This is a genomic window from Clostridium sp. C105KSO13 (assembly GCF_001517425.1).
In the GTDB taxonomy this organism is placed as follows: Bacteria; Bacillota; Clostridia; order Lachnospirales; family Lachnospiraceae; genus Muricomes.
The window spans coordinates 1-57671 of record NZ_FBWL01000165.1; the positions used below are offsets into that span (position 1 = coordinate 1).

Sequence of the window (57671 nt, forward strand, 5' to 3'; positions counted from 1 at the left end):
TCCCTCCCAATGAACCATTAGCTTCTTGATCTGATTCACTAATTCTATAACTTTCAAAAAGTTGCCTTTTTAGACAGCTTAAAAAAGTGCGTCCATTTGTGGCTGCCCTCTACTTTCTTTCACACTAATTCTTCCTGAAGCTTAATACCATTCATTTAGTCCTCAAAATTCAGGATTTTAAAGATAGTATGTGTGGCTTTTAACAAATTATGTATAAGTATTTCGAAACTAAGGTTAGGAATTTTTAAGGTATATTTCAATATTGGCTGTCATTTGGAAAGTTCATGAAAAAAAGTCGAACAAAAAATAAGATATGTCAAAGAGTTCCGGGACATCTATTATAGTACAGATATTAACGCATGAAATAGGACATTTTGGGAGTTAAAATTGGACATTTTAGAAATACGTTTTATTGCCAAAGAAACTATATTAAATAGTTTTGATTTAACTGTTTGATCTTTTACTAAGCCATTGGGCTTCTCGCTTAAATACATGAGGCAACACATAGCCAAAGTGTATAAGTAGAAAAGAACCGATAGTCTGTTTTCCAACCAAACTATCGGCTCTGTATCTTTACTTTTCCCCTATCCAGACTGCCACGGCTTTGCAGCATGCTTTTGGATAATATTTCAAACTTCCATTTTCGATATCAATTTCCTCTTTCTGATCTGAATAGACCATCCTGATTTTTTCGGGGCAGCTATCCGGCAGCGGAACTGTGATGCATTCCGGCAGATTCCCTGCAAAAGTATGCATTGTTACATATGCCTCTTCATTTTTTCCTACCCGCACAAGCGCCTGCCAGCCTTCCGGGTGTCTAGTACTTTTTATATCAGAACCATATAGATAAGACTGTCCTTCCTTAATAATCGGTGCAATCTTCTTGTAAAACTGCATTCCTTCCTCCAATACATCCCACTGTTCTTTAGAAAGCTTTGTGACATCTCCGGAAATACATAGTCTCCCTAAAAAAGTATTTACCAGCGAATAAACAATTCTTTTCAATGAATCGTCTGTGCGGATGACTGCCCAGATCTGGCTCTGTCTCGGGTGGATTACACGGTGCAGGTTTGCTGCAATAATAGGAATTTCCACACACTCGTGGGCATCGGAAAAGGAGGCCATGCTCATCTGTGCCATCAGCCCCGGCTCCAGTCTGTGTCCACCGGAAGCACAGTTTTCCAGCACAATGCCAGGAATTTCTCTTTTTACCTTTTCAATAAACCGGGCGGAGGCTTCCATGTTCTGTCGCAGCCCTTCACCCATGGATTCTGCGCCGTCACATCCGATTCCTATTGTCTCATTGTAGTCTATCTTCATATAACCAAATCCATATTTTTTCAAAGTTCCAATTACTTTATCCGTCAGATATTCCTCCACCCATGGGTCACGCATATCCCAGAACCGGCGGAAGTAACTGGTCAGAACTTTTCCATCCTTATGCAGCAGATGTTCTTCCTTACGATATGCCTGAGATGCTCGTCCTACATTTTCAATTTCAAACCATATCCCGGGTATCAGCCCCGCATCCCGGATTGCCTGTACCGTTTCCTCCATTCCTTCCGGAAACATCTCTTTTGAAACGTTGTAATCTCCCATGCTGATGTCCCACGGAATCCCCGCTTCCTTATACCAGCCACAGTCAATAACAAAATACCGGAAGCCCTTACCCTTTATCTTTTCCAAAATCTTTAAGATATTTTCGTGGGACGGCTTTCCCCATGTTGTACAGTATTCATTAAACACCATAGGTAAATCCCGTTCCACCTCCGGTGCTTTTTCCAGGCCCTCCAAAGCTGCCTCTGTCAGACGGCCGGTAAATATATCGAAAGACTCCGTATGGGCAGCAGTGAGGATTGCTGCAGGTGTATCAAAAGATTCTCCGGGTTTTATTTCTTTCATCCAGTGCCCCATCTCCCGGTCGGCCAGCCCTCCACTTAAGCTTAAACCTTCATCTTTCCGATATAACTCCATCTGCCAGGAAGCATTATGTACAATCTGAGCACCCCAGAATACATGATTCTGACAATCCTCTACAGCGGCAAACGGGAAAAATTTATTTACTGGCATAGAGCCTGCCTGACCAAAACGTTCGCAGCGGACCGCATGAGGATCCCACGCCGGTTCCAGCTGCAGGTCTTCGATCGGAATCATCTCATGGCGCCCTTCCTGACTCCAGACACTTCTGATTCTGTGCAAACGAAGGCACCCATGACCATCCCCCCCCAGATAAGGGGATAATCCGCCCAGCGAAAAGCTCTCAAACATCTCCAGTGTGCAGGGATCCTTCCCCTTATTTTCAAAAGTACAATGAACTCTGATATATGGCATTCCTGTTTTCCAGATTAGGTGGTGGATTACCTGATATCCTCTGCGATCCTGTAGAATCGTGTCAATCCTGCATAACTCACCTTCTGTCCTTACGGACTGTGACTGGTAGCACAGCCTGCGGACAGTTTCGCCATTTTTCATAGAATTTCCCATGGCATATGCCTCATCATAAATATCTCCGGTCAGCTTAAGCTGTATAAGAGATTCCAGTTTTTCACTTTTAGGGGGCATTTTATTGAACGCCATATCAGACGGCAGCAGCATTAACCCCACCTGCCCACTTTTTGTGTCTGTCAGATATCGTGCTGTCATATCGCCCAGCAAATATTCTTTTAAAATTTCCACTGCCATCCTTATATTCCTCCCTGAATTAACTATAATTTTTTCTTTTTCCTGATTATAATAACTGCAGCAATTGCCCCAGCCGCCAAAGCCAACACACAGATATATGGCAGAACATTTACCTCATCACCTGTTTTTACTGAGTTTCTTGTTTCTTGGCCCTGAGCAGACCCCTTGTCAGTATTTTCTGTTCCCTGATGATTCAGACCATCTGAATTGTCAGGATGATCCGGGCTGTCGGGGTTATCCAGATTGCCTGGACTGTCAGGGTTGCCCGGATTATCCTGATTACCTGGATTGCTTGGGTCGCCAGGATTATCCGGATTGCTTGGATTGCTTGGATTGTCCGGATCTACTGCCTGGGCTGCAACTGCCGGTGCAATTTCAAATTTGTCGAACCGGGGAGTAAAGTCATCCTGCACTTCACTAAACTTATATGAATTATCATTTGTAAGTGTAATCACATTTTCTCCGGCTTTCAATGTTACATCCATTACAATGTTTTTATATACATCCCAGCAAAATGTATTTCTGAAATACACTGTCTGAGGCATTTCGCCGTTTACAGTGACCTGGGCGTACCGCTCTACCAGATCCGTGTTGTAAGGATGCACATAGTTATTGCCGCTCTGTGTTTTCATAACTGGTGCCGGCTCATCATTGGAATAAAATATGGACAGCTTGTAGTCCCCTGCTGCCGGAGCATTCACAGTCATAGCCAGTGTGTTGCCTTTACCGCCCTGGAATCCCTCCACTGCCTTTTTGCCGGACGCATAACTATTTTCAATCACAGACGGTACAGCCTTACTTCCCTTCAGATAGTTATAGCCATCCTGATTATCATTTCCTTTTAATTTACTATCCTCCGCTTCCACCACTGCTGTGCTCTGTTTTGTTGCTTCTGGATCCTCAGTAAATGTAATCTGATCCAGCGCAACATTCTCCCCGCTTATTTTCAGTTTGTTCATTCCGTCTGTCAAATAAATACTTCCTGCCTGCTCTGTCCCCATTTCCATTGTCATTAATTGTTTCCAACCCGTGTTTACAACCGATTCTGCCTTTGCGTCGGCAGCATACTGCACAAAACTCTTGCTCAAAACGACACTTCCGCTGCCTTTGGAAGAAACCTTATAATATCCGTTCCGGGGCACGTTCACATAAAAATTAAATTCTCCGCTTCCTGCCGCATAACCGGCTCCTTCAAAATTCCCGCCATCCTGGGAAAATGCAAAGCCTTCCTCTACCCCAACCAATTCTTCTGGTTCAATCACAATATCTGCGGTCTCTGACTGCCGGTAAGTCAGGTCGATTTTATCCAGAAGTGCACAGAGCATAGCACCCTCCTGTTTTCCATTTTGATCTTCACCTGCATGGGTCAGACTAATGGTATGTGCTCCTTCTGCCAGATTGAGGTAAACTGTTGTGTATGTATAATAGCCCCATTTTACTGTAGACTCATACTGTAATTCCTGAACCTCACTGCCATCTACATTCAATTTGTGCTTTAAGACGGCGCCGACAGCCCGGTTCTGTCCACCGCTTTCCACATACTCCAGTGTCAGTGGGTCCACATTAGGTGCCTGACTAGAGTAATAAACGTTCAGGCGGTAGGTTCCGTCTTTCGGAACCTCCACCTCAAAAGAAACGCCATCGCCCTCCTGGTTAAGACCTCCTACCTCTGCCCTGTTGGAGCGGGCAAGGTCACCGCCTCCTGTCTTCGTAAAAACACGGGCATTCCCAAGTAAATCCGCATTTTCTGCCTCATATGTCTTCTGCCAGTTTCCACTCGTATATTCCTGAAAGGTTATAGTTTCCTCCCCCACCGCCGGAGTAATTACAGTATAATATCCATCCATGAGCTCTGCCCCGTTTACTGTAAACACCAAGTCATTGCCTGTAAATTTTACATTTCCTTCAAATACTACGGGTGTCTCATCTGCAAAACCCTGATGTCCTGTATATTTAGATCGATATATTTTTACATGTGCACTATCTGCGTCAGCAAAAACTGCTGTGTCCTTAATCTGATCGATACAAACAGTATGTTCCCCTGCCTGTCCGCCAAACAGAGTATGGATAGTTTTACTTTCTTCGTCCACACTGGTCAGGCCATACAAACGTCCGTAAGCGCTTGGCTCCTCAATATTTTCGAGTATCAGCGGCACTGTATGCCCCGTCATCTGCGCATACCATTTGTAGACCCACCACGCCCCGTTAGGCTGATTGTTTCCCGCAGCCAGTTCATTCAGGCTATTGGCAAGTCCCCAGTAGGGCAGGGAGGCATATACTTTTTCCTCCTCAAAAATAGATAACCAATTGATCAGCTGTCCCGGCGTTCCGATATCATCAAAATTGACAGTCTCGTTTACAAAAAGAATCGGCTCGAAACCTGCATCTGCATAATATGTTTCGACTAGACCTCTGACTTCGTCACAGTGAGATTTGAAAGAAGTTAATTTATCTTTCTGGAGTTCATGCCATGTTATATATTCCGGCAGACAGTCATTCTGTCTGCAAAACTCAAAGAACTTTTTATATGCGCCGGAATTATAGCCGGCATAATTGGGCCCTGCAACTTTAAGCGCAGGATTAATACCTTTTACTGTTGTATAAATGGTTTTCCAGTCATTGCACAGCTGTGTCACATCGTTTCCGTACCAGATTCCATCCGGCTCATTAAACAGAACAAAACTATACCCTGCAAGCTCTTCATCACTCTTGCCCTCTGTCATTTTTGTGACAACTGTCCGGACTTTCTCGTTGTAATCTTCTATCCCTGTATTCTCATAAGGCCATTCCAGGTAATAATCCTGGAGATAAATCTGAATGTTCTCCACACCACAGTCCTTGAGATACGAAGTCAGACGGTATCCGTCCCCGGATGGATGCTGTTTCCCGCCTGCCGCCTTCTGTACAAGAATCTTCGGTTGAATTGCCGAAATCAAATCGGCGGACGGCACTCCCGGCTCACTGACCCCGTAGAGGAAACCTGTAGACCCATGCAGCATACTTCCTGTATTTTGAGAAGCATCAAAGTGAAGTGCCGCCCCATATCTCATGTTGTCTACAGCCTTTCGCAGATTAATCAGTGCTGTATCCACAGCGTTTTGTCCTGCCGCTTCCCCCTGTCCCAGAACTGCCCGGGCTTCCTGCACGGCCGTCTGAATTGCAGTACGGCTCTCCTCTGTAATTGAGCTTAGTTCCGCCAGGGCAGCCGCATCCTTTGTCTCTGCTTCGAGCTGAGCATTGGTAAATGTAGTCTGTGCCGTTACCCCGGTATAATATTCCAAACTGTCTGCTGCCGCCTGCAGTTCACTGATCATGCGGTTAATATTTGCCTCTGTCACAGGATTTGTCAGAACACCCTCTGCTTCTGTAATTTTTTTCTGCAGAGCTTCATAGGTGCCCCTTGTATAAAAACTAATACTAAAGTCCTTCGCAGCATCCATTTTTTCACTCAGTTCCTGCAGCTTTGAACTGCCGACTGCATAGGAGTCATAAGCTGCCTTTGCCTGTTCTGCAGTGAGTGCCACATTGTAAAAGCGGAATTCATCTATCTTTGCTTTCAGGTCCTGATCCGTAGAATATACAGAACGGCCGATGGCATTGTGTGTATAGCCCTTCAACTCTGCCCTGTCATTTTCAAACAATGTCTCTAATATACTTGCCATATTTGCATTTCTGTCATCTACATTGATTTTCTGTCCGTCCAGATATACATCATATGAATCGGGATCGACACTGACAGTGACATGCTGCCATTGACTTTTTGCAAATGCCTTTTCCCAGATCAGTTTCATTTGATTGACTCTGTCTGACATCATAATGGACGTATTATAAGCACTGGAAGAAGTGTCTGTTCCGCCCACAACAAATGTGAACTCCGGTGCATTCCATTTTCCGCCGTCTCCGTTATTAGAGTTCAGCTCTATGGATGTGGCGGAAAAAATCCGGTTATAATGCGCTGCACCCGCATCCACATTAATCCAGAACGAAAATGCAAAACCTGCATCTGTTGCATCCTCAAACATATTGTCCGGAAGCGTCAGGTAACCCCTATCCAGTCCGCCTCCCGGCAAATTTAATACTTTAGAGCTGCGCTGGGAGTCCTCTACGACACCAAGTCCTTCTCCCGAGCCGCCGATTTCCGCTACAGCTCCTTCTTTTGTTCCCTGATTTTCAACCCGGCTGCCATTCACCCCTTCATCAAATGTAAACTCATAATACGGATCCGGCACCGCTGCCGGCTCTTCTTGTTCCGCCGCCAAGCTTACCACGGAAGGAAACACCAGACAAAATGACAATACAAATGCACAAAACCTTTTAACTTTTCTTCTTTCCATCCCTCTCTCCTTTTCCGGACGCACTTAGCCCTTCACAGCGCCGACGGTCATTCCTTTGATAAAATATTTCTGCAGACTTAAAAATAGGATGGCGATGGGCAGCACAGAAATAACAATGGCAGCCATCGCTGTCGTGTAGTCACTGCTCTGCGCAGAGAACAGGGACTGGATTGCAACTGTCAGTGTCTTCAGCTGCTTTTTGCTGACATAAAGGCTTGCCAGCAGATAGTCATTCCAGATTTGGAAAGACTGCATAATAATCAATGTTGCCATAGCCGGTTTTAGAATCGGCATCACCACAGAAATGTATGTCCTGATAACTGAGCACCCGTCAATCCTTGCCGCTTCTTCTAATTCCAGGGGAACCGTGGACATGAAACTGTTCATCAGAAACACACCAAAGGAAATCCCTGTTGCAACATACATGAAAATAATTCCAAATCGTGTGTTTGTCAGATGCAGCTTATAGCCAATCATGTAAATCGGAAGGAACAATGCCTGATAAGGAATCAGTATTCCTACAATAAAGTACACATAGCAGAACTTAAAAAACTTATGCGAACATCTGGCGATGGCCCAGGCTGTCGTTCCGCATAAAAGTGCAAGAATTACAACACTGACAGCCGTATAGACGAATGTATTTGTAAATGTAGTTGCCAAATCCAGTTTCTTAAATGCAGCAGCGTAGTTATCCAGCTGAAAGTTCTCAGGCAGTGCCAGAGGACTGCTCAGATATAGTTCTCTTTTCCCTTTAAAGGAGTAGTTTAAGATAATAAAAATCGGTGCGATAAACAAAAGAGCAGCAATTGTCATGATAATCTGCACCAGAAATGTTGTCTTTGTGTAGGGTTGTGCCGAAACCTCTTCTTTTTTCTTCCTTCGGGACATTATGCCTGCACCTCCTTGTTCTTTAATCCTTTTACCTGTATTAGCGCTACCAGCAGAAGCACGATCACCAGTGTAACAGACATAGCCGAGCCGTATCCATACTGCCTTCCGTTAATTGCGGTGGTGTATGTCTCATATATGACCGATGTGGACGCTCTCCCCGGGCCGCCTTTGGTTGAAGATACCAGCAGGTCATAGACTTTCAGGGAGCCTGTAGTGATCCCCACCACACAGATGGTGATGGCCGGCGCGAGCATCGGAATTGTTACATTGAAAAATCTCTGTATGGCTCCTGCTCCGTCCACCTTTGCCGCCTCATACAGTTCGGCCGGCACAGACTGTAGGCCTGCAAGATAAATCAGCATCCAGTACCCGATCCACTGCCAGTTATTTGCTATAAGAAGTCCGCTCAGCACAGTTTCTTTCTTTCCGAAAAGCAGAAAATTGATACTGGTTCCCAGAACATCATTGACAGCCGGAAGCACATTTGAGAACATCTTCAGCCAGACGAATCCGACGATGACCGAACTGATGAGGCATGGTATGAATAAAATTGTCCGGTAGATCTTCTGTCCCTTAACTCCACTATCCAAAGCAAGTGCAAACAGCAGTGCAACCACATTTTGAATCACAGTATTGCCGATTGTAAATTTGATGGTGAACCACCATGCACTCGTGAAATTCGGATCATGGAATAAATCAATATAATTCTGAAATCCCACAAATACCTTTTCGGCCGACATCCCGTCCCAACTTGTAAACGAATAGCGCACTGCCATAAACATAGGGACGATCAGTCCGATTGTAAAAATTACAAATCCCGGCAAAACAAGCAGAAGATACTGGCGAAATATTCTTTGTCCCATCGTTCCCTTTTTCTTAATCATCATTGCATTCTCTTCCTTTCAAAAAAGAGGGAGTTTCCTCCCCCTCCTCTATGTACTCTTTTATTAGTTAGTTTGCGGAACTTGCATCCACTCTTCCGTCTGAAGCTTTTAGGCAATCCTCAAAACTGATATCTCCCTGCAGCCATGCAGCAATATCTTTCGCATTTTCTTCCTGAAATCCTCCCCATACAAGCTGGTTATTTCCCAATGTCACGTCTGCGATTCTGCCTTCCTTTGCATATGTGTCGATGTCTTCCTGACTTGGGTTTTCGAATGTAGGTGTTACATCTTTGAGCATAGATGCTGTCTTTGTATAGTCCAGAATCTCAACTGCCAGATCTTTGTCGCTTGTCAGAAGATCAAGCACCTGATTTATTTCTTCCTGATGCTTTGTATCTTTGCTTGTCATAATTGTAATGTTTGGTTCAAAAATCAGTTTGGAATCTCCGGTCTGATTCGGGAACGGGAAGATACCGAATTCGAAGTTTTCATCAATATCCAGGAAATTCTGAATGGACCAGGAACCGGATACTTTCATTGCAGCCTCGCCCTGTACCATCTTTGCATCGCAGTCTGTCTGTTCTGTGGAGAAGGTTTCCGGGAAAGTATTATCGTAAATCAGCTTGTTATAATCATAAGCTGTCTGCATTTCTTCACTGTCGGAGAAAGAAACCTTTCCGTCACGGAACTCATCTCCCCATGCCGGATCATTATTAAATACATCATTCATTGCAAACTGCATCGTGACATTGCCGATGGACCATGTATCCACCATGTGGCTTGCAAACGGCACAATTCCTTTTGCTTTACAGCCGTCAATAATTTTTTTCAAATCTTCCTGGGTCTCAGGGATGCCCCAGCCGTTTTCCTCAAACATAGCCTTATTGTAATAAACGCCCTGATACATTGCATTGTATACCATTCCATAGGTTTTTCCATCCACAGTAACATTTTCTCTTGCTGCATCCAGTCCTCTGTCCAGATACTTGCTGTCAATCTCTCCCAGAACCCCCTGCGGTGCATAGGTTGCCACATCCTGTGCCTTGCCGATCATGATATCCGGCAGTCCTGACTGCATGTACTGCTGCATCTTAGGCTGGAAATCATTTCCCCAGTCCACACATTCCCATTCCAGTGTAATATTGGGATACTTTTCAGCAAGAACCTCATCGATCATGTCTTCAATCCCCGCATCGGTTGTAGACTGTCCGGCCAAAACGGTAAGGGTTACTTTGTCTTTACTGTCAGAAGAACTCCCTCCCTCTTTTTTGCCGCATCCTGCTGCCAGAGATAAAGTCATAACCGCAATTAACAGCAGACTCAATACTTTCTTCTTTTTCATCATCCATCCTCCTAATGTTTAGATTATGGTTTGATTATACAGTCTTTAAGAAAGGAACAAATAGGACGATATTGAAAAAAGGAGTTGTACTTTTTTGCAACTATTCAACCAGGCTGCTCTCCTGAGCAGTTACAGGCCTTGTTCGTATTTGCCAAATATTTTTCTAAAGAAGAAAGAATTCACATATGCCAGAAGTGAAAATCCACCTGCTATCCAGATAAACAGTGCCCGCAGCATAACCTCAATACTGAAAAAGGTAAGGGCGGCACAGGCAGCCCCGATTAATATCATGGTAATCGTATATCCGATGTTGACGGCACCTATCATCAGTGCATTTTTCAGGCAGACACCCAGGCTGTCCTGAAATCTTGCCATGTAGGGAAAAACATACAGTACGATCACGAAATATACAATAAAAAGTACAATTAACGCAGCACCCAAAATTTTTTGCACTATGCCGGCTACGGCCCTGACTGCGAAGAAATCCACTATAAAGACTGCCCCAACAGCTGCAAGTATCAGCCCGCATGCCGTGCCTTGCCTGAGATTTTTCCGGAAAGCCTTCCAATATTCCGAAAATACATAAGCCTCTTCATCTTTCACCATCTTAAGATTTACACTGTAGAGTGCAGTAAGTGCTGCACCGATTGTTATTACCGGTATACAGCTTATCAGAAAGCAGATATTTAAGATTACTGTATTCATAATTTTGTTCAGTATATTCATAACCGAACTATCCAAATTAAAAATTCCGCCCATTTATTTCCTCCTTGTCAGCATCACTCCGTATAGGCACTGTCTTCTCTATTTTCATCCATATACTCCAGAACCTCTTCGGAAGTTTTCTCCCCTTTCAGCCAGGACAACTGTTCCTGTGCGGCACTGTTCTGGAAACTCCAGATTAACTGTGCGTTGCCCGCAGATACATCGATGATGTTTCCCTCCGTCTCATAACGTCTAATGTCCTCCTGAATTTTGCTGTTGTGAGCTGCTTCCAGTCCTTTTACTGCAGAGTCCGACTGTGTAAAATCCAAAATCTCTCTGGCCAGTTTTTTATCACTTAATAGAGAATAAAAAATCTCATCAATTAAATTACTGTACTTCGTGTCTGCACTCTTCATCAAAGTCAGATTCGTTTCCCGGATCAGACTTGCTTCTCCCTCCTCATTCGGAAATGGAAAGATTCCAAATTTTATTGTCTTTCCATACTGATTAGCAAACTGCATTGACCATGAACCGGTAAGATACATTGCCGCATCTCCCTGGGTAAACCGGCTGTCACTTTCAAACTGGTTCAATAAAAGCGCATCATCCCATGATGCATTCAGGATTTTCTGATTATTCAACATGCAGGCAAGCATCTTCTCATTCCCCGTACAGTTTACTACTCCTGCCCTAAGTTGGTCTCCCCAGCGAGGACTGTATTTAAAAATGTCATTCATCATATACTGCATGGTCATATTGGCTACTTTCCAGCTCTCCTGAAAATGTGCTGCGAAGGGTACGATTCCCACAGCCTCTAAATCCTCTATGAGGCTATCCATCTCCTGAGGTGTTGTGGGAGGTTTTAGCCCATACCTCTCAAAAATATCTTTGTTGTAGATAACCCCCTGATACCAGAAATTATAAGGCAGTCCGTACACCTTTCCATCCATTGTGACCGGATCCAACGCATTTTCTTTAATCTTTTCACTACATTTCTCTGTGACTGTGCCAAGCTGTCCGGTTTTTGCATATAACTTAACATCCTGCGCCTTTCCTATCACAATATCCGGCACATCACCTGCTGCCAGACGCCCCCTCATCTGCGCATCAAACTGATCTCCCCAATCTACGCACTCCCATTCCAGTTTCACCCCGGGGTACTTTACTCCGGCCCACTCATCAATCATATCTTCAATCCCGGCATCCGATGTGGACTGCCCCGCCAGAATCGTCAGAACAATTTGTTCTTTTTTTTCTCTTGTTTCAACATTGACGCACCCTGCCAGAGATACCGTCAGCACCCCGGTCAGCATCAAAGACAATATCCGTTTCAATGGCTGTCCCCCCGTATTTGTTTTGCATATTCTCGTGGGCTGAATCCGGTATTTTTCTTAAAAACCCGGCTGAAATATGTATAATCGTCATAACCGACCATAAAGGCAATCTCAGTCAGATTAATATCACTCTTTCTCATATATTCCTTTGACTTTTCTATACGTTTCCGAGTAATATAAAGTATCAGATTTTCTCCCATTTCTTGACGGAATACCTTGGAAAAATAAGAGTTTTCTACATTGTAGGTTTTTGCAAGAGACGTCAGAGTCAGCCCTTCAAAATAATTTTTATCAATGTAGGCCGCTGCCTGCTTCACAATTTGTTTCATTGTATCCGTAGACGCTTCCCTGCACCCCGGTTCCAGATATTCAATCATATCACGGACAGCACTGCAAACTGCTTCTGAATCCAGGTATTCCACTGCCTTATCTGCAGACTCCATCAGGTTGTCAACATTGACTGTCTCTTTATGGCCCCTGGTCTGTATCACATAATCCGCCAGCACATTCATAACCTGCTTTACCGTCTGGCGCACCTCCAGATAATTCCACCGGTCCTGCTCACACCTTTGCAGGCCAACTTCTTGCATGATAATCCTTCTCAATTCCACGCCATTTCCCAACTGCAGGCAAGTCTTAATTCTCTTTTCGTATTCACCGTTGAATCTTGTATTCATTCCACCGGTACAAGCCGGATCTTTTTCATGCCCCGGAAGAAGAATCTCATCTTTTTTGCAATACGTCCTCGTCATTAGCAGGGCAACAGCTTCCACATAGGCCATATGAATGCTCTCCATAGAATATGAATGTCCACTGATACAAAACGTAAGGCAGATGTCTGAAAACTCTCTAAAATAGATACGTATCTTTTCTGCCAATTTTTTCAGTTCTTTGTCTCCCTGTTCTGTTATAATAATAAATTCGTTTGAACGATAAACATAATTGAATACAATGACGTCATCCCTTCCGCTCAAATGATGAAGTTTCTTCTTTATATTGTAAGAAAACAAATTTCTGCCATATCTGTTCTTTTTAATTATCTGATGGAGATTATGAATTTTCACAAGCATAAGGCTCATTCCTGCCAGTTCCATGCCACTGTTGATTGAAATATTTGGAATGTAAGACACCTCCTCTTTCTCAATCAACTGACTGTATTCCCTGTCCTGAAGCAGGGAGGCTGCCTTTAAAAGCTTCATTGCTTCACTTTCCCGTTCACCGATAATCTCCAGAGCCTTCACAATGGCATTCACAAGGTCGATTTTTGTGACTGGCTTCAGCAGATAATTAATCGCTCCGGACATGAAAGTATCCTTTACATACTCAAAATCACCATAGCCGCTGACTACAAAGGTTACAATATCCGGATACTTTTCTTTTATAACGGCCAATAACTCCACACCATTTACAAAGGGCATGTTGATATCTGTAATCAGAATATCGGGGGATTCTTCATCCAGTCTCGCCAGAACCTCTTCCCCATCCTTTGCCGGCTCCAGACATTCCAGGGAATATTTGTCCCATTCAATCATGTGTCTTAGTTTTTCTCTTGTCCAAAATTCATCATCGGCTATTAAAATTTTATACTTCTTTTTCTCCATTCTCTTCTTCCGCCTTTTTCCGGGGTATCCTCATATAAATCTTTGTTCCTTCTCCTATTACGCTTTCGATCCAAAGTCCATACTCGTTTCCATAAAGCATTTTTAATCTTGCATTAATATTATGCAGTCCGATTGAATCTCCCTTTTCCACATACTTTAGGTCATTTTTCTTCAGATTCTTATTGAATTTATCTGCATCCATCCCTATGCCGTTATCTGCCACACAGATTGTCAGATTCTCTGCCTCAGACTTCACCTGAATCTGTATAAATTTATCTCCTCTTTTACTTCTAAGGCCATGATTCAGTGCATTTTCAACCAGCGGCTGCAGCGACAGTCTGGGGATTTCTTCCTGAAGCACAGTTTCATCAATTTCATAAACATACTGGATATTGTCCTGCATCCGGGTATCCATAACATAACAGTAGTTTTTCAGATGAACAATTTCTTTTGACACCGTAGAAAATGGATCTTTCATATTCAGACTGTAGCGGAAAATATTGGAGAGCGACTGACTCAGCCTGCTTACTTCCGGACATTCTTTGATCTGTGCAATACTGCTCATCGTGTCAAGCGTGTTGTACAGGAAATGGGGATTAATCTGTGCCTGCAAGGCTTTATACTCTGCCTGGCTCAGAAGATAATTTGCCTGCTTTTCCTTCGCAGTCAGTTCTTCCAGGCGGCCCAGCATTTCATTGAAATTCTTCCCCAGCATCCCAATCTCATCTTCACTCCCGACGGATGCCCTCAGAGAGGTATTTCCTTCTTTGATTTTCTCTATCGTATTCATCAATTTTTTCAGCGGCCTTGTCATCTCCTGTGATAATATAGACGTCAAAACAGCTGTGACCGCTGCCATAATACTTCCAATTAGCAAAAGATTTACGGTCAGTGCACGTTGATTCTGCTTAAGAAGTTCCTGGGGCATCAGAGAATATGCCCCCAGGTTATACTTATTTTGCTCCACTTGGAACAGTTCCTGTTTTGAAGTGCCAAAAGGGCCACCCCTGGCCTGTGCTCCGCTTTTTATGTATTCTGAAATCTCCTGGTAATCTTGCTTTTCATCGCGGCTCAAGGTACCGATAGACACTGCCGGACGGTCACTGACAGGCTGCAGCCAGATATACATTGATTTATCCGTACTGTACTTTTCCATAATGGAGCTGATGGCTTTGCTGTCCACATCACAAACGATATAGCCAATTGCTTTACTGTAATTTCTGTTGTTATAAAGCTTAATAGACAAGCGTATAATATCTGTTTCCCTGTATTCGTTGTAATAGCTTGACAGCAACATTTTAGTCTGTCCTGACTTCACATATTTCCTTATGGTCTCCGCGTTGCTGTACTCTGTATCTTCATAAATGTCTGCCGGGTAATTATGTCTCGGGGTCATAGCTCTTCGATATGTACTTATAATCTCATGTTTCGGATTATACAAGTACAGTGCCACTACATTATCTCCTGTCTCAAAGCCCGTGGTACCGATTTCATATGCCTTCCTGTAAAATTCTATGCGCATCTGTTCTATGTTTTCCCGGGCCTTCAGCGCTTGGATAAAGTCATCTTCACTATACATTGCCAGTAGATTGCTTTCCATATTTTTAAGATACCGGTAAATCTCATTCTGCATGTTCTGCAGCGAATTTACACTTTCAGTTTTCGCACGCCTATAAATGATGTTAGAGGAAGTTTCCTGAAATAACAGTGTCTGTAAGATAAGTGCCACAAGCGTACAGCTAAGGCACATAATTAAAATCTTTGAACGCAGCTTCATTAAAGTTCCTCCTTGTCCCATTTTACCCCCTTGTCATTATACCATTTCTCTGGTGCTTATAGAATAAGACATTTTGGTAGTTAAAGTTGGACATTTTTGAAATACGTTTTATTATATTTTTTCCCACCGAGAATGGGGTTTCAGTTTTTTTGGCAAGGGAGCTGGTCAGAAACACTGCCATAAGCATAATCCTTCAAATTAAGACCGGATAAAGATTGTCTCCATCTGAATATTTTTTTTAATTTCCCACATACTAATTGTAATTTATCTGATGAAGGAGAATTTATAAGTATGGATAAGATTGAAAAGGCTAAGCAAGAGAAACAATATCAGGATTATGTGAAGCGTAAAACTCCTGTTCACAATGTTTATGCAAATATGGGGAAAGCTTTTATCACAGGCGGGATAATCTGTACCCTGGGGCAGTTTATTTATAATTACTGCGAAGTTCAGGGTATGTCCAAGGATGACTGCAGCAGCTGGACTTCTCTTCTTTTGATATTAATCAGTATTATCCTTACCGGTATGAATATATACCCCAAAATAGCAAAATGGGGAGGGGCAGGCGCTCTGGTGCCAATCACCGGGTTTGCTAACTCTGTGGCAGCCCCCGCTATTGAGTATAAGAAAGAAGGACAGGTATTCGGAATCGGGTGTAAGATATTTACAATTGCAGGACCGGTTATTTTGTATGGAATATTCACCAGCTGGGTACTGGGACTTGTGTATTGGCTGCTGAAAGTTCTATGACTTCGAAAAAATAGCGGGCATCGGAAATCATTCATCCGTGTCCGCTATTTTTTTGCTATCTGTCTTCTCTGAAGTAATTCAGCCCGCAGCTCTTCGGCTGTGCATGTTCTTTGCTCTGCCTCATGCTTGTCACAACAAGCACCACGATTGTAGCCACATAAGGAAGCATATCATAAATCTGTGCCGGAAGCCCCGGTATATTCACATACATACGCAAAATGGTCAGTCCTCCAAAAATAAGCGCTACCAGGATGCCTTTCGCCGGACGCCAGGTGGCAAAAATAACCAGTGCAACCGCAAGCCATCCATATCCGCTGACGCATCCGTGCACCCACACGCCGGAAGTGGTAACCATGCTCATATACATACCGCCGACTCCGCATATACCGCCGCCCACAACAGTGGCTATATACTTGTATCTTGTGATATTAATGCCCGCTGCATCTGCTGTCGCCGGGTCCTCACCTACTGCCCGTAAATTTAAACCTATACGGGATTTATTAAAGAACCATGCCATAATTATGGCAAGGGCAACCGCAAGATATACCAGCCAATTGTATTGAAACAAGAGTTTTCCTAAAACCGGAATATCTGATAGAAACGGAATATGCAATTTTGAAAATGCGGCTTTCGTCGCACTTCCTACCGCCACATATCCACCTGCCCTCTGTCCAATATATTCACCGAAAAAGTTTCCGAACCCGGTACCGAAAATAGTCAGGGTCAGACCCGTTACATTCTGGTTGGCGCGCAGCGAGATTGTAAGAAAACTGTATATGAGGGCTCCGAAGGCACCGGCCAGAAAGGATACAAGCAGTGAGATAAAAGCTGAGAACATTCCGTTTGGTACACTGCCTGATTTAGTGACCGCCTGCTCGTAATAATAGGAACCAGCCAGTCCGGTAATCGCTCCCATGAACATCATACCTTCCACTCCAAGATTCATGTTTCCTGATTTCTCTGTCAGTATTTCTCCAAGTGCACCGAGCAGCAGCGGAGTTCCTGCAAGCACTGCCGCTATAAACAAACTATTCAATGTATTAAGCATGATGTTCCTCCTTCCCTCTGAGAATCAGTCGATATGTAACGAAGAACTCGCATCCCAGCATAAAAAAGAGGATAATTCCTATCAGTAGATCCGACGCAGATGCCGGTATTTTAAAGTTTGTCTGAATGGTATTTGCCCCTCTCTCCAACATGGCGATAAACACAGACACCCCCAGCATTCCTATGGGATTCATCTTCGCAAGCCATGCAACAGTAATGGCGGTAAATCCCACTCCCCCGGCCGTTCCTTCTGTAATGGTGTAATCTGCCCCGGCAAACTGCAGCATTCCTACCAGGCCACACAATGCACCGGATAAAAACATGGTGCGGGTAAATACCTTACCTACATTAATTCCTGCATAACGGGCAGTATTATTGCTTTCGCCGACCACTGCAATCTCATAACCCTGTTTTGTCTTATTAAAATAAATATATGCGGCCACAACCAGAATCAAGGCTAGTATCCAACCCCAGTGAACCCCCAGTACTTTTGACAGTCTGGCTCCCGGCACCAGCATGGCAATTTTGGGAAAACTGCTTCCCGGGGCCTTCCACGGTCCATTCATCAGGTATTTGATAAAGGCCAGTGCGATGTAATTGAGCATCAAAGTAAACAAAGTCTCGTTCGTTCCCCATTTTGCTTTACACACTGCCGGAAGGAGACCGTACAAGCCGCCTGCTGCCATTCCGGCAAGAAGCATCAGAATTACCAGGGGAAGCTTTGGGAAAATATGAGCGGTAAACAGACCAAAGGCACCTGCCGCCACAGCACCTACAAGTATCTGCCCCTCTGCCCCGATATTCCAAAACTTCATTTTAAACGCAAAGGAAATGCCAATTGCAGTAATCAAAAGAGGGACCGCAAGTTTTATTGTCTCATGTATCACTGTATCGGAACCCCATGCGCCTACTACCATAGCCTTATATACTGTCAGAGGATTATGCCCCAGCGTCAGAATCAAAAGCCCTCCAGTTATAAGCGAAAGGATGAAAGCAATCCCTCGGACTTCCCATGCCTTGACGGGGGAAAGCGTGTCCCGCTTCACCATACGAATCAGAGGCTCTTTCACTTGTGTTGACTTTACTTGCATACTGGTTCCTCCTCTTCCACATGTATCATCATCAGGCCTATGTCTTCCTTAGTAACTTCTCTTGGGTCAACGATTCCGCTGACCTTCCCATCACACAGTACCATAATACGGTCAGACAATTCCATCAGCACGTCCAGATCTTCTCCTATAAAAATAACGGATACACCCTTTTTCTTCTGTTCATTGAGCAAATCGTAGATACGGTATGAAGAATTAATATCCAGACCGCGCACAGGATATGCCACAATCAGTACGGAAGGACTAAGTGCAATCTCTCTTCCAAGCAAAACCTTCTGGACATTTCCACCTGACATTCTTCCCACCGGCATCTCAACTCCCGAAGTGACAATCTCGAGCTCTTGGATTAGATTTTCTGCCACCTTTTTAGGTGTTTTCCTGTCCACAAACAGACCTTTTTTGTTTTTGTAGCTCCTTAACATTACATTGTCCGTCATGTCCATGGCTGCTACAAGGCCCATGCCGAGCCTGTCCTCAGGAACAAATGCCATGGAAATTCCTTTTCTTACAATTTCATCGGGTTTCAGACCAAGAATGCGCTCTCTCGCCACACAGTTCTCACCTTCACACTCTCCCGAATAAAGCACAGAACCGGCTATTGTAGGGCATAATCCCGCAATCGCCTCGCAGAGTTCTTTTTGTCCGCTGCCCGCAATTCCGGCAACTCCTAAAATTTCACCGCTGTACGTTGTAAAAGAAACATTGTCAAGTGCCCTGACACCTTCTCCATTAAGGCAAGTCAATCCAATGACTTCAAGTCTTTCTTCTCCGCATTCTCTTTCCGGCCTGTCAATCGCCAGGCTGACCGGCCGCCCTACCATCATCTCCGTAAGCTGAGCCTGATTTGTCGCAGCAGTCTCCACAACACCTATGTACTCACCCTTTCTCAGAATTGCCACTCTGTCTGAAATAGCCATTACCTCGTTAAGCTTATGCGTAATAATGATAATAGACTTCCCGTCTGCCTTCATATTGCGGAGTACTGCAAACAACTTCTCTGTCTCCTGCGGTGTGAGCACTGCAGTGGGTTCGTCCAATACGAGTATATCAGCCCCTCTGTACAGTACCTTCAATATTTCCACGGTTTGCTTCTCAGATACCGCCATATTATAGATTTTCTTTGCGGGGTCTATTTCAAACCCGTATCGTGAAGCCAACTCCCCAACTTTCTTATTAATCTCTTTCCTGTTTACGGTAGTCTTTCCTTCAAGCCCCAGAACAATATTTTCTGCCGCTGTCATAACATCCACCAGTTTAAAATGCTGGTGGATCATACCAATTCCCAAATTAAACGCATCTCTTGGAGAACGGATCGTCACCGGCGTTCCGTGAATTTCTATTTCACCGTGATCCGGAAAATAGATACCGGAAAGCATATTCATCAGCGTGGTTTTCCCGCTTCCGTTTTCTCCAAGGAGAGCCAGTATCTCTCCATCCTTCAATTCCATGTCGACATCCTTGTTGGCGACAACTTTCCCGAAGGTTTTTGAGACACGATTCATCTTTACAGCATAGTTTACATGTTCACCCAACTTTCTCTCCTCCTTCCTCTCATTGACTGTCTGGTATTTTAGTACACTTCCAAAAACAGAGCCGTTATGTAACGGCTCTGTAAATGAGAACTTATACCGGTATGAATTTAATTATTCAATTACATTACAGCCATCAATTATATAGTTCCATGAAGGAGCAGATTGATCAACTTGTTCTTTATAGTAATCACCTTTAGCAATATCAATTTTCTCGCCGTCAGGATTTGTTCCTGTCAGAGGGCCTGCGAATACTTGGAGTTCTCCTGATTTGATTTCTTCTGCCGCTTTATCAATTGCTTCCTGGGTTCCTTCTGCGGCAATGTCTTTATTCAGAGGTGACAGGTAAACTGCATCGTCTGCCAGACCTTTACACCAGTCCACCGGAATCTCTTTGCCGTCAATTACATCCTTCACTGCTTCTGTCACATAAATTCCCCAGTCAATACGTGCGGAAATTAGAGAAGCCTTCGGCGCTGCCTCAATCATATCATTATTGTAGCCTACCTGATATGCGCCGTACTCTTCCGCAGTTGTTGCAGGAGCCGTAGAGTCAGAATGCTGTGAAACCACGTCACAGCCGCGCTCAATCAGAGCTTTTGCAACCTGAGATTCTATGGTAGGGTCATTCCAGGAGTTTGTATACATAATGTCCATTGTCACATCCGGGTTTACACTCCTGGCACCCAGATAAAATGATGTATATCCGCTAATAACCTCTGCAAAGGGGAATGCTGCAACATAACCAATGTGATTGCTTTCTGTCTTCAGACCGGCAGCAATACCGGCCAGATAGCGTGCTTCATAAATTGATGCGAAATAGTTATGCATATTGTCCAGACCGGAGTCTTTAGCCTGGTAGCCTGTGGCATGGCAGAATTGTACATCCGGATACTCCGACGCAACTTCTTTTACGTAATCCTCAAAGCCAAAGCTCGTTGCAAAAATAATGTTGCATCCTGCATCCACGAGTTCCCTTAATGCCGTGTCACATTCTGCACCTTCAGGAACATTGAACTTATTGATAATCTGGTCATCACTTATGCCTAATGTCTTTTGCATCTCTTTGGTGCCAAGGTCATGGTTGTATGTATACCCCATATCACTGGCATCAGATACGTGTACAAAACCAATCTTGATATCTTCTTTTGTGATGCCTGCTGATGCTTCTTTCTTCTTATCTCCGGAATCAGTGCTGCTTGTCTCTGCTGCCGGCTTGCCACAGCCTGCCAGCATGCTGACCGCCATGGCTGCGCACAGTAATGTGCTTAAAATTTTCTTCTTCATAACCTTCTCCTCCTAAAAAAATTGGCTACCCATATCAGAAATACATTCCGCCATTGGATAGCCTGTCTACATTTAAATATTACACTGGGATAAAAAATAAGTCAATACTTCCCGACTTGTTTTCGACAAACATTATTTATTTTTACTTCTTAATAAATTTACCACCCCTTATAAAAAAATATAAGGGATCCCACACCTTTTCCAATTGCAATGCTTAATATAAACACCGAAATATATCGGACCATCTTCAATCTCCGTACAAAAATCGGGAACAGATTCAGTATTTCAGCCAGAGCCATAGCCCAGCATCCCACAAAAATACCGATCATAAGGCCAAATATGGGGAGTATCCAGCTACCGTGGGGAATGTGTATCTGAAATATGGAAATCAGATTTCCCACAATACCACCCAGCGCCACACAGTCTTCATACAACAGTATCTTATCCGCCGTGTGAGTGCGGTCTGCAAAGTCAGCAGCTATGCCAAGTTCTATGATAAATGAAAATAATCCTCCTGCGACGATCAATCCGCCGCTAAGTCCGATGACTGCCAGCATGATTTGATTTACCCACATCCAGTTCCTGCTCCCTTCTTGATGCATCTTCCACTAAAGTAGTCTGTATATCGTTTTCATATAGCCGCATCTGCACTTCCATGGGCGTTGGATCCACCGTAAAATGCTTTTTCCCGAAATGGTTAAAAAATATAAGAATTCCTATTGTAATTCCTATAGAATAAGTAACCTCTAATATAGTAAATCCATCCGATGTATTTCCCGTGACATATTTATAAATCTGCGAAAAGAGCTTTGGCACAGACACATCATTATTAAATGTCATAATGGCAAAAGCAGATCCGCAGAACGTAATCAAAGCAACACAGGCAGTTTTTAGAATGTGCCAGAACATGCCGGGAGTCTTCTGCGCTTCATAGGTTACAATAATATCCTGCTCCCCCATATTTTGGACTTCCAGACCCGGATATTTCTCATGTATACAGGCAATAATTTTTAAAATGGAAATAACAACACGCTGTTTCCCCTTATCTGGTATTTTCATTATTTTTAATGTCTTCAATTTGGGAATGATATCTTTGTTGCTGCACTCAAGGGACACAATATCGCCCAAAGCAACATCCGCCTTTTGTACCTCTACGTTCCTGTCGCCTTTTAGGTATACCGTATCGTGATTAACAGCCATAATATTCCACCCCCGGCCTCTGAATCAACGTTCCTTCACTATTATTGCCGGATGTACTTCCGTTGAAAAAGTAATAAAAAACGCCAATCACAACTGCCGCCAACACAATGCTAAATAGGCAAATGCGGATTTTCCTTTTTCCATTTTCCATGATTGCACCTAACCTTCCTCCACATAATAGATAGAGCTGCTGCTCCATTTCAAGGTTAGTATCTGAAATTTTTTATAAAATATGCGTTACTGTTAAGAGTTTCCCTGTTTCCGCATACTCTCAATAATGCGTTTTTCCATCCTGGATACCTGTACCTGGGAAATTCCCATCCTTTTTCCGACCTGAGACTGTGTCTCCTCAGCAAAATACCGCAGGTAAATCAGCTGGCGCTCTTCTTTATCCAGACTCTCCAGCAGTTGTGCAAGCAGCATACGGTCGAGAACTTTCTCTTCTTTTCTCTCTTTTTCTTCCAGCTTGTCCACCAGGCGGATTTCGTTTCCCTCTTTCTGATGAATTGGCTTGTACAAGGAATCCACTTCACCTCCCGCTTCCAAAGCCTGGACAATTTCCTCTCGGTCTACCTCCATGATTTCTGCCAGCTCTTCTAAAGTTGGTTCCCGTCCGAGCCTGCCTATCAGTTCTTCTCTGGTCTGAAAGATTTTATATGAAAGTTCTTTTAAAGACCGGCTCACTTTTATCATACCGTCATCCCTCAAAAACCGTTTAATCTCACCTGATATCATGGGCACTGCGTATGTGGAAAATTTCACTTCATAAGACAGATCAAATTTATCAATAGCCTTAAGAAGACCGATACTTCCAATCTGGAATAAATCTTCCGCTTCGGTACCTCTTCCATAAAATCTTTTCACTACACACCATACCAGCCCTACATTTTCTTCCACTAATTGTTCTCTCGCTTCTTTATCCCCATCGTGTGATTTTTTAATTAAAGCGATTGTGTGGTCCATAGCTCCCTTCCTTTTCCGATGGTTTTTTTCATCCTTACTGTAGTACCTTTCCCCAGTTCTGATTCAACTTCTACCTGGTCCATAAAGGCTTCCATAAAGGCAAATCCCATTCCGGAACGTTCCAGTTCAGGCTTACTGGTATACAAGGGTGTCATGGCCTGTTCCACGTCCCCTATCCCGACACCACTGTCTCTTACTTCCACTGTAAACTGCTGTCCTTCTATCCTGCAGCGAATGGAAACCTTATGTATTTTATTCTCATATCCGTGAATGACAGAATTTGTCACGGCCTCAGACACTGCAGTCTTCACATCTGACACCTCTTCTACTGTAGGATTTAACTGGGTCATAAAGGATGCCACAGCTACTCTTGCAAATCCCTCATTGGATGAAAAGCTGTCAAAAATAATCTCCATTTCATTTGTGTTTTTCATGCTTCGTCCTCCTCATATATTTGCATTATTTTTGTCATTCCCGACATAGTCAGAATTTTTCTTATTCTTGCACTGGTATGCACTGCCCAGATTTCTCCGCCCAGCAGACGTATAATTCGATATCTTCCCATAATCACTCCGATTCCTGAGCTATCCATAAAATCTGTCATCTCAAAATCAAAAATCACAAATTTAATATGATTGCGTTCGATCAGTGCGTCCGCATTTTTTCTCATATCCTCTGCATTGTGATGATCCACCTCCCTGGGCAGATAAATAGTCAGGCAGTTTTCCTGCACCTGATACTTCATAGTACTCCTCCTCCATACTTTTACAGTTTTTGTTCGGGACATGTGAAGCGCTCCCCGCCTGTTTGCCCTGTTCTTATGCGTCTTCTTTCTTTTTGGGAATCAGAAAAAGGATATGTAAACTTTTACATATCCTTATCTTGCGTAAATAAGCAGAAATCATGTTTCATCATTCATTAGTTCCGCCGTCATCCGTTGTGCCTTCTCCTGCCACGGCTGTTCCATCCTCCGCGGTGGTGCTTGTTCCCTGTGAAATTGTGTCCAGAGCATTCTGTGCTTCCTGCCCATTCTCTGTGTCCGGAAATAATTCAACAGTACGTTTCAGATAAGCTGAAGCATTGTCATTATCCCCATTTCGCTGATACGCCAGGCCCAGATTCAGCAGCGCTCCTCCATCGTCATAACTTTCATCCATCTTTACGACCTTTCCCAGAGAAGATATGGCGGTATCGTAGTTTGCCACATTTAAAGATTCCACTCCTCCAGAATAAAGGATGTCACATGCAGAAGGGAAAATACTTGCGGAAAGTTCATTATACATTTGCTGTCCGCCTTCTCCCAGAGCATCTCTATTTACACTCAAAAGTGCATCCGCCATCACATCATAAGTGTAGCTTCCCGAATTGAACTGGCTGGATACTGACATTAAATTTTCATAACTCTCCGAAGTACTTGCTGCATTCTTAGCGTTGGCCGCTGCATCCGCATCATTCTGGCGGTACTGATCCAGTGTCCTCGTCTGGGCACTGACCTGAGCCTCCAAGGCATTAATACGCTCACTGTACTCCACGACCTGTTTATTCACATTATCTGCCTTTGACTTACTCACCGCCGGTGATATCAAAAACCACACAATAGCAGCTCCAATTACAGCACCTACAACAATATTCATTACTGTAAATTTAGCAGTCAGTGCCTTAACCCCTCCATTTTTGGGCTGGATGATAGTCTCATTTCCCAGACTGTACTCCACTGTTTCTTCTCTCCCGGGTCTTTCAGCATTTGCCTTTTTCCCCCGAAGATTAGCCATCTCATGCATATATCGAAGAGTCATATCGTTGGTCGTATCTATTTTTCTCGCAATCCGCAGTGCCTGTCTTGCCTTAGCGTATTGTTCTGTGTGCAGGTAAAGTAATGCAAGCAGCTGATATGCCTTTAAAAATGAAGGGTGAGCTGCCACGACCTTCTTCAGCTGAATAATCGCCAGGTCTTCTCCACTCTGGCTGCAGTACACAAGACACTGATTGTATCTTTTTACAGCTTGATTAACGGTCTCCAGTTCAACAGTTGATTTTTGGACTTTATTTATAAAATAGTCAGCTATGTTATCCCTTGGTTTTAAGTTCTTGCTGATAATCCACTCAACCAGACCTTCTGCAGCCTCTCCGCGCCCATAATAGACAAGGCCCAAAAGGTTTCTGGCGGTAATATTTTCTCTATTATATTGTAAACTCCGCCTAAGGGAAACAATAGCACCGGACAGATCCCTTATCTGTGCTTTCCTCAGGCCATCATTATACCAGTAATTAGATTGATATAAGATTCTCTTCCTGTAGTCCATCTATGGTCACCATTGTCTTTCCTTATTTCTTCTGATCCATAACTTCCCTCAGTAAATCCGTCATATCCGATAAATCTTCCTGATACACCGCGTCCTCGATGTCTTCTACTTCCAGACTCGGTTTGAATTTCTTAAGTTCCTCTTCGTAATCTAACATTTCATATCCCCTGCTTCCTTATTAGTTCCAACTCTCCTACCAGATAAAGGGATCCCAGACAGTATATTTTCCTGTTCCCCTGGCGTTTAAGTACATATTGAAGTGCTTCTCTGGCAGACTCCTTTATTACAACAGACTTATCTGTATATCTGCTGAAAACATGCCGCAGTTCTTCCAAAGATGTTCCACGCTTATTTTCAATTCGGGTAAGCACGTAAAAACCTGTGTTTAGTCCTCTGCAGAGGCATGAAATCATTTCCTCATAGTTTTTATCACGTACTGCAGAAAATAATATAATATTTTCTTCTTTCTGAGTCTGCACACTCTTAATGAAGTTCTCCACTGCACTGACATTATGTGCACCATCCACATAGACACCGGGGAGGATTTCCTCCATACGTCCTGACCACTTTGCCTGACTAAGTGCTTCTCTCCAGCCATCTGCTCTGCCCGTATTTCCAAAGATAAAACGCATAACCTCCATTGCAAGCAACGCGTTGCCCGGCTGGTAAGTTCCTATGTTGTTTAATGTCCATGCTGTATTTCCATAATACGCATTTGTGCAGGAAAATGCAATATGTTTATCCCTGATTCCCAGAATTTCGTACGCGTCTTTCCCTATTTTTTTACATGGTGCTCCCTGCAAAGCAGCCTGATTTTCAATGACTCGGTTACTCTCTTTGCACGTGTCAGAGTAGAAAACTGGTATCCCCGGCTTAATGATTCCTGCTTTTTCAAAGGCAATCTTCTCTATAGTATCACCGAGAATCTCCGTATGGTCCAGGCCGATGGAAGTAATCGCTGTCACCAGAGGTGTTTCAATGGAATTGGTTGCATCCAGCCGCCCTCCCAGTCCGGTCTCCAGCACAATGTACTCTACATCTTCCCTTGCAAATGCTGTCATTGCCATTCCAAACAAGAACTCAAAAAAAGTGGGGTGCAAAAGTCCTGCTTCCTGCATCTTTTCAATTCTGCCAAGAACATATTCAAACAACTCAAGAAAAGTGTCGTCGGAAATCTGTCTGCCATTGATAATAATTCTCTCATTCATTTTTATCAGGTGGGGAGAAATAAATAGCCCAACCGTCTTTTTCTGTGCCAAAAGCATGGTGCTCAAATAAAAACACACTGATCCTTTACCGTTTGTACCCGCCACATGAATAATCCGCCGCCCCTTCTGCGGATTTCCAAGGTATTCTAAAAACCGGCAGGTATGTTCTTGTTTGTTTTTTTTTGTAAACTTCGGGATGCTCAAAATATATTTAACTGCTTCCTCGTATGTCACTTTACATCCCCCGTGTCTGTATCTGCAAACGCATTTCGTCCGGCTTCGGCTTCATCGCCTGTCAACAAAATCTCTGTCAATTTTCCATCCTGATACGTGTATTCCCTGGATTCACGGAAAACTGTATTGCTGGAACCAACCTGGTCTACTTGTATAACATCACCGTTTCCAAGCTTTGAATCTTTCAGGTCAATTCTTGTATTATTCAAAAACGTACTGCTTTGTTTTTCCCCGTTTATATACACTTTACTCTGTTTTGTAAAGTTTTCACCGTAAACACTGTAAGTTCCGTCCATCTGAGATACCAGTTCCGTAATTGAGGTATCTTTCACGCCCATTGCCATGTGCCCCTCGGTGATTGGTTGTCCACTGTCTTCATAGACATATTGCTTTCCGTACAAAATGTCATACTGCAGAAGTTCCAGATCTGCTAAATAATTCTTCGTCTGCCTTCTCTGCTGATGATAATTGAATACAGTGCCTGAATGAATGTCCAGTCTTTCAAATACATCCGCCATAATCTGATAGGAAGGAACATTTCTGTCTTCCTTTTTAAGCCCGATATTGTCCCAGATTACATAATTGGTATTATAAAGGTATCTGCTCTTCATGTCCTTGGCTTCCAGTCCCATGGTGGGCAGATGGTCCCCGTAAAATACAACAACCGTCGGTTCGCCCCGCTTCTTAATCTCCTTGATGAGATTTCCGGCAAATTTATCCATCTCATGGACTTCATTGACATAATACTCCCAGGAGTTTCGCTTTCCCTCATCTTCTACACCACTCACCACAATTTCCGGATTTTCAATCATCTTCTCTGTAGGATAATCCCCATGACCCTGTACACTGACGGTAAACACAAAGTCCTGCTGCCTGGTAGTATCCATGGATTCCAGGATGTTGGGAATCAGGATATCGTCCGTTGCCCAGCCCTTCGGCGTAGTCTGCAGAATATTCATGAACTCCTTGCTTGTAAAATGGTCAAAGCCCATATGGTTATAGACCTGAGCCCGGCTGTAGAAATTCCCCCCGTTATTGTGAATCGCCTCTGCACCATAGCCAAGGCTTTCCAAAGCAGTGGCAGCACTTTCCATCGGGTTCGTCTTTACATAAGTTTTATATGGATATTCCCCCGGTCCGAAATACCGCATGTTCATCCCTGTCAGCACTTCAAACTCAGTATTTGCAGTTCCTGCACCTACAGACGGAACTTTAAAATATCCGCAGGAAAAATTCTGATGCATCTCTCTTAAGTTAGGAATCGGATCCTCTGAAAAATGCAGCCATTCTACTTCTGTAGGGTCAAAATAGGATTCCAGCTGTACGAAAATAATGTTCGGCAGCTCATTCTCGGACCGCCCCGTCTCATTTTTTGTAATATCACCATCGTTGGTGATTTTTTTCATCGTATCTTTACTATATCCTGCCGGTTCTGATATGCCGGTATCAAAAACACTGGCTGTAAAACAGTAGGGGAAACCGTAATCCTCATAGGCAAAAGCAATGTTTCCGAAATAATTTGAAACCACACGCTTATCAATTGCCACATCTGTAAGAACAACATATGCACCAATCCAGAATACCACCCCGAACAAAGAAATAACACGATGCATCCTTCCTGTATACTGCCCTCCTCTGCGCCACATAGAGAGGACCCAGAGTATCACTGCCACAATCCCAATGATTAATAAAACCAATTCAGGAGGACTAAAATAGTTGCTCGTCAGTTCCAGAGCGTCGGAAAGGACCTTAAGATCCTGGGCATTAAAAGGTGTGACTCTTTTAAAAAGCAGATAGCCGTTGCATATGCCGATAAACAGCCAGAACACACTCACCAGAATTCTGGCAAACACCCTCCGGCGGACCAGAAACACAATGGAAAAGGTTGAAAATATCAAAAATGTATTAAACAAAAACACTTTCGGTGTTCCTGCCATGTAATTCCATGCCGATAACAGAGAATGCCTTGATATCACTTCTATAGAGAAATTCAGCACTGCTGCCAGCAGAAAGTGAAGAATGAGTGCTATCTTATTCATGAAACTATATACAGGTCTCATTTTTTTTGCAAAGGCACTGTTGCGGCGCCGCTCAAGCGCAAGCTGCCGCCGCTTTTTTCTTGCTTCCCTGTGTGCTTTTATATCTTCTTTATTAAGATTTTTTATTTTATAAAAAAACCCTTTTATATAAGGTTTCCTGATTTGAATGTGTTTCATTTATGACCACTCCTATGATTTCTTCAAGCCTGCCATTCTCTCCTGTACCTGCTTTAACATTTGCGCATACTTTTCCAGTTTGTCTTTTTCTTCCTGAACCTTTGCCTGGGGAGCTTTACTGGTAAATCTTTCGTTTGCCAGCATGCCTTTTGCTCTCGCAATCTCTTTTTTCAGTCTATCTTCTTCTTTTGTCAATCGTTTTGTTTCCTGTTCGAAATCAACCAGATCTTCCATAGGAAGATAAGCGACAGCATCCGGCACAACAATAGAAACAGCGTCCTCTGAAATGCCCTCCTTTTGCGTACCAATCAATATCTCCGAACTGCTCATCAGAGGCTTTACAAAATCAGCTATGGCCTTAAAGCCTGCTGCAAGTATCTCGTCTTTACATACAATAAACACTTTTGTTTTACGGTTATTTGCAACGTTCATCTCCGCACGGATGTTCCGGATTTGGCGTACTATTTCTTTCATGTGTTCTACTATGTTTTCCGATGAGGCAAAGTTCCATTCTTCTTTGTATACCGGCCACTTTGAAATCATCAGTGATTCTTCTTCCGGAACAAGGGCGTTATAGATTTCCTCAGTTATGAAGGGCATAAACGGATGAAGCATCTTCAGTGCCTGTCCCAAAACAGTTTTCAGAGTCCACAATGCACAGTTGGCTGCTTCTTTATTTTCATCTTTATGATAAATACGATACTTGGCAATCTCAATATACCAGTCGCAGAATTCGTCCCAGATAAAATCATACACCTTTTGTACCGCAATACCCAGCTCGAATTTATCCATATTCTCGGTCACATCTTTTGCCAGAGTATTTACTTTAGATAAAATCCACTTATCTGCTTCTGCCAATTTAGAAATTGCCGGCTGCGTCAGTTCTTCATTTTCAATGTTCATGAGAATAAAACGTGATGCGTTCCATACCTTATTTGCAAAGTTTCTGCTTGCCTCTACCCTTTCCTGATAAAAACGCATATCATTGCCGGGAGCATTTCCTGTCAACAGTGTAAGACGAAGCGCATCTGCACCATACTGATCAATGACATCCAGCGGGTCGATTCCGTTTCCGAGGGACTTACTCATCTTACGTCCCTGGGAATCTCTCACAAGTCCGTGAATCAGCACTGTATTAAACGGTGCTTTTCCGGTATGCTCATATCCTGAGAATACCATACGGATAACCCAGAAAAGAATAATATCATACCCTGTTACCAGCACATCCGTAGGGTAAAAATAGTCCAGATCTTCTGTTTTTTCCGGCCAGCCTAATGTGGAAAACGGCCACAGTGCAGAACTAAACCACGTATCAAGTGTATCCTCGTCCTGTGTAAAATGTGTTCCGCCGCAGTGTGGGCAGACTTTTGGCATTCCTTTCGACACTGTGATCTCTCCACATTCATCACAATAATACGCAGGAATCCTGTGTCCCCACCAGATTTGTCTGGAAATACACCAGTCCTTAATGTTCTCCAGCCAGTGGAGGTATATCTTGTCAAAACGCTCCGGTACAAACTTGAGTTCTCCCGTCTTCAATGCATTAATGGCAGGTTTTGCTAATTCTTCCATCTTCACAAACCACTGCTGTTTAATCAGTGGTTCCACCGTTGTGGAACACCTGTCATGGGTGCCCACATTATGAGAGTGAGGCTCTATTTTCACAAGAAAGCCCTGGCTTTTCAGGTCCTCTACAATTGCCTTTCTCGCCTCATAGCGTTCCAGCCCCGCGTATTTACCACCCTTTTCGTTTATGGTGGCATTATCATTCATAATATTGATTTCTTCCAGCTTGTGGCGTTTTCCCACTTCAAAATCATTGGGGTCATGGGCCGGAGTAATCTTTACGGCACCTGTTCCAAATTCTTTATCAACATAGTAATCAGCTACAATAGGTATTTCTCGATTTACCAGTGGAAGTACTGCTTTCTTCCCCACGATATCTTTGTAGCGCTCATCATCCGGATGTACTGCTATTGCAGTATCCCCCAGCATGGTTTCCGGACGTGTAGTGGCAATCTCAAGAAATCGATCTGTACCTGCTATGGGATATTTAATATGCCAGAAGAAGCCGTCCTGCTCTTCATGTTCCACTTCTGCATCGGAAAGCGATGTCTTACAAACCGGGCACCAGTTAATGATTCTGGAGCCTTTATAAATATAGCCCTTTTCATACAGGCGGATAAACACTTCCTCCACTGCCTTGGAACAGCCCTCGTCCATTGTGAAGCGTTCTCTGTCCCAATCGCAGGAGATTCCCAGCTTTTTCAACTGATTTTGAATGGTTCCAGCATACTCTTCTTTCCACTGCCATGTTCTTTTCAGAAATCCTTCACGCCCCAGCTCTTTCTTGTCAATTCCCTCTTCTTTTAATTGATTTGTAACCTTGACCTCTGTGGAAATTGCGGCATGATCTGTCCCCGGTATCCACAGTGCATTATATCCCTCCATCCTTTTATATCGGATCAGAATATCCTGCAGGGTGTTGTCCAGAGCATGTCCCATGTGCAGCTTTCCCGTAATATTCGGTGGCGGCATTACAGTTGTAAATGGTTTTCTGCTTCTGTCCACCTCTGCATGAAAATATTTCTTTTCACACCATCTTTCATATAATTTTTTTTCAATTTCTTTTGGGCTATAAGTTTTTGCCAGTTCCTTTCCCATTGTTTCCTCCTTATACTCTCCATTCTTTCACAATATTTTCACATTTTAAAAAATTTAAAACGCCCTCTACATATTGTAAAGGGCGTAATCAACGCGGTACCACCTTAATTTCATGCCATCTGACTCTCTTGCTTTTTCCAACAGGGGGCATCTCTTTAGAGCACTGCTGCATTAATATTTCGCAAAATAGCTTGCCCGGAAAAGTTAATGCAGCAGTACACCAGTCCTGTAACGTAGACAATTCCGGGACATCTTACCGTTGTTATATTCAGACCTCCAGTTCAGAAGCTACCTTCCACAATTCTCTTCTGAAACCGCTTTCCAGCCAATGAGCGGTTCTCTCTGTCAAGAGTCATTATGTACTCCTCTTCCTCAGCACCTTTACATATGAAGAAAACATGTACCTATTCAAAAAAGACATTTGAGCTGTCTCAACTGTACAGTTACAAAAATATTAAGCATATGTTAACTAAAGACCATCATATCTTTCAAGTGCCGATTTGTCAAGGATTTTAGTAAATCTTAAGATTCAAAGTTTTTGGAAATAAAAGAAATCCACGTCTTGTTTTGTCAAAGACATACAGGGGTTTCCTAATCTTGCCCTGATTGCCTCTATAACCTGCCTATAGGCATTCCAATAATCTACTTCACTTTCTATCTCAGTAGGGTTTCTGGTGCTGACAACTAAAAAAGTCATACTATAGAAAGCTTCTTCATTATTATCATGCTTTACGGTATAGCTGGTGTATATATTTGCTGAAACAAAAATATTAGTCTCTTCATATATAAGCCCTGCACTTACGTCCCATAAATCTGCAATCATACCTACTGTATACCGCTTGAGATCAAGGTCATAAAATGTGACCGCGTAACGTTCTGTTTCCATGGTTCACCATGCCTGTTACTTCTTCTATACCAATATATGTGCGCAGACTGAAATTATGTTACCTTGCACTGTCTCACTCTCTTTTGTAAATAGCTTGCCTGAGCCGTTTAGTTTAAGGTCTTTAGTTTTGCAATCATGTCTACAATGGAATATCCGTAGCGTTCTGCCGTCGCCCAGCCATAGCCCCCCGGGTTTTCCTTCTGCCCAAGCCACTCCACATAAGGGGCACATCCCTTCGTTACATATTCATATCGATCATCCACACACTCCTGATTCAGGGCATCCCCGGTGGCATAAGCCTTCAGATGCTGGATTTGGGCACGTATTCCTATTCTGACATCGGCAAAGGATTCTCCGGGCACGCCGCCGCCCGTGGTGCCGAGCCCTGCAAAATTGAACTGTCTAATTGAGGCATCCCCGCCGTACTGCAGAAATCCTGTTTCTTTCATAGTCTGTACAAAAGCCACCTCCGGACGTACTCCCTCCGCTGCAGCTTCATCATAAAACATCTGGCAGAAAGTTTCAATGTTGTCCGCCCCGCCCTCCTGTAATTCTTTCGCTGGGTATTGTTTACCGCTGGATTTAAAAAACTTCACCATCTGGTCGACTGTCACAGGACTTTTTCCCATGATCGGATATTGTCCCTGTGCGATTACTTCTTCTGTCTGTTTTGCATCTTGCTTATCTTTATCTTCTGTTTCTTCGTTATTTTCTGCCTTTGCCGCTGCATTTTCCGCTTCTGCTTTTTCATAAGCACCCTTTGAGGAGGCCTGCTCCGTTCTTTTTTGTTCAATTTTCCTTTCAAATGCTCCACTATTAGAGCCAATCCCGATTCCAGCGACTAAAAGAATTGCCAGCCCAAGTTCAAGCCAGATCTTCATTTTATTTTTGTTAATTTTTTCAGATCCCATATCTGCCACCCTTGTCCCAAATTTCCATTCCCTGCTTACCTTTACAATATATGCACAAGACTGTTTCTTATTTCTACTTTATAAAAAAATATCGGCTTATTTGTTTGGCATTTATGGATTACGAAAAGGTTACAGTCCGGCATGTTTACATAAGCAAACATCTGTATGGCCAAACTGTAACCTATAGTTTTGTTCTGTAGTTGGTTTTATTCTGTAACTACACCTTTCTGCAGCATTACATTTGCATAAAGTGCCTTTTCACTTGTGGCGATAATTGCGTAGGCGGTTTTTGATTCGTCATAGAACTTAAAGCGTTCGATATTTCCTACAGCGCCTGCGCCCCTTTTATCATATTTGGATACAATCTCTTTATAAGTGTCCCAAATAGGTGTCTCTACATCATCACCCGGCATTACTTCCATTAGATTCATTGGTTTATCAACATAGGTATCCAACGGAAATACTTTGAGGATTGCATCAAGTATCTCAGGCACACCGTGCCCGTCACATCGAATTACAACTGCATCTTTTCCCATAGACTCCGCCGGAAAGTTTCCGTCAGAAATGACAAGCCTGTCGCTATGCCCCATCTCACACAATACTTTTAATAACTCAGGTGATAAAATCTGTGGAATTCCTTTTAACATATCTGCCTCCTGCTAAAAGCAAGATTGAAAGTCCTGCTCCCAACCTTGCTGTTTTCTATCGAATTGTCTTGTACAGCGGTCCGTATGCCTGGCAGGCTCTGAAGTCCTGTCCCTCTTTGTCCTGACCAAATGCATTCCATGCTGTAGGTCTAAAGATCTTCTCCTCAGGAACATTGTGCATAGCTACCGGAATTCTTAGCATAGAGCAAAGTGTAATTAAATCAGCACCTATATGACCGTACATAATTGCACCGTGGTTAGCGCCCCAGTTGTTCATTACATCATACGCTGTTGCAAATGCACCCTGGCCTGTAGTTCTTGGGGTAAACCATGTACATGGCCATGTATAGTCTGTTCTCTTCCAGAGCGTATCTGTTACACCTTCCGGAAGCTTCACAGTCCAGCCCTCTGCAATCTGAAGCATCGGTCCTAAATTCTTAACAAGATTCAGACGAATCATTGTTACAGGCATTTCAGCCTCTGTCACAAATCTGGAAGAATAACCGCCGCCTCTGAAGTATCCAAGGTCTGCATAGTTCCATGTTGTGGCATTCATGATTGCTTCCTGATCTTCTTTGGTGATATCATACCACGGTTTCATGCATCCGTTCCCATCTGCATCTTTCGCCTGTCCGTTTGCATCCAGGCATGCTGCACCTGAATTAATCAGATGAATAAAGCCGCCGGCTTCTTTTGCATGACCTTCTACATCATAGCCTGTTGCCTTCTTTACAGCCTCCGGACTCCAGTAGGTACGAACATCAGCGAAAATAGAAGGTGTGTTTGTAAGCAGTTTTCCAAACATCATTCCCAGTCCGTTCAAAACGTCATTTTCTGTTGCCAGAATGTATGGCTCTCTTGCTCCGTTCCAGTCAAAGGATGTATTAAGCACAGCCTCTGCGAAGTCACAATTCGGGTAGAAGTCTGTCCACTGTCTCTGTCCCTGGAAACCTGCTGCCAGTGCATTGTGTCCTACCATTTCTTCCTCTGATCCTTCCGGCAGATTTTGATTTCCGTTCATCAAGTCTTTGATGATGCACATCATCTTTACTACAAATTCCCAATCAGAATCTTTCTCTTCACGTGACTTCTGCATTTCCTCGGGATTCTTGTCAAATCCTTCCTTACATTTTTCTTTTGTCCAGGCAAGAGCCTTCTGATATTCTGCTTCATCATAGATGCCTTCCGTCATACGGCGGATGATTTCTACTTCATCTACAGATTCTACACGCATGCCAAGGTATTCTTCAATAAATGCCGGATCGATAATGGAGCCGCCGATTCCCATACAGATGGAGCCGATCTGAAGATAAGATTTACCTCTCATAGTCGCAGTGGCAACAGAAGCACGTCCGAATCTCAGCAGCTTCTCTTTTACATCATAGGGAATTTCTGTATCATCAGCTTCCTGTACGTCATGGCCGTAGATACCAAATGCAGGAAGTCCTTTCTGTGAATGAGTAGCCAGTACAGATGCAAGGTAAACAGCACCCGGTCTCTCTGTTCCGTTGAACCCCCATACAGCCTTGATTGTCATCGGATCCATATCCATTGTCTCTGCACCATAACACCAGCATGGAGTTACAGTCACTGTGATATCGACACCTTCTTTTCTAAACTTGTCCGCACACGCAGCAGCTTCCCCCACACGTCCGATTGTTGTATCGGCGATTACAACTTTTACCGGCTCACCGTTTGAATATTTCAGATTCTCTTCAAATAATCTGGCGGCAGCTTTGGCCATGTTCATGGTCTGCTCCTCCAGAGATTCACGAACCTTAAGAGGTCCTCTTCTTCCGTCAATCGTTGGTCTGATACCAATTGCCGGATAACTTCCGATAAGTCTTGATTTTGCCATAACTTGTTTCCTCCTTATTTTTGAATAATAGTTTTAAACTTCTCATATGCCGCACTCCACTTTTCTTCATCCTGGGGAGTGTACTCATATGTTGTTTCTGAATTTGCAATAATTTGTCTTGCCTCGCTTGTGTCCTTTATCTCTCCCAGGGACATAAACTGTACGGCTATATTTCCAAGGGCCGTAGCTTCAACCGGTCCTGCTATAACTTTACGTCCGCCCGCTCCGGCGGTCATCCGGCAGAGCAGTCTGCTCTGAATTCCTCCGCCAATCATATGGATAACAGGATAATGCCTGTCCGTGCAGCTTTCTATCTGTTCTAATGCATACCTGTACTTCAATGCCAGACTCTGGTTGATGCAGCACATAATCTCACCGATTGTCTCAGGAACTTTCTGTCCTGTCCTGCGGCAAAATTCACGGATACGTTCCGGTATATTACCGGCCGGTACAAACTCCGGTGCATCAGGATCTACAAAACTCTTAAACGGCTCTGCCTTCAGTGCCATTTTCTCCAGTTCTCCAAAGGAATATTCCCGGCCTTCTCTGATCCACTGTCTTCTGCTCTCCTGTGCAAGCCATAAGCCGCTGATATTTTTCAGCAGCGTAGTCGTGTTGCCATAACCACCTTCATTACTTACATTACACTTTAGGGACTTTTCTCCGATAATCGGAGCCTTCAATTCTGTTCCAAACAGACTCCAGGTCCCGCAGCTTATGAATATAAAATCTTCCTCACGGGTTGGTACGGCTGCCACAGCACTCTGTGTATCATGACTTGCAACCGCAATTACTTTAGCCGGCTCTACGCCCAGCTCTTCACAAATGTCATCACTTAAATTTCCTACTACGGTACCGCTTGGTACAATCTCCGGGAAAATTCTCTCCGGGATCTGCAATGCCTTTAAAACTTTATCTGACCACATTTTATTCCTTGCATCCAGAAGCTGTGTAGTTGTAGCCATCGTGTACTCTGCCTTCTGTTGACCCGTCAGAAAATAATTGAACAAATCCGGTGTCAGCAGCAGCTTGTCTGCCCGCTTTAAAAGCCAGGGTCTCTTCTGAACCAGCGAGTAAAGCTGAAATACTGTATTAAAATTCTCGAATTGATTGCCTGTCATATCATAAAGTTCATCTTTGGAAATCCTTTTGAATACTTCTTCCTGTATTCCCATTGTTCTGTTGTCCCGATAGTGTACGGCATTCTCCAACAGTACTCCATGTTCATCCAAAAGGCCGAAGTCAACACCCCAGGTGTCAATTCCAAGACTCTCAAAGCCGCCTTTTTGCTTAGCCTTGATAATTCCTTGCTTTATTTCGAAGAACTGTCTTAATGTATCCCAATACATAGTCCCGACGACGATAACCGGATCATTCGAAAAGCGGTATACTTCTTCCATACATATCCTGCCGTCCTCCAGGGTTCCTAAAATAGCACGGCCACTGGAAGCTCCGAAGTCAAATGCAAGCACCTGCTTCTTGTCATTACTCACTTATCTTCCTCCCTTCTTCATGGTTTCTTATAGTTTATCATTGTTACTCTAAATATACTTGTGTTATAATGGTAAAAAATATAACAATATTCACATAAAGGAGATTTATGCAATACATCAATTACCGGGAAAATTGGCAGCGTGGAACAGCCGACTTTCCATTAGAATATCACCATATTTCGCCCACACATCCACAGTATGTCATGGCACTCCACTGGCATGTGGAATTTGAAATCATCCGTATTCTAAAAGGTTCCTTTCATCTTTTTATAGACGAACAGGAATTCGATGTTACAGAGGGCTCTTCTATCATTATTCCTGCAGGAGCACTTCACGCCGGAACACCGAAAGAATGCACCTATGAGTGCATTGTCTTCGATATGAACATGTTAATGAACAAAAACGATTCCTGCTGCAAGCTTATCCGCCAGATTATTGACCATGAAGTGGAACCTATATACGTTTACCCCGAAAGCTATAACGATATCCACCAGGAAGTCTGGTCTCTGTTCGACGCTGTTTCATCTAAAAAAAGGGGATACCAGCTAGTTGTTTTAGGCTCACTATATCAGATAACAGGAACAATTTATTCTAAAAACTATTATAATCCCGTTCCTGAGAATCCTCCCAGAAATCACCGTCGTATAGTGCAGCTTAAAACCGCACTGGAATTCATGGAATCTTCCTATCATACACAGCTTTCTCTAAAAGAGATGGCCGACAGTGTTCATATGTCACCCAAATACTTTTGCCGCTTCTTTCAGGAGATGACCCATCGAACACCTGTTGATTACCTCAATTACTATCGGATCGAGCGGGCATGCTACCAGCTTTTAACTACAGATCAGACCATTACAGAGGTAGCTTATAATTCCGGTTTCAATGACTTGAGCTATTTTATAAAAACTTTCAAAAAATATAAAGGAATCACTCCAAAACAATATTTAAAAGCCTGACGTTTAAAGCAAGTTCTTTTATTAGACAAAGGGGGGGGGGCTTTAAAAAGCTCCCCCCTCCTCTTTATCTTATATCTTTTAACAACACTTCCATTTTCTTAATGTGTGTTAGTCATACAGGTTCTGTGCAATCTCTTTATCATCCATGTTGTCTGCTGTATACCACTGGCATCCTGTATCAACATCTGATACGTCCTCGCCCTTGGCAGCCTTCACACAAAGATCAACAACTGTCTCGCCCATTTTTACAGGAGCCTGTGTAATAGCACCGATGAATTCCCCTGTCTTAACCGCATTCTTAATAACTTCACCGGAGTCAAATGCAATACCGATAACCTGGTCATCGCCTGAACCGAACTTATTCAGGTTCTCATTCCCTGTCACCATGGCTTCACCGGAATGCTGGTTTGAACCATAAATAGCTATGGTATCTTTCTTATTAAGCAATGTCTGGCAGTCCAGAGAAGATAGTTCAGATGTTACCTGAGCCGGAACTGCTACATCAATGATTACATCAGCGCCGTCTGTTTTTTCTACTTTAGCGTCAGATACATACTTGTCGTTTCCTTCAATAGAAACTGTTTTTCCGTCAGCATCACATAATTCTGCAATTTTATCAATAAATCCAAGTCCACGGTTAATGATAGATTCAGATGTTGCATCCTGCCCCATAACACCGATTCTTACCGGACCTGAGGCCTTTGCAATTCTATCTTTGATAGCTGCCTTATAGCCTTCTTCTGCAGCCTGCTCGCCTGCCTTGTAGTTGTCTGTAGAAGCATTTGCTACGATTGCGCCTTTTGGAGCTCCCGGGACACCAGAGTCAAAACCAACGATAGGGATGTTGGAAGACTGTGCCTGGGTAATTGCATCCATACACGCCTCTGTATCAAGAGCTGCCAGAGCAATTGCATCCGGCTGTGCATTGATTGCGCTCTGAAGCATCTGTACCTGATCGGCAATATCAGATTCAGAGTTGGGACCTACAAAGTTAATCTTAACACCCAGCTCATCTGCCTTTTGTGTCGACCCCTTGAGAACTGACTGCCAATACTGATGCTGGAATCCTTTTGATACGATTTCAATGCTTATATCCTCTTTAGCTTTTGATGAAGAATCATCTCCTCCTTTTTCGGATGAAGAGCTGTCTCCCTTTGAACCACAGCCAATCACCATGGTTCCGACCATTGCAGCACATAATAATGCGCTAATTACTTTTTTCTTCATTTCTTTTCCTCCCTTGAAATTAGAATTATTATTAAAACCGCCGCACTGGGCGAATTTAATACCTCATCGTTTGGACTATCATACTTTGTTCGTAGGTTACGCGCGTTTAGTGTTCTTCAATGTATCAATCAGTACGGCTACAATCAGTACAAGTCCTGTAATGATCTGCTGCCAGTTCGCCTGCAGCCCGATGAACGGCAGACCTGTCTTTAACAGCGACATGACGAATACACCGAACAGAGTTCCTGCAATCGTACCATAACCGCCTGTCATAGATGTTCCGCCGATGATTGCACCTGCAATGGCATCCAGCTCAAGCCCCGCCCCTGTACCGGGTGCCACAGCCTGAAAAGTAGCCGAATATGCAACGCCTGCTATTCCTGTAAAGAGTCCGGAAATAATGTAGGCAAGTGACTGCCATTTCACAACATTAATACCGGAAAGTCTGGTCGCTTCTTTGTTACTTCCGATAGCGATAATATATCGTCCCGGCCTTGACCTGTTCAGGAACGTAGACATAATAGCAACAACTAAAATGACAATCACTAATCCAAGTGGAAACCTCACATTCCCTATAGTTATCTTAAAGATACTTCGAAACCAGCCCTGAGGAACACTTGCGGCAGGCCATGTAATACTCATACCGCCTGTCAGTATGGATCCAAGACCTCTTGCCACCATCATCGTGCCCAGTGTACCGATGAATGGGGGCAGATCCATCACTGCAATCAGCAGGGCATTAAACACCCCGAACAGAAGTCCTAGGACTATAGATGCCAGTATGCCTACTATAACCGGCATTCCCTGATGGGTAATCAGATAACCTCCCACCAGACCGCTGGCGATCATACCAGTTCCTATAGAAAGGTCTACTCCTCCGGTAATCAGGGCAAATGTAACACCGATTGCCATAAAGCTGATATAATATGAGTAGTCAAAAATACTGACAACTGTCGAATATTTGCGGAACGACGGACTCATAATGCTAAAGAGAAAAGCCAGCAGGATAATAACCAGGACTACAACAATTTTCTGGGTTCCTATTGCTCTTACCAACGGATTATTGGTAAATGCATTCCCCTTTTTCTCGTTCTTTCCCATTTTCTCATCTCCTCCTAATTTCGCAGCGTCGCAGCATGCATGATGTTTTCCTGTGTTGCCTCTGAAATATCCATCTCACCAGTTTTCCTGCCTTCACACATAACCACGATGCGGTCGCTCATTCTCAGAATTTCTGTCATTTCAGAGGAAATCATGATAATCGACTTTCCTTCTGCTACCAGTTCATTCATTAATTGATAAATCTCACTCTTTGCTCCTACATCGATTCCTCTGGTTGGCTCATCAAATATCAGGATATCACAATCCTTTACCAGCCATTTTGCAATAACTACTTTCTGCTGATTACCACCGGAAAGATTCACCACCAGCTGATCTACAGAAGGGGTCTTCGTCTTCAGGGAATCTACATACTTGCTGGCAACCGCTGCCTCTTTTTTCTTGTTGATAAAAATACCATTCATATAATTGTCCAGAGAAGCCATCGTAGAATTCTCCGCAACTGTCTTCTGCACAACTATACCATATTGCTTTCTATCCTCCGACAAATAGCCGATTCCATTTTTAACAGCATCCATCGGATTTTTGATGTCCATCTTTTTCCCATTGATATAGACATCCCCACTCTCCTTGGGATCTGCACCGAACAGCGCTCTTGCTGTCTCGGTCCGGCCGGCACCCATAAGACCCGAAAATCCCAGAATCTCGCCCTTGTGGAGCTCAAAGCTAACATCCTGCACCATCTTTCCTGCGTTCAGGTTCTCTACTTTAAGAACAACCGGCGCATCAGGCGCAACGTTACTTTTTGTCTTCGGTTCCTCATAAATGACACGTCCGACCATCATATTGATAATATCGTCTTTTGTTGAGTCCTCCGTAATCAGCGTTCCCACATAGCCGCCGTCCCGCATGACTGTCACACGGTCGGTAATCACTTTAATCTCATCCATCCTGTGAGAAATATATACGATTCCCATCTGTTTTTCTCTCAGGTCCTTAATAATTTTGAACAACTCATCAATTTCTGTTTCTGTCAAAGCTGCAGAAGGCTCGTCAAAGACAATTACCTTCGCATCATGTGAAATAGCCTTCGCGATTTCACACATCTGCTGTTTTCCGACGGTCAGTCTTCCCATCTTCTCTGTTGGATCGATATCAATATTCAGCTTGTCAAACAGCTTCTTTGCTTCCTCGTTCATTTTTTTATCACTGATCAATTTTCCTGTCATCATCTCACGCCCAATAAAGATATTCTGAGCAACCGTAAGATGATTCAGCATGTTCAGTTCCTGGTGTACAATGACGATACCGGCTGCCTGTGCCTCTCTTGGGTTGGCAAATACTACTTCTTTTCCTTCATAGGTAATCGTTCCTTCGTCTTTTGTATAGATTCCGGTTAAAACCTTCATAAGTGTAGACTTTCCTGCCCCATTCTCCCCCATCAGAGCATGGACTTCACCTTTTCTGACTTCCAGATTCACATGGTCGAGTGCATGTACCCCGGGGAAAGACTTATCTATACCATTCATTGTTAAAATTACTTCTCCCACGTTCTCACCTTCCTATTCTTTATATTCCAAATCTGATTAGTTCTTTCTCTTACGGCTGCGGACATCGGCATATACCGCCACAAGCACAATCAGTCCGGTAATCACGTACTGCCAGTCTTTCTGGAATCCCATAGCCAAGATTCCTTCCTGCAGAAGAGCAATAATCATAACACCTATAACTGTACCGCTGATGGAAGCAACACCTCCTGCCATTGAGGTTCCTCCCATAACACAGCCGGCAATCGCCTCATTGTTGAATGTATCTCCCAGCCCCGGCTGTACTGTTGTGTAAGCACCTACATAGACAATGGATGCTATCCCCGCCAGTGTTCCGCATATAACATAAGCCAGCATCTCCCATTTTTTTACATTGACACCGGAAAGACGAACCGCCTCTTTATTGCTTCCAAGGCATAAGATATATCTTCCGATCTTTGTTTTATTTAAAATAATTGCACAGATTATTGCGACAACTAACAGGAAAATCAGTCCTGTAGGAATCTGCGTACCACTGCCTGTTATAACCTTAACCAGAACTCTAAACCCACCGTTTTCCTGACTGGACTGGGGCCAGCTTACAGACTGTGTCTTTGTAAATGCAGAACCCACACCCTTTGCAAGCATCATACTTGCCATAGATGTAATAAAAGAAGGCATGTTCCAGTAAGCAACCAGATATCCGTTTATAAATCCAAATGCCGTGCCGACCAAAATGGAAATGATCAGGCATACTGCAAGCGGAACTCCTGACTTTGTAAGTAAAGATCCACTAATCAAAGCCGCACAGAACATGACCGGCCCGATAGAGAAATCGATTCCTCCCGTCGCGATGACAAATGTAACTCCCAATGCAAGAAAACCTAAAAAGTAAGCATAATTTAATGCACTCAGGACTCTGTTGTAGTTAAGAAATGTCGGGCTTAAAATAGCGAATACTATGTACATCAATATAAGTACACAGAATAGGACAACTCTGTTAAAACCAACCTTTTTAACCAGTGCGTTATTTTTAATCTTTTCCACTTCCCATTCCTCCAATTCTAAAGTGTGTAACACCTTTCTCACTCATATCAATGATATACCACTTCTGTTTTTTTTGAAATTGAAAATCTTACTGAAAAAGGTTAAAAAATTACAGCAGTAAATTTATTTTACTGCTGCCCTGTAAACGGATAAAGAAGCCTTTGATTTTCTTCCTCGTACATGTTTTTCTTTGTTATCATTTTACTGCCGGAATCCAATTTCTTTTCTATCGGCTGTCCCCCAAGGATCTTTGCTGCCTGCTGTATACTAAGGTATCCCATATTGAAGGGCTTCTGTATGATAATTCCCTGAAACACACCTGCCTCCAGCATTTGGATTTCCTCAATAGAATTGTCAAACCCCACAACCTTAACTTTTCCGGTCAGTCCCAGATCCTCAATTGCCCGGGCTGCTCCCACCGCCGAGTATTCGTTTGTTCCCATAATAACTTTTATCTTTGGATGTTTTTCCATCATATCTTTTGTCAGTGAATACGCCTTATCATAAGAAGATCCGCTGAATACAATATCTACCACCTGATGCTCATATTTCCCCAGACCGGCTCTCATTCCATTCTCTCGCTCTATGGCCGTAGAGGCTCCTTTGACATGGGCCACAATTCCAATTTGCATATCTTTTGCCAGCAGTGTTTTTGTAAATTCACCCAGTTCTTTTCCCGCCACATAATTGTCTGTTGAAACTGTTGATTCTGCAATATCTCTATCTATCACAGAATCAATCAGTACCAGTCTGATGTCATTGTCCACCACATCCTGGAGGGCATTTGAAGTCTCAGAATAACTGCAGGGTGCAACTATTATGGCATCTGGTTTTTTCTGAATGCTTTCTTTAATATACTGTATTTGACCCTCCACATCCTCTTCGGAACTCCCCCCCACTACCTCCAGATCTATATTCAATTCCGCGGCACCAAGCTGGGCCCCTTCCGTCAGTGAAGTCCAGAACCCGTTTGTATTATCAATAACCTTGGGTATAAGAATGACTTTGTAAGCCCTCTGTTCATGATTCTGTGAATTCCACAGAAAAAACATCGTCAGGAAGATTACAGCAAGTACCCCTGAAATCAACACCCCGGCCCTGATTTCCTTATATCTGTTTTTTTTCATCATCTATTTTGCCCTCCAGCGGCACCGTGATCGTAGCCACGGTTCCTGCCCCTTTCCTGCTTATATAGGAAATTCCGTATTCTTCCCCGTAATACAACTGCAGTCGTTTCTGTACATTGGGCACGCCTACTCCCTTTGTCTTACGCCCTTTTTGCTTTTCTTCAAAAATATGGGCTAAAGCTTCTTCATCCATTCCCACTCCGTCATCCGCTATCGTAATGCAGGCCTTCCTGCCAAGCCTGTAGCCGTCAATACTTATGTTTCCCTTTGTCTCTTTATATTTCAGGCCGTGATAAATAGCATTTTCCACAATAGGCTGCAATGCCAGTTTGATAATTCTAGCATGGTTGATTTCCGGAGACATTTTTATAGAATACTCCAGCTTATCTTTATAGCGCATTTTCTGGATGGTCAGATAACTGCACACATAATCGATTTCTTCACCGACGGAAACCTCCTCTTTGTCATTACTTATGCTCTGACGCAGAAGTTTTGCAAGAGAGGATGTCATGAGAACCACTTCTTCATTTTTCCCGGCCTCAGACATCCAGATAATAGAATCCAGTGTATTATAGAGGAAATGTGGATTTATCTGGGCCTGGAGGGCCTTTAGTTCACTTTTCCTCTTCTGCTTCTGCTCATATACATTTTGCTCCATCAGTGTATGAATACGCTCTGTCATAACATTGAAGGATTTGCTTAAACTTCCCACTTCATTTTCCGCTGTAACGTCCACATTTGCTTTATCGAACCGGCCTATTTCCACCAGGCTCATGGAATCTCTAAGCTGCCGTATAGGTTTGGTGATTTCCCTGGAAATGATACTTGAAACCACCGTGACTCCAAGCAAAAGTACTGCTGCAACCAGGAAATACAACATCTGTGCCTGTCTGTTATTCTTCAGCAGTTCTGATGTATAAGCAGCTCCGACCACTGTCCAGCCGGTAAGGTTTGATTTAGAAATCGTATAAAGTTTATCCTCATCTTTTGTAAGGAAATAGTTAGATTTGCTTGACATTATCTGGTCTATGTTCTCTGTCATCAGTCCACCGTACATCAGCTGCTGTTTTGGATGATAAACAATATTTCCATTCTCGTCCAGAATAAAAATATATCCCTTATCCCCCAGGCTGTTATTATTACACAGTTCACTGATAGCACTGTAGTTCAAATCCACAAAAAACACTCCTTCATTTTCCCCTGTTTTATAATTGACCAGTGCCCTGCTCAGTGTAATAACCCACTTGTAGCTTTCCTGTATAGCATTCTGAACATGTGAGGAGGAGATAGCAATCCCTTTTGAGGAAGACAGAGGTGCCTGGTACCAGCTTTCATTCTTGATATTAATATAATCAGTAAATTTGTCGTTTCCGTCGTTGAGCACGCTGCGCCCATTATCTGCCACAGCCGCTATATTATAGATGTCATTGCGGCTGTCCCTTATTGTTACGAACTGAGACAGTATACGCTCCCGCTCCTCCTTTGTCTCTTCCTCCGTCTGATCTTCATTATACAAATATTGAGAAACATCACTGCTCTTGGCAACAATGGATGAGATATTTATTAAGTATTCCATATAAGAATCTATATCATAATTCACCTGTTCGATGATCTGAGAAGAATAGTTCACCGAATTCTCGTAGATAGTGTTTTTTGTAAAATTCAATGCAATAAATAAAAATATCAACATCGCAATCACCATCAGCACCGAGAACGAAAACATGATTGTACTCTGAATACTTTTAAATCTGCCGAATATAGTTCTGTGTCTCTTTTTTTCCTTCATGCCTTAAGTCTCCCTGGCGTACTCTTTCGGCGTTCTTCCAGTCATCTTTTTAAATGCAATGCTAAAATAGTGAGGATCGCTGAACCCCACTTTCTCCGCAATCTCATAATTTTTGAGACTAGTCTGGCGAAGGAGCTGTTTTGCTCTCTCCATACGTACACTCGTCAGAACCTCCATGAAAGTTTTTCCTGTTGCTTCCTTAAATATACTGCTGAAACGGCTTGTACTTATATTCAGATAATTACAGATCTGATTCAGACTTAAAGCAGGGTCGCTGTAATTTTCCTTGATATAGTCCATAGCCCTGATTGCCTGTAGTTCCCCACTAGAATAACCGGCCGCAGATACTGCATTCATCCCGGCCTTTGCATAGTTTTTAATCAGTTTCATGGCTTCCACCAGGCTCCTTGCTTCTGTAATGCCGGAAACATCCGAATCCTGCAGTTTGAAGTTCTCGTTTGTTGCATACACGGTTTCATGCAAAACACCAAGTACCTGCTGCAGATAAGCCACTGCCCTGCTTCGTGTCACATATCCTGATTTTAGCCGTTCTTCAATATGATTCAAAATGTCTTTTAAAAGCTCCTCATCACTCTCACGCACAGCAGACACTATATCCTTCAGATTCCTTTCCAGCTCCATAGGGTTTTCCACCGGCTGCGGCTCCTCACAGTCAAAGATAACCCCACTGCCTTTTGTGTACCTGTATTTCAAAATTTTCGTGGCAGATTCATAGGACCTGGAAAGATTCTCCAGCTTATTCACTGAAATTCCGATTCCCATTGATACACTCAGTTTCATAACTTGGAAAACCGTATCTTTAATCTCCCTGCATATGGAGCTTACTTCCCATACAAATTTCTTTGCCCTATCTGTAAAAAACAATATGCAGACACGGTTGTCCGAATCCCTGTATGCCAGCCCCGCCTTATAGTTATTTACAATTTCATTGCTGATGTTTTCCACAACAAAGGACATAAGTGCACTCTCTTTTTTCAGCTCATCGTCAATCTCGTAGAGTCCTGAATACACATCAATGTCTATAGCTGCTACACGGTAGACATCTCCTTCCACAAAGATTCCAAATTCCTCCATTTCCTGCAGGCTGGTCTCCACCGCCTGTGTTCCCATGACAAGGCGGGAAAGGATTCTGGAAACAATCAGGGACTCATTCTTTGTGTAATTATGATACACCTTCGTAAGCTCATCCAGCTTTTCTTCCTTCCTGCGTTCACCATCCAGCTTTCCCTTAATCCTGGTCAACACCTGGGACAGTTCCTTTGCCGTCACAGGTTTCAAAATATATTCGGCCACTTTATATTGTATTGCCTGCTTTGCATAGTCAAAGTCACCGTATCCGCTGAAAATAATAATCGTTGTCTGTGGCATATTTTCATAAATGTATTTACTTAAGCCCATTCCATCTACATAAGGCATATAGATATCCGTCAACACTACGTCAACCGGTGTCGCTTCCAAAAATGCAATTGCTTCTTTCCCGTTTTCACAATCTCCTGCCAGCTCAAATCCCAACTGCTCCCATTGGATTTTTGCACTGATTGCCTCACGGACTAAAATTTCATCATCCACCAGTAAAACTTTATACACTGCTTGTGCCTCCTTACGACCTTTCTTTCGAATAACACGTCTGCCGATATTATACCTCAAGATAATGGTTTGTAAAAGACATTTGTGAAACTGTTACATCATAATGAGACTTCATCCCAGAGGTCGTGCCAGTCTTTGGCGCCTTCCCACAGGAATACCTGTCCTTTTACCAGTCTATTGTTTCTTTCCAGAGTTGCTATCTCAGCCATTTCTTCCTCTGTAAGCGGATCCTCTGTGAGGCACTTTAAGTTGCTCACATAATTTCTTTCCTTTACAGAAAACGGAATCGGGATCTGTCCCCTCTGCTGTGCCCACTTCAATGCAATTAGGGCCGGATGTACACCGTGTGTTTTTGCAATCTTCTTTATTTCCGGCATTTCCAGATCTGCCACGTCATCCGGAAATATATCCCTTTCCGGCCTCTGAGGTGATCCCAAAGGCATGTATCCGATGGGTGCAATATTATGGCCTTTCAGATAGTCGAATAGCTCCTGCTGCTGAAAGCTCACATGCATCTCAAGTTCACATGCCGCCGGCATAATTTCCATAAGCGGGAGCACAGCCTCCATTTTAGGGATTGTCATGTTGGAAATTCCAATATGGCGGATGAATCCCTTTTTGACCAGTTCTTCACACTGTTTATAGGTATTCATAAACTCTTCCACACTGAAAGGCTTAGATTCCGGATTGCGGGCATCCGCATCACATCCCGGTGCATGGTAATTGGGAAAAGGCCAGTGAATGAAGAATAAGTCGATATAGTCACACTGCAGATCGGCAATACTCTTTCTGCAGGACTCTTCAACTCTTTCATGCATATCGTTCCACACTTTTGTTGTAATATAAAGATCTTTTCTCTCCACAACTCCTTCGTCAAAAGCAGCTTTGAATACCTCCCCTATCTCTTTTTCATTGCCATAGCATGCAGCACAGTCAAACATTCGATATCCGCAGCGGATTGCTCCTGCCACCGCATTTGATACTTCTTCGGATCCAACTCTGTCTGAACCGAAAGTTCCCATTCCCACACCGGGGATTTCTTCTCCTGTATATATCTTTACTTTTGGCACCTTTGCCGGATTAATAAACTCTCCCATTGATCTCATCTCCTTTATTATCTAAGCTTTATAATCTGCACGTCAGGCAGAATACGTTCCATGTCCTCTTTAACAAAAAATCCTGTTTCCTCTCTGAGCGCCGCAGCCGCAGAAATTGCGCTTGCTTTGCGCAGAACACTCTCTATGGGCAGACCTTCAGCAAATCCCAGCGCAAATCCTGCTATCATAGAGTCTCCGCATCCCACAGTATTCACTGCATTTATCCTGGGCACCCTGGCCTGATAAGTTCCTGTATCGCACACCAGAAAAGAGCCTTCTCCTCCCAGAGACACTGCCACAATCTCCACGCCGCGTGCGTGTATTTCCTCTGCTGCTTCCAGCATGTCCTCCATATTGTCACAGCTTTTCCCCGTCAGCATGCGGATTTCATCAATGTTTGGCTTAATCATCGTAGGGCATGCTTCTATTCCCATCTCCAGGAGGCTTCCGCTGGTATCCAGAATCACTTTCTTTCCTGCATTTTTTATAATCTTCACCAGTTTCTGGTATGCACTTCCATCCAGCCCCTTTGGAACGCTGCCGGACATGGTAACAACATCTGCAGCCTGCACCAGTTTTTCAAATTTTTCCTGAAAACCAAGGAAGTCTTCCTTAGTCACTGTAAAGCCGGGCTCCAGAAATTCTGTCTGGACCTTATTGACCTCATCCCATATATTGATACAGGATCGGCTTTCCGCCTCAAGATGATAAAAGGCACTTTTCACACGAAAAGATTTCAGGGAATCCTCTATATAATTTCCTGCATGTCCGCCCACAAATCCTGTTGCCACGACCTTTGCTCCGGCTATAGCGGCAGGTTTGGACACATTTAAGCCCTTGCCTCCCGGCGTATATGCACACTCCTTTACACGATTTACTTCTCCGGTTTGAAAGCCTTCCACCACATAGCGCTTGTCAATTGCAGCATTAAGAGTTACCGTCAATATCATCTTAAGCTTCCTCCCGGTCCTCATTCATTAAGAGTATTTTCCCTTTTACCAGCCCTGGTGTCTTAAACATCTGGAAGGCTTCCTGAGCACTGCTCATAGGCATCTTCTTATAGATGAAGCCCGGATCAAATTTTAATTGTCCCGTTGCAAAGTAATGGGCTGTCAATTCCCACTCCTTTCCGGGGAATGGAGAACTGTATGACATCCAGGAACCTGTCAAGTTGAATTCTTTTCGGTTCATGTTTTCCCACATCGCCGGTGTAAATGTCAAATCTACATGAGGCGTGCCTATGAAACACACATGTGCTTTATTGGCGGCCAGCTCAAATGCCATATACATAGTCGGAGCCTGTCCCGCTGTTTCATACACATAACCATAACCCTTCCCGCCGGTCATTGCCATAGCCTCATCCATAAAATTTTCTTTTGTTGTATTTACCACTTCATCTGCACCCAGACGTTTCGCCAGTTCTAGACGTTCCTCGCTGATGTCAAATACGACTACCTTTTTCGAACCGAAAATCTTGGCCCACTGCATGGTAAACATTCCGATTGTTCCGCCGCCTAAGATAGCAACGCACTGTCCTCCCTGATAATCATTTTGGAGAAGACCATGGAGCGCTACGGTAGAAGGCTCGAACATTGCTCCCTGCTCGTAAGGAATGCTCTTATCAAATACCACTGCATTCTGCTCAGGAATAACTACGTAGTCCGCATTGCTTCCCTGCTCTCTGGAACCGATGAAACTATAATGTTTGCAAAGAGAGAAGTTTCCGTTTTGACAGTCATCACATTTCATACAGGGAACCAATGGTGCTCCTGATACTCTGTCTCCCACCTTAACTTTTGTGACACCTTCTCCGACTTCTACCACGTCACCAGAAAACTCATGTCCCAGTACAATGGGATAGAAATGTACGCCGTTGTGCAGAACTCTGGGAATATCCGATCCGCAGATTCCCGATGCCTTCACCTTAATCTTGACTTTTCCCGCTTCTGCCTTCGGTTCCTCATAGTCCAGATACTGCACGTCCTCATTCGCACATACAACTGCTGCCTTCATTTTATCTGCCTCCTGTTTTTTTCATTGTTTCTTTTAAGTTACGGTAAAGTTCTAAATAAATCTGATAATTTGCTTCATATATTTTGGTGTTCTGCAAGTTCGGTTCATGTGACCGCTTATTTTCTACTGTCAGAGCTACTGCCTCTTCAAAGTCCTTATACATCCCCACACCTACACCTGCAAGAATCACTGCTCCAAGTGTGGTGGCCGTATCCGATGATGGCACAATAATGGGCTTTCCGGTAATGTCAGATTTTATCTGCGTCCATAAAAGGGAATTAGCTGATCCTCCCATGGCACGCAGTACACTGACCTGGGCCCCGGCTTCTTTTGCTACATCCAGATTGTGTTTAAGAGAATATGCAACACCCTCCATTGCCGACCTGATAAAGTGAGCCTTCTTCTTGCTGAAATCCAGACCGTAAAATACGCCTTTTGCATTTGGATCCCAAATTGGAGATCGTTCACCGGACATATAGGGGAGAAAAACTACCCCGTCACTTCCCGGTGCTACCTTTTCTGCCATTTCATTAAACAAGGTAAGGGAATTTTTCCCCAGCCTTTTTCCTTCTTCCCGCTCATAGTCCCCGAATTGTTGTTCCAGCCATCTCATCACGCCACCGCCCCCAACAGTTCCGCCCTGAAGAAGCCAGTGTCCTGGAATCACGTGATAGCTTAAGATCAGCCTTGGATCGGCTTTGTATGTGTCGGTGCAGATGCTCATTCCGCCTGCCTGACCACCCTGTTCCTGAGTTTCTCCCGGATGAAGAACCCCGGCGCCTAAAGTTCCACAGGCAGCATCCAGTCCCCCGGCAACCACCGGTGTCCCTTCTGCCAGTCCGCTTTCTTTCGAGGCTTTGGCCGTCACCGTTCCTATGACCTCATGACAGGGATGAATGTCCGGCAGGAATTCCGAGGGAATTCCTAATTTGCAGCACATCTCCTTATCCCATGTCCCTGTGCGCATGTCAAAGCAATGTAATCCATACCCCTGAGATAACTCTTGGGTAAATTCGCCGGTCAGTTTTAACGCAATGTAACTGTTAGACTGCAAAACCTTATAAATCTTCTCATACACTCCGGGCAGATTTCTCTGATACCAAATGATTTTTGCCGTAGAATAAGACGGCTGCAGAGAGTTCCCGGAAAGCTGAAATATCTCGTCGGCTCCAATCTTCTCATTCATTTCTTCACAGATATCCGCGGCTCTTGTATCCATCCAGATGGGGGTATTGGTCAGCACATTGCCTTGCCGGTCCACCGGGATTGCCGACCAGCTCTGCCCGTCTATTCCCACACCTGCAACCTGCTCAGGCATAACCTTCCCCTTCGCAAAAACCTCCTTTATAGCGCTGCACACTGCGCACCACCATTCCTCCGGGTTTTGTTCTGCCCAGCCTGGATGGGGGTAGTACACAGGATAATCTCCATTTGCCGCTGCAATTACCTTGCCTTCACGATTAAATACAGCAATCTTGCATGCACTTGTTCCTATATCAATTCCCAGTAAATACTGTTTCATTTTTTCCTCCCCGATACATTTACAGATTTTCCTTCTATAAATCCGGTTTTTAGCTTCACTGTCCGACTCTTCCTGGAGACATTACTTCCCTCCAACTTCTTCAGCAGCAGGCTAAATACCTGGCCTGCTATCTCCTTGGTTGGCTGGGTTACAATACTTAGTTTTGGAATATTTGCTTTGGCAAATTCAAAGTTATCAAACCCTACAAAAGACAATTGTTCCGGGATTCTAATTCCCAGCTCGTTAATTTCAATAATTGCCCCCATGGTCATTTCACAGTTAGATACAAAGACTGCCGTCATATCCGGGTTTTTATTTACAAGCTCTTTCATTGCAGCTGCACCGCCCTCCATGGTGTAATTTCCCCTGACAATCAGCCTTTCCTCCACGGTCAGCCCAGCCTGTTCCATTGCCATGCAGTATCCGGTATACCGTTTTTTTGCCGTATAAATATCACCGGGGCCTATAATCATCCCAATTCGTGTATGACCAGCCAGAATCAGTTTTTCCACGGCATCTCTGACAGCGCTTTCATTATCCACAAGAACGCAGTCACATTCTATCCCTTTTAGTTCTCTGTCAATTAACACAACAGGTTTTCCCCCATTGATAAACTTCTTCAGGTAAGTTCCCCGCTTGCCGGAAGGCATAATGATCAGGCCGTCCACACGTCTGTGGAACAAAAATTCTACTGCCTCTTCCTCTCTTTTTTCATCGCTGCGGCAGTCACATACAATTGTGGCATACCCCCGGCTTCTAAGTAAGTCTTCAACTTCTGTAATAATCTGTGTGCAGAAAGCAATATTTAATTCCGGAAGAATAACCCCTATAGTCTTGGTCCTGTTGGTCTTTAGTCCCCGGGCCACTTCATTGACCTCAAAATGAAGTTCTTCTATTGCCTCTTCTATCTTAATCCGGTTCTTTTCTCTTACATTCCCCCCATTTAAATAGGAAGAAATTGTTGCAAGACCAAGCCCCGTCTTTTTCGCGATGTCCTTCATTGTTGCCGCCATGATTAGTTCCCTGCCTTTGTTCTTCTTTTACTACTCTTTTAAACAGCTATTTTGCTTTTCCGTCGCATCCGCACACTTTCATACGATCCATAACAAGATTTTTAACTGCCTCCATACCTACAACTCCAAGTTTTTTCGGATCAAAGGTTTCCGGATGCTCCGCTAGAAGCCTCTTGACAGCATCTGTATAAGCTGCCCGCAGTTCTGTTGCAAAATTTGCCTTACACATACCCCTTCGAATACAATCCCTTACGTCTTCATCACTTAAACCAGAGCCTCCGTGAAGAACCAGCGGAACAGATACCAATTCTTTCACAGCGGAAACTCTCTCTTTGTCCAATACCGGAGTGCCTACATAGAATCCGTGGGCTGTTCCGATTGCGATGGCAAGCGAAGAAACTTCTGTTCTATCGACAAATTCTTTTGCCTCCTTAGGATCCGTATTCGTATCTGCCTCTGCCTCTGTATCATCTTCCTTGCCGCCTACCTTGCCAAGCTCAGCCTCAACCGGGATACCGCATGCCTTTGCCACATCCACAACCTTTTTGGTGACTGCAATGTTGTCCTCGAAGCTCTCGTGGGAGCCATCTATCATTACAGAAGTATATCCTGCCTTGATTGCCTGAATTGCCAGCTCAAAACTGTTGCCGTGATCAAGATGCAGACACACCGGAACTGTAGCTTTCTTTGCCTCCGCAGCCACAATTGCAAAGTATGTCTCCATGGAGCCATACTTGATTGTAGACCCTGTAGTCTGCAGCATCACCGGTGCACGCAATTCCTCTGCAGCGGCAATGACGGCCTTGACCATCTCCATGTTCTCCACATTAAAAGCCCCTACTGCATAACTGCCCTTCTGGGCATCCTGTAACATTTGTTCTGATGTAACTAATGGCATATGTATTATCCTCCTTTGAGTGAAACCGAAACGTTTCGGTTTGCTTTATGTTTATATGATAATCTTGTTTTCTTAACTTGTCAATACGCAAAATAAACGGAAAACCCTCCCCACAAAAAGGCTTTCCGTTTATCTTGTGCACATTGTCTGCACTGATATGTGTCATTCTAATATAAGCATGATATAGATCTTTGTTTAATCCAGGTGAAATACAGGCGTAAGATCTATGGATACCGGACTATTGTCCGGGTTTGTCTCCATAATGTCTGCCATATAGTCCCACCATTTGCGATTAATTTCTGTATCAGCACTTTTTGCCCACTTTTCTTCATCCTCCAGCTCAATATAGCCATAGAGAATATTAGTTTCTCCGTCAAGGAATATGGAATAATTAGAGCCTCCGTACTCATGAATCATATCTTTCATCTCCGGCCAGAGGGCAGTATGCCGCTTGGCATACTCCTCCTCCATTCCCGGATATAGTTTCATTTTAAAACTTTTTCTAACCATTTTTTGCCTCCATGATACCTATGGAGTCCAAGGTCATGCTTTTTCATGCAAGCATGAACCGCATGACCTTTTGGCCCTGGTATCATTTTAGTATACGTCTTTCCACTCGTCAATATTAGAAGAATCGAATTTGAAAGGAGCACCTAAAATAATTTCTGTACCACCGTCATCTGCATCTACCACTTCATAATCGCCCATGTCTCCAGCGGTAAACTTGTCTCCGCTCTTTCCTGTGATTGTTCCGTCGACCAGTGCCATTGATGTATAAGCGCTAAGACTTCCGACATCACTTGGGTTCCACAGGAACATATACGGACAGGAATGAGAATCATCATCGCCGATATACTCAGCCATCTCTGAAGGAAGTCCGAGTCCTGTCAGTTTTACAGAAGATTTTTCATCCTGAAGAACTTTAGCAGCTGCATTGATACCTACTGTTGTAGGAGCGCAGATAGCCTTCAAATCTGGGTATTTTGACAGCAGAGCCTGTGTCTGATCTGTAGATTTCTGCGGTTCGTCATCACCGTAAGCAACCTCTACAAGTTCCAATTTGGAATACTTGTCATCTTTCATAACTTCTTTCATTGCATCAATCCATGCATTCTGATTTGTTGCCTGAGATGTAGCTGAAAGAATTGCCCACTGGCCTTCTCCGCCTGTGATATCTAAAACGGCATCCATCAGAGCCTGACCGATTTCTTTATTACCAGCCTGATTTACAAATGTCTGGCGGCTGTCAGGATTTGTCTTGGAGTCCAGACAGGATACTTTGATTCCTGCATCCATGGCTTCTTCCAATGATGCCTGCAGAGCATTTTCGTCATTACCTGCAATTGCTATTGAATCAACTCCCTGAGAAATCAGTGACTGAATGACAGACACCTGTGCATCTGCTGTTGCAGCCTCAGGATGTTTTACAATACACTCTCCACCTTCTGCCTCGATTACCTTCTGGAATCCTTCTGCTTCTTTCTCATTGTAAGGATTTCCTGCGGATTTTGTCACGATGGCATAAGTTTTCTTTCCGGACTCTTTGGATGTGTCGCTTGATTTTGAATCTGAGCTTCCGGAATCTTTTCCTCCGCAGCCAACAGCCAAAGTCGCTGCCATTGCTACGCATAACAGAACACTTAAAACTTTTTTCTTCATGCTTTCTTTTCCTCCCTTTTGGAATTTGTTTTATACGAAACACCTTTTGGTGCTTTGTATCAATTTGAATGAAATTACTTTGCCGCTGCCGTCTTTTTCTTTAATTTCACTTCTCCGCTGATGTTTGGCAGAAGTACTGCCAGAATCAAAAGTGCACCAAGTATAATTAAAATCAGCTGCGGGTTCATGTTAATTTGTCCAAGACCAATTCTCAGACAGATGATGATAAAGCCAGAAATAATGCCACCCTGTAGTCTTCCTTTTCCGCCTGCCGTAGAAATTCCTCCAAATACAGCCATTGCGATTGCATCCATTTCAAAACCATTTCCTGTGGTAGTATTAGCTCCGTAAAGAACAGATGTAAGGAATAGTGCAGCAAGTCCTGCCATGAATCCCATTGCAGTGTAAATAATCAGACGTATCTTCTGCACATGGATTCCCGAATAATAAGCAGCACTGCTGTTAGAGCCTATCGCATACACACTTCTGCCAAATGTGGTCTTACTCAACACCACAGTAAATATAACAGCAAATATTGCTACCACAAACAGAATATATGGTATTGTACCAACCTTGCCTGCAATCATACGAAAGCCTTCTGTATTACTCAGAGAAACAGACCCGCCGCTTCCCAGTGAAATCTCTGCAATACCTCTGAAAACAATCTGCGTACCCAAAGTTACAATCATAGGGGGCAGTTCTGTAAACTTTGTTAGAATCAGCCCATTAATGAATCCACAAAGTGTACCTACCAGCAATGCTACAAGGACCACTACTATAAACGACCATTCTTTATTGCTGGCCATGCATGTCATAGTAGCTGAAAGACACACAATCGCGCCTACTGAAATATCAATTTCACCAAGTATCAGGATATAGGCCATGGGAAGCAGCAAAAACATCTCTGTAAGATATTTCGGCATTTCTCTCAAAACACTTGAGAACTGATAACTCGGGGAGATACTCAAACAAAAAACATTAATTAAGATAAACACTACGACCAACATTGTTTCCCAGCAAAGTAAGGTCTTCTTCCATGACTTGTCCGGTACGTTGGCAATCGTTCTTCCTGATTTTCCTGCCATAATTACATCTCCCTTTCTTTAAGATTGTTCTTATCCATTACACGTTGTGTTATAACATTTAGGATAACCACAACTAATATGATAATGCCTTTTACAGTATTTTGTGCAATAGCGTCAATTCCAACAAGAGGGAGTGCTTTTGCAATAATTGCCAGAATCAGGGATCCTAAGAATGCTCCGACGACACTTCCCC

The 57671-nt window shown here is 43.5% G+C and carries 48 protein-coding genes and 1 other annotated feature (1 of these 49 running past the window's edge); of the genes, 2 read left to right on the forward strand and 46 right to left on the reverse strand.

What is annotated here, in order from left to right:
- Positions 1–573: 573 nt before the first annotated feature.
- From BN3456_RS08635 to BN3456_RS08675, 9 genes are all read right to left on the reverse strand, one after another.
- Positions 574–2682: a glycoside hydrolase family 36 protein gene (locus BN3456_RS08635; protein WP_089983740.1), complete on the reverse strand. Its 2109-nt coding sequence runs from the start codon at positions 2680–2682 to the stop codon at positions 574–576.
- 23 nt (positions 2683–2705) lie between these two features.
- A complete protein-coding gene (locus BN3456_RS16465) occupies positions 2706–7016 on the reverse strand; it encodes a LamG-like jellyroll fold domain-containing protein (protein WP_089983741.1) in 4311 nt (1436 codons plus the stop codon).
- A 24-nt stretch (positions 7017–7040) separates the two neighbouring features.
- The gene (locus BN3456_RS08645) at positions 7041–7904 is read right to left on the reverse strand and encodes a carbohydrate ABC transporter permease (RefSeq protein ID WP_089983742.1); all 864 of its coding nucleotides are present in this window, start codon (positions 7902–7904) and stop codon (positions 7041–7043) included.
- Positions 7904–8794, reverse strand: coding sequence for a carbohydrate ABC transporter permease (locus BN3456_RS08650; protein ID WP_089983743.1), 891 nt, complete (start codon positions 8792–8794; stop codon positions 7904–7906). Before BN3456_RS08650 ends, BN3456_RS08645 begins: the two co-directional genes overlap by 1 nt.
- Positions 8795–8858: 64 nt before the next feature.
- Complete coding sequence (locus BN3456_RS08655) at positions 8859–10136, reverse strand: ABC transporter substrate-binding protein (RefSeq protein ID WP_089983744.1); 1278 nt, start codon at positions 10134–10136, stop codon at positions 8859–8861.
- 126 nt (positions 10137–10262) lie between these two features.
- Positions 10263–10892 (reverse strand): YesL family protein, encoded by a 630-nt coding sequence (locus BN3456_RS08660; protein ID WP_089983745.1) that lies wholly within the window; start codon positions 10890–10892, stop codon positions 10263–10265.
- A 20-nt stretch (positions 10893–10912) separates the two neighbouring features.
- Positions 10913–12172 (reverse strand): ABC transporter substrate-binding protein, encoded by a 1260-nt coding sequence (locus tag BN3456_RS08665; RefSeq protein WP_089983746.1) that lies wholly within the window; start codon positions 12170–12172, stop codon positions 10913–10915.
- On the reverse strand, positions 12169–13773 hold the full coding sequence (locus BN3456_RS08670) for a response regulator (RefSeq protein WP_089983747.1): 1605 nt from the start codon (positions 13771–13773) through the stop codon (positions 12169–12171). The genes BN3456_RS08665 and BN3456_RS08670 overlap by 4 nt, the downstream gene beginning before the upstream one ends.
- Positions 13754–15550 carry a cache domain-containing sensor histidine kinase gene (locus BN3456_RS08675; protein WP_176699155.1) on the reverse strand — a complete coding sequence of 599 codons (1797 nt, stop codon included), beginning with the start codon at positions 15548–15550 and terminating at the stop codon, positions 13754–13756. The genes BN3456_RS08670 and BN3456_RS08675 overlap by 20 nt, the downstream gene beginning before the upstream one ends.
- 291 nt (positions 15551–15841) lie before the next feature.
- On the opposite strand from BN3456_RS08675, the gene spoVAC reads away from it, so the two are divergent.
- Positions 15842–16300: a stage V sporulation protein AC gene (gene spoVAC / locus BN3456_RS08680; protein WP_089983749.1), complete on the forward strand. Its 459-nt coding sequence runs from the start codon at positions 15842–15844 to the stop codon at positions 16298–16300.
- A gap of 55 nt (positions 16301–16355) precedes the next feature.
- On the opposite strand, the gene BN3456_RS08685 is transcribed toward spoVAC, so the two are convergent.
- The 20 genes from BN3456_RS08685 to BN3456_RS08770 form a co-directional block, all read right to left on the reverse strand.
- A complete protein-coding gene (locus BN3456_RS08685) occupies positions 16356–17348 on the reverse strand; it encodes an ABC transporter permease (protein WP_089983750.1) in 993 nt (330 codons plus the stop codon).
- Positions 17341–18438, reverse strand: coding sequence for an ABC transporter permease (locus BN3456_RS08690; RefSeq protein ID WP_089983751.1), 1098 nt, complete (start codon positions 18436–18438; stop codon positions 17341–17343). Before BN3456_RS08690 ends, BN3456_RS08685 begins: the two co-directional genes overlap by 8 nt.
- On the reverse strand, positions 18429–19958 hold the full coding sequence (locus BN3456_RS08695; RefSeq protein ID WP_176699158.1) for an ABC transporter ATP-binding protein: 1530 nt from the start codon (positions 19956–19958) through the stop codon (positions 18429–18431). The genes BN3456_RS08690 and BN3456_RS08695 overlap by 10 nt, the downstream gene beginning before the upstream one ends.
- A 141-nt stretch (positions 19959–20099) precedes the next feature.
- The gene (locus tag BN3456_RS08700; protein WP_089983753.1) at positions 20100–21272 is read right to left on the reverse strand and encodes a BMP family ABC transporter substrate-binding protein; all 1173 of its coding nucleotides are present in this window, start codon (positions 21270–21272) and stop codon (positions 20100–20102) included.
- A gap of 158 nt (positions 21273–21430) precedes the next feature.
- The gene (locus tag BN3456_RS08705; protein WP_089983754.1) at positions 21431–21847 is read right to left on the reverse strand and encodes a stage V sporulation protein AB; all 417 of its coding nucleotides are present in this window, start codon (positions 21845–21847) and stop codon (positions 21431–21433) included.
- Positions 21807–22472, reverse strand: coding sequence for a stage V sporulation protein AA (locus BN3456_RS08710; protein WP_089983755.1), 666 nt, complete (start codon positions 22470–22472; stop codon positions 21807–21809). The genes BN3456_RS08705 and BN3456_RS08710 overlap by 41 nt, the downstream gene beginning before the upstream one ends.
- The gene (locus BN3456_RS15905; RefSeq protein ID WP_176699156.1) at positions 22462–22623 is read right to left on the reverse strand and encodes a hypothetical protein; all 162 of its coding nucleotides are present in this window, start codon (positions 22621–22623) and stop codon (positions 22462–22464) included. The genes BN3456_RS08710 and BN3456_RS15905 overlap by 11 nt, the downstream gene beginning before the upstream one ends.
- 92 nt (positions 22624–22715) lie before the next feature.
- Positions 22716–23435, reverse strand: coding sequence for an RNA polymerase sporulation sigma factor SigF (gene sigF / locus BN3456_RS08715; RefSeq protein ID WP_089983756.1), 720 nt, complete (start codon positions 23433–23435; stop codon positions 22716–22718).
- Positions 23414–23869 carry an anti-sigma F factor gene (spoIIAB, locus tag BN3456_RS08720; protein WP_089983757.1) on the reverse strand — a complete coding sequence of 152 codons (456 nt, stop codon included), beginning with the start codon at positions 23867–23869 and terminating at the stop codon, positions 23414–23416. The genes sigF and spoIIAB overlap by 22 nt, the downstream gene beginning before the upstream one ends.
- Entirely contained in the window at positions 23866–24180 is a 315-nt protein-coding gene (locus BN3456_RS08725) for an STAS domain-containing protein (RefSeq protein WP_089983758.1), read from the reverse strand. The genes spoIIAB and BN3456_RS08725 overlap by 4 nt, the downstream gene beginning before the upstream one ends.
- A gap of 166 nt (positions 24181–24346) precedes the next feature.
- Positions 24347–25738 (reverse strand): tetratricopeptide repeat protein, encoded by a 1392-nt coding sequence (locus BN3456_RS08730; protein ID WP_089983759.1) that lies wholly within the window; start codon positions 25736–25738, stop codon positions 24347–24349.
- A gap of 22 nt (positions 25739–25760) precedes the next feature.
- The gene (locus BN3456_RS16470) at positions 25761–25895 is read right to left on the reverse strand and encodes a hypothetical protein (RefSeq protein ID WP_278280285.1); all 135 of its coding nucleotides are present in this window, start codon (positions 25893–25895) and stop codon (positions 25761–25763) included.
- 1 nt (position 25896) lies between these two features.
- Complete coding sequence (locus BN3456_RS08735) at positions 25897–27180, reverse strand: bifunctional folylpolyglutamate synthase/dihydrofolate synthase (RefSeq protein ID WP_089983760.1); 1284 nt, start codon at positions 27178–27180, stop codon at positions 25897–25899.
- On the reverse strand, positions 27177–29396 hold the full coding sequence (locus tag BN3456_RS08740; RefSeq protein WP_089983761.1) for an LTA synthase family protein: 2220 nt from the start codon (positions 29394–29396) through the stop codon (positions 27177–27179). Before BN3456_RS08740 ends, BN3456_RS08735 begins: the two co-directional genes overlap by 4 nt.
- Positions 29397–29408: 12 nt before the next feature.
- On the reverse strand, positions 29409–32060 hold the full coding sequence (locus tag BN3456_RS08745; protein ID WP_089983762.1) for a valine--tRNA ligase: 2652 nt from the start codon (positions 32058–32060) through the stop codon (positions 29409–29411).
- A gap of 75 nt (positions 32061–32135) precedes the next feature.
- Positions 32136–32445: a binding site (T-box leader), on the reverse strand.
- Between the two features lie 144 nt (positions 32446–32589).
- On the reverse strand, positions 32590–32946 hold the full coding sequence (locus BN3456_RS08750; protein WP_089983763.1) for a hypothetical protein: 357 nt from the start codon (positions 32944–32946) through the stop codon (positions 32590–32592).
- A 107-nt stretch (positions 32947–33053) separates the two neighbouring features.
- Positions 33054–33857 carry a glucosaminidase domain-containing protein gene (locus BN3456_RS08755; RefSeq protein WP_242862843.1) on the reverse strand — a complete coding sequence of 268 codons (804 nt, stop codon included), beginning with the start codon at positions 33855–33857 and terminating at the stop codon, positions 33054–33056.
- 206 nt (positions 33858–34063) lie between these two features.
- On the reverse strand, positions 34064–34504 hold the full coding sequence (locus tag BN3456_RS08760; RefSeq protein ID WP_089983764.1) for an RbsD/FucU family protein: 441 nt from the start codon (positions 34502–34504) through the stop codon (positions 34064–34066).
- A 55-nt stretch (positions 34505–34559) separates the two neighbouring features.
- Positions 34560–36362 carry an L-fucose isomerase gene (locus BN3456_RS08765; RefSeq protein WP_089983765.1) on the reverse strand — a complete coding sequence of 601 codons (1803 nt, stop codon included), beginning with the start codon at positions 36360–36362 and terminating at the stop codon, positions 34560–34562.
- 14 nt (positions 36363–36376) lie between these two features.
- Positions 36377–37855, reverse strand: a complete 1479-nt coding sequence (locus BN3456_RS08770) for a rhamnulokinase (protein ID WP_089983766.1) — start codon at positions 37853–37855, stop codon at positions 36377–36379.
- Positions 37856–37962: 107 nt separating this feature from the next.
- Here BN3456_RS08770 and BN3456_RS08775 point away from each other — a divergent pair, with 107 nt between their 5' ends.
- A complete protein-coding gene (locus BN3456_RS08775; protein ID WP_089983767.1) occupies positions 37963–38811 on the forward strand; it encodes an AraC family transcriptional regulator in 849 nt (282 codons plus the stop codon).
- 108 nt (positions 38812–38919) lie between these two features.
- Here BN3456_RS08775 and BN3456_RS08780 read toward each other — a convergent pair whose 3' ends face one another.
- The 17 genes from BN3456_RS08780 to BN3456_RS08860 form a co-directional block, all read right to left on the reverse strand.
- Entirely contained in the window at positions 38920–40038 is a 1119-nt protein-coding gene (locus BN3456_RS08780) for a substrate-binding domain-containing protein (RefSeq protein WP_089983768.1), read from the reverse strand.
- Between the two features lie 96 nt (positions 40039–40134).
- Positions 40135–41139 carry an ABC transporter permease gene (locus BN3456_RS08785; protein WP_089983769.1) on the reverse strand — a complete coding sequence of 335 codons (1005 nt, stop codon included), beginning with the start codon at positions 41137–41139 and terminating at the stop codon, positions 40135–40137.
- Between the two features lie 14 nt (positions 41140–41153).
- A complete protein-coding gene (locus tag BN3456_RS08790) occupies positions 41154–42647 on the reverse strand; it encodes a sugar ABC transporter ATP-binding protein (RefSeq protein WP_089983770.1) in 1494 nt (497 codons plus the stop codon).
- A 36-nt stretch (positions 42648–42683) separates the two neighbouring features.
- Positions 42684–43670, reverse strand: coding sequence for an ABC transporter permease (locus BN3456_RS08795; RefSeq protein WP_089983771.1), 987 nt, complete (start codon positions 43668–43670; stop codon positions 42684–42686).
- A gap of 128 nt (positions 43671–43798) precedes the next feature.
- Positions 43799–44800, reverse strand: a complete 1002-nt coding sequence (locus BN3456_RS08800) for a substrate-binding domain-containing protein (protein WP_089983772.1) — start codon at positions 44798–44800, stop codon at positions 43799–43801.
- Complete coding sequence (locus BN3456_RS08805; protein WP_089983773.1) at positions 44778–46583, reverse strand: sensor histidine kinase; 1806 nt, start codon at positions 46581–46583, stop codon at positions 44778–44780. The genes BN3456_RS08800 and BN3456_RS08805 overlap by 23 nt, the downstream gene beginning before the upstream one ends.
- A 3-nt stretch (positions 46584–46586) precedes the next feature.
- Positions 46587–48191, reverse strand: a complete 1605-nt coding sequence (locus BN3456_RS08810; protein ID WP_089983774.1) for a helix-turn-helix domain-containing protein — start codon at positions 48189–48191, stop codon at positions 46587–46589.
- Positions 48192–48289: 98 nt separating this feature from the next.
- Positions 48290–49288: an aldo/keto reductase gene (locus tag BN3456_RS08815; RefSeq protein WP_089983775.1), complete on the reverse strand. Its 999-nt coding sequence runs from the start codon at positions 49286–49288 to the stop codon at positions 48290–48292.
- 17 nt (positions 49289–49305) lie between these two features.
- On the reverse strand, positions 49306–50238 hold the full coding sequence (pfkB, locus tag BN3456_RS08820) for a 1-phosphofructokinase (protein WP_089983776.1): 933 nt from the start codon (positions 50236–50238) through the stop codon (positions 49306–49308).
- 1 nt (position 50239) lies between these two features.
- Positions 50240–51301 (reverse strand): galactitol-1-phosphate 5-dehydrogenase, encoded by a 1062-nt coding sequence (locus BN3456_RS08825; RefSeq protein WP_089983777.1) that lies wholly within the window; start codon positions 51299–51301, stop codon positions 50240–50242.
- A 1-nt stretch (position 51302) separates the two neighbouring features.
- Entirely contained in the window at positions 51303–52823 is a 1521-nt protein-coding gene (gene xylB, locus BN3456_RS08830; protein WP_089983778.1) for a xylulokinase, read from the reverse strand.
- Complete coding sequence (locus BN3456_RS08835; RefSeq protein WP_089983779.1) at positions 52820–53836, reverse strand: LacI family DNA-binding transcriptional regulator; 1017 nt, start codon at positions 53834–53836, stop codon at positions 52820–52822. Before BN3456_RS08835 ends, xylB begins: the two co-directional genes overlap by 4 nt.
- Positions 53837–53882: 46 nt before the next feature.
- On the reverse strand, positions 53883–54734 hold the full coding sequence (locus BN3456_RS08840; RefSeq protein ID WP_089983780.1) for a class II fructose-bisphosphate aldolase: 852 nt from the start codon (positions 54732–54734) through the stop codon (positions 53883–53885).
- Positions 54735–54929: 195 nt separating this feature from the next.
- Positions 54930–55244: an L-rhamnose mutarotase gene (gene rhaM, locus BN3456_RS08845; RefSeq protein WP_089983781.1), complete on the reverse strand. Its 315-nt coding sequence runs from the start codon at positions 55242–55244 to the stop codon at positions 54930–54932.
- Between the two features lie 87 nt (positions 55245–55331).
- Complete coding sequence (locus BN3456_RS08850; protein WP_089983782.1) at positions 55332–56393, reverse strand: rhamnose ABC transporter substrate-binding protein; 1062 nt, start codon at positions 56391–56393, stop codon at positions 55332–55334.
- 74 nt (positions 56394–56467) lie between these two features.
- Positions 56468–57478, reverse strand: coding sequence for an ABC transporter permease (locus BN3456_RS08855; RefSeq protein WP_089983783.1), 1011 nt, complete (start codon positions 57476–57478; stop codon positions 56468–56470).
- A 2-nt stretch (positions 57479–57480) separates the two neighbouring features.
- Positions 57481–57671, reverse strand: partial view of an ABC transporter permease gene (locus BN3456_RS08860; protein ID WP_089983832.1) — the 3' portion only. Its footprint extends 802 nt past the window's final position; 191 of the gene's 993 nt are visible here — the last part of the coding sequence; its start codon lies beyond the right edge, outside the window; it ends in the stop codon at positions 57481–57483.

What these genes read in the sequence shown, in the direction of transcription:
- BN3456_RS08635 (WP_089983740.1), bottom strand. Translation starts at nt 2,682, where the DNA reads ATGGCAGTGGAAATTTTAAAAGAATATTTGCTGGGCGATATGACAGCA.
- BN3456_RS16465 (WP_089983741.1), bottom strand. Translation starts at nt 7,016, where the DNA reads ATGGAAAGAAGAAAAGTTAAAAGGTTTTGTGCATTTGTATTGTCATTT.
- BN3456_RS08645 (WP_089983742.1), bottom strand. Translation starts at nt 7,904, where the DNA reads ATGTCCCGAAGGAAGAAAAAAGAAGAGGTTTCGGCACAACCCTACACA.
- BN3456_RS08650 (WP_089983743.1), bottom strand. Translation starts at nt 8,794, where the DNA reads ATGATGATTAAGAAAAAGGGAACGATGGGACAAAGAATATTTCGCCAG.
- BN3456_RS08655 (WP_089983744.1), bottom strand. Translation starts at nt 10,136, where the DNA reads ATGATGAAAAAGAAGAAAGTATTGAGTCTGCTGTTAATTGCGGTTATG.
- BN3456_RS08660 (WP_089983745.1), bottom strand. Translation starts at nt 10,892, where the DNA reads ATGGGCGGAATTTTTAATTTGGATAGTTCGGTTATGAATATACTGAAC.
- BN3456_RS08670 (WP_089983747.1), bottom strand. Translation starts at nt 13,773, where the DNA reads ATGGAGAAAAAGAAGTATAAAATTTTAATAGCCGATGATGAATTTTGG.
- BN3456_RS08675 (WP_176699155.1), bottom strand. Translation starts at nt 15,550, where the DNA reads ATGAAGCTGCGTTCAAAGATTTTAATTATGTGCCTTAGCTGTACGCTT.
- spoVAC (WP_089983749.1), top strand. Translation starts at nt 15,842, where the DNA reads ATGGATAAGATTGAAAAGGCTAAGCAAGAGAAACAATATCAGGATTAT.
- BN3456_RS08685 (WP_089983750.1), bottom strand. Translation starts at nt 17,348, where the DNA reads ATGCTTAATACATTGAATAGTTTGTTTATAGCGGCAGTGCTTGCAGGA.
- BN3456_RS08690 (WP_089983751.1), bottom strand. Translation starts at nt 18,438, where the DNA reads ATGCAAGTAAAGTCAACACAAGTGAAAGAGCCTCTGATTCGTATGGTG.
- BN3456_RS08695 (WP_176699158.1), bottom strand. Translation starts at nt 19,958, where the DNA reads ATGAATCGTGTCTCAAAAACCTTCGGGAAAGTTGTCGCCAACAAGGAT.
- BN3456_RS08700 (WP_089983753.1), bottom strand. Translation starts at nt 21,272, where the DNA reads ATGAAGAAGAAAATTTTAAGCACATTACTGTGCGCAGCCATGGCGGTC.
- BN3456_RS08705 (WP_089983754.1), bottom strand. Translation starts at nt 21,847, where the DNA reads ATGTGGGTAAATCAAATCATGCTGGCAGTCATCGGACTTAGCGGCGGA.
- BN3456_RS08710 (WP_089983755.1), bottom strand. Translation starts at nt 22,472, where the DNA reads ATGGCTGTTAATCACGATACGGTATACCTAAAAGGCGACAGGAACGTA.
- BN3456_RS15905 (WP_176699156.1), bottom strand. Translation starts at nt 22,623, where the DNA reads ATGGAAAATGGAAAAAGGAAAATCCGCATTTGCCTATTTAGCATTGTG.
- sigF (WP_089983756.1), bottom strand. Translation starts at nt 23,435, where the DNA reads ATGGACCACACAATCGCTTTAATTAAAAAATCACACGATGGGGATAAA.
- spoIIAB (WP_089983757.1), bottom strand. Translation starts at nt 23,869, where the DNA reads ATGAAAAACACAAATGAAATGGAGATTATTTTTGACAGCTTTTCATCC.
- BN3456_RS08725 (WP_089983758.1), bottom strand. Translation starts at nt 24,180, where the DNA reads ATGAAGTATCAGGTGCAGGAAAACTGCCTGACTATTTATCTGCCCAGG.
- BN3456_RS08730 (WP_089983759.1), bottom strand. Translation starts at nt 25,738, where the DNA reads ATGGACTACAGGAAGAGAATCTTATATCAATCTAATTACTGGTATAAT.
- BN3456_RS16470 (WP_278280285.1), bottom strand. Translation starts at nt 25,895, where the DNA reads ATGTTAGATTACGAAGAGGAACTTAAGAAATTCAAACCGAGTCTGGAA.
- BN3456_RS08740 (WP_089983761.1), bottom strand. Translation starts at nt 29,396, where the DNA reads ATGAAACACATTCAAATCAGGAAACCTTATATAAAAGGGTTTTTTTAT.
- BN3456_RS08745 (WP_089983762.1), bottom strand. Translation starts at nt 32,060, where the DNA reads ATGGGAAAGGAACTGGCAAAAACTTATAGCCCAAAAGAAATTGAAAAA.
- BN3456_RS08750 (WP_089983763.1), bottom strand. Translation starts at nt 32,946, where the DNA reads ATGGAAACAGAACGTTACGCGGTCACATTTTATGACCTTGATCTCAAG.
- BN3456_RS08755 (WP_242862843.1), bottom strand. Translation starts at nt 33,857, where the DNA reads ATGGGATCTGAAAAAATTAACAAAAATAAAATGAAGATCTGGCTTGAA.
- BN3456_RS08760 (WP_089983764.1), bottom strand. Translation starts at nt 34,504, where the DNA reads ATGTTAAAAGGAATTCCACAGATTTTATCACCTGAGTTATTAAAAGTA.
- BN3456_RS08765 (WP_089983765.1), bottom strand. Translation starts at nt 36,362, where the DNA reads ATGGCAAAATCAAGACTTATCGGAAGTTATCCGGCAATTGGTATCAGA.
- BN3456_RS08775 (WP_089983767.1), top strand. Translation starts at nt 37,963, where the DNA reads ATGCAATACATCAATTACCGGGAAAATTGGCAGCGTGGAACAGCCGAC.
- BN3456_RS08780 (WP_089983768.1), bottom strand. Translation starts at nt 40,038, where the DNA reads ATGAAGAAAAAAGTAATTAGCGCATTATTATGTGCTGCAATGGTCGGA.
- BN3456_RS08785 (WP_089983769.1), bottom strand. Translation starts at nt 41,139, where the DNA reads ATGGGAAAGAACGAGAAAAAGGGGAATGCATTTACCAATAATCCGTTG.
- BN3456_RS08800 (WP_089983772.1), bottom strand. Translation starts at nt 44,800, where the DNA reads ATGATGAAAAAAAACAGATATAAGGAAATCAGGGCCGGGGTGTTGATT.
- BN3456_RS08805 (WP_089983773.1), bottom strand. Translation starts at nt 46,583, where the DNA reads ATGAAGGAAAAAAAGAGACACAGAACTATATTCGGCAGATTTAAAAGT.
- BN3456_RS08815 (WP_089983775.1), bottom strand. Translation starts at nt 49,288, where the DNA reads ATGGGAGAGTTTATTAATCCGGCAAAGGTGCCAAAAGTAAAGATATAT.
- pfkB (WP_089983776.1), bottom strand. Translation starts at nt 50,238, where the DNA reads ATGATATTGACGGTAACTCTTAATGCTGCAATTGACAAGCGCTATGTG.
- BN3456_RS08825 (WP_089983777.1), bottom strand. Translation starts at nt 51,301, where the DNA reads ATGAAGGCAGCAGTTGTATGTGCGAATGAGGACGTGCAGTATCTGGAC.
- xylB (WP_089983778.1), bottom strand. Translation starts at nt 52,823, where the DNA reads ATGAAACAGTATTTACTGGGAATTGATATAGGAACAAGTGCATGCAAG.
- BN3456_RS08835 (WP_089983779.1), bottom strand. Translation starts at nt 53,836, where the DNA reads ATGGCGGCAACAATGAAGGACATCGCGAAAAAGACGGGGCTTGGTCTT.
- BN3456_RS08840 (WP_089983780.1), bottom strand. Translation starts at nt 54,734, where the DNA reads ATGCCATTAGTTACATCAGAACAAATGTTACAGGATGCCCAGAAGGGC.
- rhaM (WP_089983781.1), bottom strand. Translation starts at nt 55,244, where the DNA reads ATGGTTAGAAAAAGTTTTAAAATGAAACTATATCCGGGAATGGAGGAG.
- BN3456_RS08850 (WP_089983782.1), bottom strand. Translation starts at nt 56,393, where the DNA reads ATGAAGAAAAAAGTTTTAAGTGTTCTGTTATGCGTAGCAATGGCAGCG.
- BN3456_RS08855 (WP_089983783.1), bottom strand. Translation starts at nt 57,478, where the DNA reads ATGGCAGGAAAATCAGGAAGAACGATTGCCAACGTACCGGACAAGTCA.